Origin of the sequence: Staphylococcus sp. HMSC077D08 (genome assembly GCF_001837945.1) — a bacterium.
GTDB classification, from domain to species: Bacteria; Bacillota; Bacilli; order Staphylococcales; family Staphylococcaceae; genus Staphylococcus; species Staphylococcus epidermidis.
Map to the genome: position 1 here is coordinate 1 of NZ_KV834754.1, position 57,671 is coordinate 57,671.

Below are 57,671 nucleotides of genomic sequence, written 5' to 3' on the forward strand. Positions count from 1 at the left end.
TTCCCGATACTGAATTCGATGAATTCAGACATCATCATGGCTTAATATAAGAAAAGTAACAGCTCAACGAACTGAAAATAATCAAAAAAATTATAAAAAAGACAATTTCTATATTATTTCAATAGAAATTGTCTTTTTTTACTTATCCTGGGACTTTATGTCCCAACCTTTTTGTATATCTATTTATCGTTCATGCCCTTACCTTGTAGTATAGCGTTCATATATTTATCAATACGATTATATCGCGTCTGACTACGTTTAGCCTGTGAAAAATAATATAGATATTGATGTTGACGTCCTGGCGTTAATTGATAAAATGCTTCTTTTAAACGGGGGAACTCTTCAAATTTTTGTTGTAGCTCCTCAGGTACTTCATAATCTTCATTCTTTTTCATTGGTACATTTTTACCAGCTTTTTCAGTTTTAATTGCTTCATTCAAGTAGTATTTTATTTCATCTTTACGCTTTTCTATTTCTTCTAAACTGTTAAAACGTAATTGTCGTGCTGCCTGTACTCTTTCAGTTTGTTGAATCAATGTATGATACTTATCTTCAAGTATTGCTCCTTTTTGAAAAAGCAACGCTACATAATCTTTAAATCCATGTATTAGCACAACATTTTTATTGTTTATCGTATAACAAGGATGCATCCATTTATAATTTTCTTCAAGTTCAGTTTCATTAAAAATTAAATTTCTCAAAAATTTATAACAATCTTGCCATTGGCTTTCTTTAGCTAAAAATTGATCAACTTGCTCATTTTTTTGTTTATTCATTCATTACTACACCTCTTTTAATTAACATTACCTTCTCATATTATATATTTGTTATTTATTCATATTTAATTAAACAATATTAATTGTATTATTACAAAAATTTAGTTTGACTAATGTTTTAACTAGCGTATAATTATAGCGTAATATTTTTGTTGATTATTCAACATATATAAAGGAGTATTTATGAAAAATAAAAACAAATCAAAAAGTAATAAGATAAGCCTTTCTCAACTTGTCCTCCTTGGTCTTGGTTCATTAATAGGATCAGGTTGGTTATTTGGAGCGTGGGAGGCATCTTCAATGGCCGGTCCAGCTGCCATCATTTCCTGGGTTATCGGTTTCTTAGTCATTGGAACGATTGCCTATAACTATATTGAGATAGGAACTATGTTCCCTCAATCAGGCGGTATGAGTAACTACGCACAGTATACTCACGGCTCATTACTTGGTTTTATTGCAGCATGGGCGAACTGGGTATCATTAGTAACAATTATCCCTATTGAAGCTGTGTCTGCTGTTCAATATATGAGTTCTTGGCCATGGGATTGGGCTAAACCAATGGGATCTTTAATGAAGGATGGCTCAATCAGTACTTACGGTTTGATCGCTGTTTACATCATTATTGCAATCTTTTCATTATTAAACTATTGGTCAGTAAAATTATTAACATCATTTACAAGTTTAATTTCAGTATTCAAATTAGGTGTCCCTATTTTAACCATAATTATGTTAATGGTTTCCGGTTTTGATACAGGTAATTATGGACACTCTATCGGTACATTTATGCCTTACGGAAGTGCACCTATTTTTGCTGCAACAACAACATCTGGAATTATCTTCTCATTTAATGCATTCCAGACAATTATTAACATGGGATCAGAGATTAAGAATCCAGAGAAAAACATCGCACGTGGGATTGTTATTTCACTTACATTAAGTGCTATATTATATATTGTTTTACAAAGTACGTTCATTACATCAATGCCAAGTTCGATGTTGCATGAACATGGATGGAGCGGTATCAATTTCAATTCACCATTTGCAGATATGGCAATTTTATTAGGTCTTAACTGGTTAGCAATATTACTTTATATGGAAGCAGTTGTGTCACCGTTTGGTACTGGAGTTTCTTTTGTTGCCGTTACTGGACGTGTGTTACGCGCTATGGAAGAAAATGGCCATATTCCTAAATTCTTAGGTAAAATCAATAAAAAGTATAATATCCCACGTGTTGCCATTGCATTTAATGCAATTATCAGTATGATTATGGTGACATTGTTCCGCGACTGGGGTACACTAGCTGCAGTTATTTCTACTGCAACATTAGTTGCATATTTAACTGGTCCAACAACGGTTATTTCATTACGTAAAATGGCTCCAAAAATGACTCGTCCATTCAAAGCTAATATTTTAAAATTTATGGCACCTTTATCCTTTGTTTTAGCATCATTAGCTATCTATTGGGCAATGTGGCCAACGACAGCAGAAGTTATTTTAATTATTATTTTAGGTTTACCTATTTATTTCTTCTATGAATATAAAATGAATTGGAAGAATACTAAAAAACAAATTGGCGGAAGTTTATGGATTATTATCTACCTTATTGTTCTCGCATTCTTATCATTTATTGGAAGTAAAGAGTTCAAAGGCTTAAATTGGATTCACTATCCATGGGATTTCTTAGTCATCGTAATCGTTGCTTTAATCTTCTATCAACTTGGTACGACAAGTTACTTTGAAAGTATTTATTTCAAACGTGCAAACAAGTTGAATAAGAAAATGGGTGACAAATTGCGTAAAACACGAAAAAAAGCGCGTCATAAAGATTGGAAAGAACGCGATAGACAAGAACAAAATCAATAAGACGACAGCTTATAGAATATAAAATATTTATAATAAAAGCTTGGGACTATCATCATTGTCTCAAGCTTTTTAATATACTAGTAATTATGAATTAAATTCAAAAGTTCATATAATTCTATCTGATATCATTCGTTAAATATTCAGTTATACACTTAATATCATTTTTACTTCGTTTGTAAATTTAATTTTTTAACACATTATTCAAGTCAATCATCAACAGTTCTTTTCACTTTGTTACTTGGTCACATTTCATCTAAATATTATTTTTCATGTTATAGTTAAGCTACGACTTTATATGTAAAGGTGTGTTCAAACATGGTTCAAGTCAAGATAGGTAACTGTACCATCAGTGGCTTACACAAAAAGAATATTGATGTATTCTTAGGTATCCCGTATGCCAAACCATTCAATAAGATATCTCGATTCCAACATTCAAAGCTTATGGAACTAAGCAAGCCAATGATTGATGCAACTCATATTCAATCCATCCCACCACAACCCTACAATTCACTTGAAGACTTTTTTTCGATGACAGATTCATCGTTTAATTCTTTTAAACAAAATGATTATTGCCTGTTTTTAAATATTTGGAAACCATCATCCAATCAAAATCATTTACCTGTAGTGATTTACTTTTATGGTGGTAGTTTTCTTCAAGGACATGGTACAGCTGAACTATATTGTCCTGAACACATAGTAGAACAAGAAAATATAATAGTAGTTACTTTTAATTATCGCTTAGGTGCACTCGGCTACCTAGATTGGTCTTATTTTAATCAACATTTGAACTATAATAATGGGATTTCTGATCAAATTAACGTTTTAAAATGGGTACATCAATATATCGAACATTTTGGCGGTGATCCAAATAACGTGACACTAATAGGTCAATCTGCGGGTAGTATGAGTATCATGACATTAATGCAAATGCCCGAACTTGATGATTATTATCATAAAGTAATGTTATTAAGTGGAACGTTAACAACTGATACACCACTCAATGCACATACTAAAGTACAACATTTTTCACAACTCATGAGACATTATTTTCCTAATAAAACACTTAAGACACTTACCAGTGATGACATTTTATATCTAATGGAGTCTCAAAAAATAGAGCGCGGAAGATCTCGTGGACTTGATTTGATTTATCAACCTATTAAAGATCATCATATGTCACGATCCATTAAAAAATTCTCCAAGCCGACATTCATGAGTTATACACACGATGAAGGTGATATTTATATTGAAGACGCAACACGCACTTTACCTTCTGAACGTTTTATTCACTTGATGACTCAATATGGTGCACACGTCGAAAAAATTGATGTCATTACAATGAAACAACAAAGAAATTTAATAACAGAGCATTGTTTTGTTCGTCCGACTTATCTATTTTTAAATCAAATGAATAGTTGCGACACTTGGCTAGCACGTTTTGATTGGCATCAACCCCATACCTCCTACTTTAAAAGTGCATATCATATATTGGATTTAGTATTTTGGTTTGGTCACCTCTCTATTTTGACTAAAAATCATTATTCTGTAACCCAACATGATATGAATTTAAGTCGTAACATGATATCTGACTTAGCTTATTTTGCCCGAAAAGGTAGGATGCCATGGAAATGTTATGAACCTCATCATCAAGCGTTACATATCTATAAATAAAGACTGGAAAAGGCACTGATAACATACGCAAAACTAATATCATAAAGATACTTCTATGTGCTATCGTGCAAACCTTTTCCAGTCATAATTTTTTAGCATAGTGTCTATTTTTTAAAGTGAATACAATGATAAGACTAATTAAACCTATCAATGCACTAGTATAAGTAACATATTCCACTGATAAATGTGTCATAACGAGTCCACCTACGATTCCGCCAACGCCAATACCGGCATTGAGACTCGACATATTCCAACTCATCACTTGGCTTGTATCACCTTCGACGTGTTCAATAATACCGCTTTGAATAGCTGGATTTGTACTCCACTGCATTAAATTCCACATAAATAAGCCGACTAATAATAATCCTGTTCCTGGTAATAATAAGTTAAGAATTATCATCATTAATATAAATATTGAAATCGAAATTATTAACCAACGCTTACTAGTAAACTTATCAGATAAAACACCGCCTAATGAAGTACCGATCACACCTGCTACACCATTAACAAGCAGTGCTAAAGACACAAAAGACATTTCATGTCCATTGGATAAAATTAATGGATTAATAAACACGAATGTTACAGAATTAGCAACCAGTACTAAAAATGTAATCATCAGATATTTAATAACCTCACGAGGTCTTATGACGCTTGAGCCAGTTTGTGATTCAATACTAGCTGAACGAAGTGTTTGATTAGGATGTGACAATTCATCTTCTTTTGGTAGATATATTAACATCAAAATACCAACAAATACACTTACAACAATAATAAATAAAAATGTAAATCGCCATCCTACCCAGTCGCCAATCACTGTACCGATGGGAACACCAAAGACATTCGCCCCACTAAAACCTGTATAAACAATGCCAATCATTTTACCTCTGTTTTTTGCTGATGTGAGCATCGCCGTGAGTGCTAAAACTTTCACAATAATGAGTGAAGCTGCGGCAGAAGATAAAATACGTCCTACAACTATTATTGCAAAATGAGGCGCAATGGCAATCATACCATTCCCGAAGATAAAGATAATTAACGTCCATAATAATACTGATCGCGAAGCAAACCGATGAGTCAATTTCACTAATAACGGACCACATATCGCAAAGGTAAGCGCGTACAACGTCACCAGTTGCCCAACCACCGCTTCAGAAACATGAAGATCTTGGCTCATTAAATTCATAATACCTGCAACCATCATCTCAACCATACCTACGATAAAAACACTTAATATAAATGTTGTTGTGCGTGCGACAGTCATAATATCTAGATGCCCCTTTCAAAGTAATGACGTAACTATTGATTTTGACTAAAATAAAACAGCTACAAACTTATCATTGTTTATAACTGTTTTATTATATAATATTTAAAGCTGTACTGTGTAGATTAACAACGATATTTAACTACTTTGTCTTGTGCGTTGCGTTCTAGCAATGAGTTGATGACGAGCATTAAAGAACTGGCCGTAACTCATATACGTTGCAATGAGTGCAGACATAATCGTCGCTGTTGTATGAATAAACACGACAAGCAATTGAAATTTAATTGCTTGAAGTGGGTCAACGCCTCCGATAATCAATCCCGTCATCATACCTGGAATTGAAACTAAACCATATGTTTTTACAGAATCAATTGTAGGAACAATCGCTAAGCGTATACTTTCTCTAATAGATGATTTTGATGCGAGCTTAGGTGTCGCTGCTAACGTAAGTTTGGATTCAATATCAGAAACATCTTGAACAAATGCTCTTTCTAAATTCTGGTAAGCGAGATTAATCGCGATTAAACCATTATTAGCTAACATACCTCCAATTGGAATCACTTCATTCGCTGTAAATTTAATTGCACCTGTAGCAACAGTTGCCGCCAATGGTAGTGCTGTTCCCACAAATATAGCCACAAATGATATCCAAAAAACATGATGCATGACAGGTGAAGCACGACTTATTGTATTCCAAGATGCATTAATAATAATGACTAACACACAAAGCACTAATAACCATTTTTCATTAATTTCGAAAATATAATGTAATAAAAAACCTAAAATCAATAATTGTATGGTTGCTCTAATTGTAGCAATAACTAAATCTTTGATAATATGTAATCCTTCTTTATAAGAAATAAAGATAGGGATTAGTAATAAAAGTGCTGTCAGGCAAAGTGCTGTATTACTCATTACCATTCAACTCCTCATCACTCGATATCTTACCGTCAGTAATTGTGATTCTACGCTTAAAATGACGCATACTTTGGTCATCACTATGTGTAATCCACAAAATGGCAATCCCTTTATCCGCTAGTTTAAATATAATTTCTTCAATTTTCTTTTTATTATGTGTATCTAAAGCGCTAGTAGCTTCGTCCAATAATAAAACTTCAGGTTCATACATGAGTTGCCGTGCGATGGTAATACGTTGTTGCTCTCCCCCAGACATGTGCTCAAATTGAGCATCTAACTGATAATTACCTAGTCCCACTTGAGAGATGAGCTGTTTCGCTTTATCACGGTCATAAGCTTCATTTCTAGCCTCAGCAGGAAATTTCATATTATCTTCAATTGTATAACCAATTAACTCACTTTGTTGCATTAAATAACTCACACGTGTTCTTATCTCTTCCGGCTTATAATCAAAGTAAGATTGATCATTCAAATATAAATCTCCACTCGTAGGACTAATTAAATGATTCAATTGTTTGAGTAAAGTACTCTTACCGCTTCCAGAAGGACCTACAATAGCAATCGTGTCTCCTTTATTAATATTCAAATTAATATCATCTAAGATCGTACGATTATCAACCTTGTATGTAAGATGTTCAACCTTAAGTAGCAATTTAAACACATCCTTATATCGACATTACTAAACTCTATTCCCTATTTTGACTATTTTATTATTATTAAATTTAAGTTTGTACCTGTTAAATTATAGTACTCAATCACTCACTTATATTATAGATGTATATACACTTATAAATGCAACCACACTTAAAATCATATGCATTAGTATAGCAACTGCTAAATTTCTACCACTAGAATACTTATTATCTGAACTAGTTTATTTGAGAGTGTTGGGTTCTAATATGAAGTAATAGTTTACTTAAACGCAATCGTATAAGTAGAAGCACTGTTCAAAATGCTATTAAATTTGTAATCATGTGCAAAGCAATTGGTACTGCTAAATTACGGTGGCTAAAATGGTAACCTATAACAAATACGACTGCTGCAATAAAGTAAGGTCCTGCTTCAAATGGTGAAACTGCATCGGTACAATGAAAATATGTAAATCCCACTACTGACACAATATACATCAAACCATAAGTTAATTTTTTACCTAGTTCATGAATGATTAAATGACGAAATAAAAGTTCTTCAATGATTGGTGTAAAAATAACAATATCTATAAATAGTATGGGTGTTATCCACGTATGTGTAAATAACTCTTCAATTCCCTCTTCATTAACTGTCTCATAATATTGATACTGTTCAGGTAAAAAATCAATTGAATATTCCCAAAGACTTGTAAAAATCTCTGTACTTAACGCACAAATAATAAGTAAAGGTATATATTTTTTTAATTCTTTAATTTTAGTCATTGCAGTCGTTATCATCGTTCTTTTATGTAATAAATAAAAAATAAGAATAACAACTGCCTCTCCGACAAACGCATATACAGTACTTGCATCATTATAAAAGCTATTTAAATAATCTTCAGATAAATAACCATTAACTATAGCTAATATCTACGTTGTAATATTAGCGAACAAATCAGGTAAAATAAAAATTGCCAAAACATATAAAAGAACAAGCAAAAAATCCCTTTTGACTATTTTCTTTAATTTAAATTTCCCCTCAACGGTAGTTTGAGTTTGACAATAACAATGTTGTACTTCCTTTGACATAATAAACTCCTATTTCGAACTTTTCTTCTTAAAAGTTGGTATACTTACTTAATATTTCTATAAAAAGGATACATTGCAAAATCACTTGAAATATATAAGCGACAATTAAATTATCCCGCGATTTAATATATAGTATTGTAGCTGCTGAAGCAATAACGATATATGGAAGAATTTCAAAAATCGATGCCATGTCGTAAACATGTACGATCGTTTCAATAACAATAGACAAACCAATTACAAATTGTCTATTCCATACTTTTCCTAATTCATGGATGATGAGATATCTATAAATGATTTGTTCTACCATTGGACGTAAGAATACCATGGATATAAAAGTAACTAACAACACATAAGGTGATTTAAATAGTCCTAATGTACGTTGTTCGTATTGCGTGAGATGATAACTTAAATGATTAGGTAATGCTGTTCCAATCACCCGAACTATAAGTAATAATAAATATACGACAATCGCAACTATTACAATTTTAATTATTTTATTCTTTGCAACTATCCATTGTTGCTTCATCACATCATTTATTACAGATTGATGCATTTTATAAAAGATAACTAATATTAGACCTTGAGCAATCACAAAACTTAAACTCAATGAAAAATGATACAACCATTGTGGTGGTGCCTGTTGTGTTATCATTGCAGTGATTCCTAATGAGCCGAAAACAACAATGATTGGTACGATACTTTGTAATAAAATATAAGCTGGTATTAATATAAAATTTCTTTTTAAAACTGTCCCACTGTCTGATAAATGATACGGTCGACCTTGTTTCTCTGAAGATTGTTTAATATCCATATTGTCCCTCTTCTCGCATAAAACATATATTTTTATCTTAATACAGCCGCACAATAATTTTAATGTTTTTCTATTAGACTTTCATTGTAAAACGCATACAGTGTTGTATCATAATATTGAAAACGTTTTTAGGGGGTATTGTTTATGTCAGTTTTAACTGTCATGCAATTCATAGTCAATATTATCATCATGATTGTGTTATTAACGATTATGATTCTTGGGGTTATTTGGTTATTTAAAGACAAAGGTCAAAATCAACACAGTGTACTAAGAAATTTTCCTGTTTTGGGTCGAATACGTTATATTTCTGAAAAAATCGGTCCCGAATTAAGACAATATTTCTTCGCAAACGATAATGAAGGAAAACCTTTTTCACGAAGTGATTATAAAAATATTGTTTTAGCTGGAAAATATAAATCACGAATGACTAGTTTCGGTACAGGTAAGGATTATGAAGAAGGGTTTTATATTCAGAATACGATGTTTCCACTTCAAGCGACTGAATTACATATCGATCATACTGAATTCATTTCTACATTCTTATATCATATTGAGAATGAGCGCCTATTTAGTAGAGAAGAACACAGAAAAAGCGCTCAGGTTGATCCGTTTTTCTTAACTGATGAACATGCAGTCATATTAGGCTCTAACCTTAAGCATCCCTTTAAAATTAAACGATTAGTTGGTCAATCTGGGATGAGTTATGGCGCTCTAGGTAAAAATGCAATTACTGCACTGTCAAAAGGATTAGCTAAAGCTGGTACTTGGATGAATACAGGTGAAGGCGGACTATCTGAATATCATTTAAAAGGCAATGGCGATATCATTTATCAAATAGGTCCGGGACTCTTTGGTGTCAGAGATCATGATGGTAATTTTAATAAAGATATGTTTATCAATCTTGCTGAACACGACAATGTACGTGCGTTTGAAATCAAGTTAGCACAAGGCGCTAAAACACGTGGTGGACATATGGAAGGCAATAAAGTCACAGAAGAGATTGCACGCATTAGAAATGTGAAACCATATGAAACTATTAATTCACCTAATCGTTTTGATTTTATTAAAAATCCAACAGATTTACTGAATTTCGTTAATCGATTACAATCAATAGGTCAAAAACCGGTAGGCTGTAAAATTGTTGTTAGTAAAGTTGAAGAAATAGAGACGTTAGTTAAAACAATGGTAGAGATAGACATCTATCCAAGCTTTATCACTGTTGACGGTGGCGAAGGTGGTACAGGCGCTACTTTCCAAGAGCTTGAAGATGGTGTAGGTTTACCATTATTTACAGCACTTCCTATCGTTTCAAGTATGTTAGAAAAGTATGGTATAAGAGATAAAGTTAAAATTTTTGCGTCTGGCAAATTAGTGACTCCAGATAAAATCGCAATTGCATTAGGATTAGGTGCAGATCTCGTCAATATTGCTAGAGGGATGATGATAAGTGTAGGATGCATCATGAGCCAACAATGTCATTTAAATACATGCCCAGTCGGAGTAGCAACAACCGATCCTAAAAAAGAAAAAGGACTTATTGTTGATGAAAAACAATACCGTGTTACAAATTATGTTACAAGTTTGCATGAAGGATTATTTAACATCGCTGCAGCTGTAGGCGTTCATAGTCCAACGGAGATTACTTCCGATCATATTATCTATAGACAATTAGATGGCACTACAACGTCCATTCAGGATTATAAACTTAAATTAATTTCTTAAATCACAACATCGAAAAGGAGCGAGACAGAATGCTGTCTCACTCCTTTTCAATTTAATTATCTTCATTCATTTTACTTTTATCTTTTAAACCATTACGTTTGAGTTGTTTAACAACCCTATCCATACTCACATGGTCACCTTTTTTGGCATCGGATGATATGAAACCTAAATTTTTCTTAAGCTGATCGATATCCGCATCTTTATAATCAATATCGATATGTTCGATGGCCTTTCGATCTTTAAAATCAGCTTTATATGTGACACCTTCTATCCCTTTAAAGGCTTGCTCATCATTTTTAAACATTTGTTTCGCTTCATCTTTAGTAATGCCTAAATCATCATATTTAACTGTTGCTATAGTAGATTGTTTGAGAACTTCATCATCTTTGTATGTCAAAGATGTAATCACTTGCTTTCCGTTGACTTCGCCTTCATAAGTTTTTGTGCGTTCCTTCCCACATGCTGAAAGAGATACAGCACTTATCACTATTACTACTAAAAGCGATATGACTTTTTTCATAGTAGTCGCCTTCTCTCATCTTTAATCATGTTAATTATATCATCTTTAATTTGAATATGTTACTTATATGAAGATAAATATCTTTTTATTTTGAAAATTTAAACATCTATAAACATGGGATTCAGAATTTCACTATTTAGAATGTTATACTACTTTTAAAGACTTATTAATGGAGGAATGACTATGCCAGAATCTAAAGCATTACTTAAATCTTTAACAGATGTTAATGGCATTTCTGGACATGAAATGCAAGTTAAATCATTGATGAAAGATTATTTAACACCTGTCAGCGACGAGATTGTTGAAGACCGATTAGGAGGTATTTTTGGTAAAAAGAATGCTACTCATGGAACTAAATCTTTAATGATTTCCGGTCATTTAGATGAAATTGGCTTTATCGTTACACAAATTGATGAACAAGGATACATTTATTTCACGCCCATTGGTGGCTGGTGGAATCAAGTCATGTTATCTCAAAAAGTGACGATTACTACTGAAAATGGTAAAGAGATACGTGGAATTATTGGTTCTAAACCACCACATGCCCTCTCACCAGAAGAGCGTAAGAAGCCTGTTGATATTAAAAATATGTATATCGATATTGGTGTAGGTAGTAAAGAAGAAGCGAAAGAAGCAGGAATTGAATTAGGTAATATGATTACACCTTATAGCGAATTCGAATCGCTAGCCAATGATAAATACTTAACAGCTAAAGCGTTCGATAATCGATATGGATGCGCACTTGCTGTTGATGTACTTCAACAACTTAAAGATGAAAACATAGATATCAATCTATATGCCGGTGCAACTGTACAAGAGGAAGTAGGTTTACGTGGTGCTAAAGTTGCAGCAAATTTGATTAAACCTGATTTAGCAATCGCTGTGGACGTCGGGGTTGCATACGATGTTCCAGGTATGACGAGTGAAAAAAATGAAGGTAAGTTGGGTGATGGCCCGTTAGCAATATTGATGGATGCCACTAGTATCGCTCACGATGGTTTGCGCAAACATATTAAAGATGTTGCTGAGCATCATAATATTCCTGTACAGTGGGCAACAACACCTGGTGGTGGTACAGATGCAGGTAGCATTCATGTAGCCAATGAAGGTATCCCAACAATTACAATCGGCGTGCCATTAAGATACATGCACTCTAATGTATCTGTGCTCAACATTGATGATTATACAAATTCAGTGCGCTTAATTACTGAGATTGTTCGCTCATTAAATGATGACAGTTATCAAGCGCTTATGTGGTAAATGAAGGAGGCATATCATGTTTTCTACTAGTAATAAAGCTAAAAAGACTATATTTGGAGCTATGACTTGTTCAAAATGTGGTAAGACACTCAATAATGATGAAAACATTACCATTAAAATCAATACTAAAGATTTAAAAGGTTATACTCACTTATCAAGTTGGGCTGATGCACAGTATAAATTGTGTGAAATCTGCTCAGAATAATCATTACCAGAGCACAAATGAATTAAGTTAACATTCATATTAGAATTTACTGCCACATCTCAATAACAAAAATTAAATTTGTTAAAATGCTTTAATAAAAATAAAATTTATTTCTGTGATTACCCGACAATATATTAAAACATGCCTGAGACAAGAAATGATGTCTTAGGCATGCTTTATTTTCAATAATTTTATTTAGTAGAGTTTTTCCAACTTTCATCACTTAACATTTCTCCAGGCCATGTATAAGCCATCACGCCACCATCGATACGAATAGTTTCACCAGTTATAAATGAACTATCATCAGAAGCTAAAAATGCTACAAGTTTCCCGACTTCATCCGGTGTTCCTAGTCGACCTAATGGTGTTACCCATTTTTGATTTTCTCGGAATGTTTGTCCGGCCTCTTCATCTGATGTACCTGCTAAATTATCAACAAGTGGTGTTTCGATTGTTCCAGGTGCTATGGCATTAGCACGAATATTTTCACGTCCATATTCTATAGCGATAGATTTTGTGAAATTAATGACACCACCCTTTGCAGCATTATACCCTGAACGGTATAAATCGGCAGCTTGTCCAGAGAATGAAGCTGTATTAATAATAGAACCACCTTGTTTCATCATTAAAGGTAATAAAAATTTAGTTACTAAAAACGTTCCTCTCATATCAACAGCCATAATTTTATCAAACACTTCAACTGGATACTCATGAATACGTCCGGCGCCATTATCTACACCCGCATTATTAAAAATAACATCTACATGTCCAAAGTCTTGTGCTATTTTTTCTGAGAATTGTTTGACTTGTTTATCATCTGAAATATCTACGCGATATGCAGTTGCTTTCCCACCATTATCATTAATAGACTGTACAGTTTCTTCTAATTGATCTGATATATCAAGCGCTAACACATGTGCGCCTTCTTTTGCTAAAGCCACGGCTGATGCTTTCCCAATACCAGTACTCGCACCAGTAATCACTGCGATTTTGTTTTCTAAACGTTCCATCCAAAGTCACTCTCCTATCACTTGTACATACTTAATACAATTAAGTATCATGTTAGTTTAATTTTTCCACGATGTGAATCAACTTAAACAGTGATAAAAATAAGACACACGAAAAAAATAAATAGCTGAGTTAAGTTATACACTTATGTACTTTTCTTTTTACTAAAATTATATTTTTAAAAATTATAATTACTAATCAATCATCTTAAATATTTCAGAAAAATTAACTGTAAGTTCTTTTCAATTTATCTATATCATGTACAATAAAATTAAATAGGGATTATTTTAAACGCATTGTTTGAATAATAGGAGGCACACATGGAAGAAAGAATTGGTTTGATAGACATTGGTTCCAACACGATTCGACTTGTTATATTTGGCTACAATAAAAAAACTGGACTCAATGAAATACTGAATATAAAAACACCTGCACGATTAAGTCAATATCTCACAAAGTCCAATGAAATGAATGATGAAGGTATTCATGTTTTAAAAGAGACATTAAGCAGTTTTAGAAAAGTTGCAGATAAATTTAACGTTGATGCATTATATCCCATCGCAACAGCTGCTATTCGTCAATCTAAAAATCGTGAAGCTATCATTAAAGAAATTAAACAAGATATTCATATCGAAATTCAAATTGTACCTGAAGAAGATGAAGCATTTTACGGTTACTATGCGATTACACATACTACCGATATTGAAAATGGAATTTCTGTCGATATCGGTGGCGGTTCTACCGAAGTTACCCTTTTCAAAGATAAGCAACTTAAAGAGTCTCACAGCTTTCCATTCGGCGTGGTATCACTTAAGCGTCAGTTTTTTGGTGATAAAGAACATAATGACAAAACAGCCATTAAAAATATGGAACAGTTTTTACGTGAGCAATTTAGTCAGCTAGACTGGCTATCCAATCAACATATTGCGCTTGTAGGAGTAGGTGGTTCTGCACGTAATGTTGCACGCATTCATCAATCAGCACATGCATACCCTATCGGTGGCGTTCATAACTATACGATGACTTCGAAAGATATTAACAATGTTTATGATTTAATCCGTAAAAGTTCTCGCGATGAACTAACAAATCTAGACGGTTTAAGTCGCGACCGCGTCGATATTATTCTGCCGGCTATCTCCGTCTTTAAAACGCTTTTCAAAAAAATTGACGCCACACAATTCACCTTCTCAAGAAAAGGGATTCGTGAAGGGTTTATTATGAACCACATCAGCAAACGATATCCTGATGAGTTTAATAAAAGTCATGTACGTAAAGATGCATTGCGTCATTTAGCGAACGAATATCATATTGAAGAAACGAGTGCTAATCGTCGTGTGAAATTAGCTGAATCCTTATTGAATCAAATTATAAGTGAACGATCACTTAATATTTCGGAAATAGAAAAAGAATTATTTATTGAAGGTGCCTACATCTATTACCTAGGTAGTTTCATTGATTCAGACTCAAGTTCACCACATACGTATTACTTAATCGCAAATTCAATGATTAACGGCTTTTCACATAAAGATCGTGTGAAATTAGCTTTGTTAGCTAGTTTTAAAAACAAATCTTTACTTAAATTTTATTGCAAAGAAACACAGTGGTTTAGTAATAAAGAAATAGATACAATACAAGCTTTAGGGGGGATTATTAAATTTGCAAACACCTTGAATATCTCACATACTAGTTTTGTAGAGGAAGTTAAACTAAAAGCAAAGAAAGATGACAAATACGATTTAATAGTTTATTACAAAGGATCACCTATTGCAGAAGAATACCAAGCAAATCGTCAGAAAAAGCATATTGAGAAAATTTTAAAAGGTAAGGTTTCTATTATATTTACAAAATCTTAAAATTATTATGATATTTTAGATTGGTGCATAATAAAGATTAATTAATGAGGTGTATGTATAGTATGCAAACTCGATTGGGAGAAAAAGATATTAATTTACCGCAGTATTACAACAATAGGGAGTTAAGTTGGCTAGATTTTAACTACAGAGTATTACAAGAATCATATGATAAAAATAATCCGTTGCTTGAAAAACTTAATTTTATTTCTATCTTTAGTTCAAATTTAGATGAATTCTTTATGGTTCGAGTGGCTGGGTTAAAAGACCAAGTCAAAATGGGATATGACAAACCTGAAAATAAAGCACAAATGACGCCTCAAGAACAACTTGATGCTATTAAAATTAAAAATACAGACTATGTGAACACTCAATATCAACGTTATAACGAATTAATTAAAGAATTAGCCAATTACGATATTGAGATGGTAAAACCTGAAGACTTATCAGATGCATTGATAGAAAAATTAGAACAAGAGTTCAAGTTAAGTGTCTTGCCGACACTGACTCCATTAGGTATTGATGCGTATCATCCATTTCCAAAGTTAAATAATAAAAGTTTAAATATTTTTGTTGATATCGATACGGAAGATGCCATTAATTCAGCTATCGTTCAAATTCCTTCATTAATTCCACGCTTTTTAACTTTAAATGAGGGTACAAAACAATACGTTGTCATGGTCGAAGATGTGATTACGTATTTCATCAATTATCTATTTACAGGATACGAAGTACTAAATACTTTTACTTTCCGAATAACACGTAATGCAGATTTAACCATTCATGAAGATGGTGCTGAGGATTTGCTTATAGAAATTGAACGTTTCTTAAAAGAACGTAAGAGTGGTTCCGCTGTACGTTTAGAATTAGATTGTCGCACTTCTGAAAAAGAGAATGTAGAATGGTTAATCAATCAATTAGAAATTGAAGATAATGATATTTATTATTTGGATGGGCCACTGGATTTAACATTCTTATTTGGATTGGTTGATCATCTATCTCATAAACTCAAGTATTTAACGTATGATAAATATACCCCTCAACCACCTAGATCATTAGGTAACAAGAATATCTATCAATTATCATTAGAAAGAGATATATTCTTCCACCATCCGTATGAATCTTTTGAACCAATAGTTGACTTTATTCGACAAGCAGCAGATGATCCAAATACAATCGCTATCAAACAAACCTTGTATCGAGTGAGTAAGGATTCGCCGATTATTAACAGCTTAAAAGAAGCTGCTGAAAACGGCAAGCAAGTAACGGTGCTCGTAGAATTAAAAGCACGCTTTGATGAAGAAAATAACGTACATTGGGCACGTATGCTTGAAGATGCTGGCTGTCACGTTATTTATGGTATGACACATTTAAAAACGCATAGTAAAATTGCTTTAGTCGTTAAACGCATCAATAATGAACTGACGTCATTTGTTCATTTGGGTACAGGTAACTATAACGATAAAACTGCTAAATTATACACAGATATGGGTATCATCACGACAAATAAAGATATTGCTGAGGATGCAATTAACTTCTTTAATTACTTGAGTGGTTACTCAACAAAACCAGAATACAATAAATTGATTGTAGCACCATACGATATTCGAGACGTCTTCATTGATCGTATCGATAAAGAGATACGTAGTCATTTACAACATGGTAATGGTAAAATTATGATGAAAATGAACTCTTTAACCGATAAAACGATTATCGAAAAGCTCTTCGAAGCATCCCAAGCTGGTGTTAAAATACAACTCATCATTCGTGGTATCTGTTGTCTTAAACCAGGCATTCCAGGTATTAGCGAAAATATAGAGGTTGTTAGTATTGTGGGTCGTTTGCTTGAACATTCACGTATTTATTACTTCCATAATAATGGCGAGGCGCATATTTATTTATCTTCAGCTGACGTTATGACACGTAATATGATTAAACGTGTCGAAATATTATTCCCTGTTGAAGATAAATCAATAGGACAACGATTAGTTAACTATATGAATTTACAATTATCTGACAACCAAAAAGGTCGTTACCAAGATGCACAGGGCGTTTATCATTACGTCGAAAACAATTCATCACCTTTAAACTCTCAATCTTACTTGATGCAAGAAGCAATTAAGTATGGAGAAGAACTAAAAAAACAATCGGTACAACCTTCAGGACAACCCGTTCATTCTAGACGTGGTGGTAGTTGGATGCGAAAATTAAAAAACACATTTAAAAGATAAACTCACCTTGACAATTGTATTTTATATGAAATGAACACGAAAATAATAAATATCTTTTTATAACTATTCAACTTGTTATTCTTTATAATAATTAAGAGGTACAGAACACATCACTTTAACTCAACATTTTGAGAGTATAAAAGTCGTTCTTGTACCTCTTTTTTATCTATGATGATTTATAGGATTGTGGGTGTGCATACCACTCTTTTAAAAATGTATATAAAACATCACTATATTGTGCTAATTCCCTTGCTTTTATTTTCTCATCTACGCTATGTGCTTCTTCTAAACTACCTGGGCCATATAGTATTGTGGGAATGCCAAAATGTGCTGTCCAACCTCCATCAGTTACAGTTGTACTCATACCATGTTCAAGCTTTTTATTATGAATATATTCATGTGCTTTTTCTAATTGCTTAAAACCTGGATGATGTGTCGGCACAGTGAAACTTGGGAAGATTTCTCCTTTATCCTCAATCATGGATGTACCACCCCATTCAAATTCAAGTGGATTCTCTCTGAGCCATACATCTGCTTCTGCAACCTTATTTAAATATTTCTCTATTTCATCAACTACAGATTCATAACTTTCGTTCGGTAAGTAATGAACAGTAATCCATAATCGACATTCATCTGCAATAAATGCAGGATGACGTCCACCTTCTATGACAGCTGGGTTAATTGTATTCGCACCTGGCGGCATTCCAGGACTCTTCTTCATGACAGCCCAATGTCTTTCAAGTTCATTAAGCGATTGAATCACCTTTGTCATTTTTTCAATGGCACTTGCACCAAACAAGCCCCCACCGGCATGTATCGTTTGACTACGCGCACCATCATGTATTGTATTCTTACTTTTAACTGTAATCCATCCAGTAATCACGCCACCTTGCCCAAGTGCTTGATTCTCACTCGTATCTAAGACAAGAGCTAAGTCACCTTTAGGTCCTATTTCACACGCACGTTTAGTCCCTGCTTCACCTACTTCTTCACCGACTACTGATTGAACAATAATATCCCCTTCAGGGCGTAGTCCTTCTTGATGTAATTGCTCCAAGACGTAGAATAACGAAGACATACCACCTTTCATATCGCTAACACCACGACCGTATAACCATTCATCTTTGTTGGTAAGTTTAAAAGGTGGATACTGCCAATATTGATCGTCATCTACAGAAGCTACATCAACATGCCCATTCAATATCAGTTTTGGCGCTTGAGGATTGTGTCCTTTTAAGGTTGCTACTATCACACTATCATTGTCATATAACTGTTCTCTTTGTATTGAAAAATCCAGTTGTTTAAGTAACGTTTCAATTTCATCTTGCAATGGATCTGTATTACGTCCAGGTGGACTTTCAGTATTAAATTTAACTAGCATATCTAAAATTTCAAATTGACGTTTATCCAATTGATATCCCATCCTTTGTATAAAGTGGTTGAATTCAAACGTAACAATTTAAGTGTAACATGAAACGAAAATGCTATTTTAAATAAAGAAATGTCACCATTTAAACAGGTCTTATCGTTACTTCATTAACATTAACGTGACTAGGTTGTGTTAAAGCATATACTACAGCATCAGCAATGTTCTGTGCTTCAAGTTTTTTGCGTTCTCCAAAATCAGTACCTTCCGTCATTGGGGTATCAACCATTCCTGGTGAAATACTAGTCACTTTAACACCTGTACGTGCTAATTCTTTTTCAAGAGACTGTGTGATTGCATGTATTGCTGCTTTTGTCGCACCATAAACGGCATTCGTCTTTGTTGGTTCAAATCCTGATACCGATGCAAGATTGATGATATGCCCACTAGATTGTTTTAACAAATAAGGCAATGTTGCTTGTAAAACATGGAGTGTACCTTTAATATTTACATCTATCATAGTATCCCACTGCTCAACATTATAGTCTGTAATTTTAGATGATAAACTTTGACCTGCGCTATTCACAACAATATCGATATGACCAAAATGGTCTATTACAGCTTTTAACATATCATCTATGTTCGATTTTACAGTGACATCCGCTGAAACAACTTTAGCTGGGGTATTTAATTGCTGGGCTATTTCGTTTAAGCGTTGTTCGTTACGACCAACCAGAACTATTGATGCACCTTGTTGACTTAACTTTTTGGCAATCGCCTCTCCTATACCGCTACTCGCACCTGTAACGACTGCAACTTTCTCTTTTAACTTTGTCATACATCACTACTCCTTATCATAGTATTATTTTGAATATCTTTATCATAACGTTTTGTTAGAGAATAGGACATTAATGTGATTTATAGATCAACTTTAAACAAAACGAATCAAACATATATTTAATTATAAAAATCATTTTATATTTAGTCATTTTCATTATAAAGTAAACATAGTAACTAAAAAATAAAAGTCAAGTTTTAGGAGGAACAGTAATGTCGTTTTATGAACGGGTATTAAAACTAAGCGAAAATAATCATCGTACTGCTTTTGAATTTCGTTTTGAAGAATTATTTTCAGAGGAAGAATGGTGCGCATTATCGCTAGCTGAACGTCAGGAACAAGAAAAAGCATTTAGATGCGAAGTGAACAAGCGAGACGATATACGTATATCATTTTCAAGTGAAAACGATGCTAAAAATAAGTTATTTAATATTGTTTATGCTTACAATTCCGTAAAAAAGAACTTTAAACAGGCTGAACATTCTAGAAATCCTAGAGGTCGAAACGTTTAATAATTATCAAGACAGTTTGCATTGTGATGATTAAAATATGTTGGGAAATGAAAGATTCGATGTGATCATAGGATATTTCGTGTGAGAGAATATGACACATTAAAAAAATGAAAGTCATCGTTTAATCACAAATCAAAAATGAAGACCATAACTCACAGGGGTAGTAAGTTACGGTCTCCTAACATATTAATTTAGATTTTAGGGGTATATAGAGTGTCAATTTTGCCCTCAATTACTCTTTGAGAGCAAGCGAGTTCAACATTGTGGGAGTTCGTCAAAAATCAACTTGTAACGAGGGCTTTGCGCTCTAAACTATAATAGTATAATCTTTCAGCATCAATATACGGGATAGAATCAATCGTCAAATAACCATCCTTGATGTCTCCAACCAACCCTTGGTTAACGCCTGTGTTTACATAGATGTCATAACTACTTACATCGGAGAAGATCAATTCTTCTATAGCATTTCTCATAGTCATCACCTCAATAATTTACTCTTTCCTTACACTTCATATACTACATCATTTTATGTAAATTAAAAGCATTTTGTGATACATTTCACAAAAGTATCACTAATTTTTACTAATAATCAAAATTCAGAAATAATAATTTTAGTATAAGTAATTAAGTGATATATCTATAAATATCATCTCGAATGGACGTATTCATTGATAAATGCATAGTAACCACGCTATTTCCATTAGGCATATAATCTTGCTTCTCAGTTCCATTAATATATTTGGCTTTACCTAAATAGTAGAAATATTTCCCTTCATCATCTCTTTTTTTCACAAATATATACATATCTGTATTATTTTCTTCATGCTTTAAAATATTTTGTACTTCTGGTGAAGTTAATTTACGATTAGACCGCGTGTACCATTTTAATTCGTCTTGGCTCAAAAATTCATCGTCATACTTAGTATTATCGCTGATATTCTCATGTTTATCATAAGTGATAAATAAAGGAAGTGTACGATGTTTCATACGATAACCATTAATAGTTCCTGATTCATCTTTATCCCAGTTTAATAACTTAACAAAATCTTCCCTAGAATATTTGTTATATAGAATTAAACTGTTTTTCTTATTTTGGTATTTGTCATTATTATAATTAGCAAGATCAATTAAATCATGAACAAATGTGTTAAATAGTGATTTATTTAAAGCCTCTTTAAATTCATTTCCTAGACAAATAAGATTATCCTTATATTGTATTAAAGGCAATCCATAAGTTTTACCTATAGTCTTTTTGAAAAAAGTAAAATCTAAAATACTTAATGAAGTGTTAATATCATATTCAGAAATATCGTTATTAATGTTTAACATTTTTTTTGTTAAGTTTTCATAAGTTACGTCATTTTGTATAACTTCTTTCAATACATCAATATCTACTTTTTTAAGTCCAGGTGCTAATTGTCTTGATAAAAATGTTAAATTTTTAAATTCATTAATACTTAATTCATTCTCAATAATTTTATTTTTTATTAAAAACTCATAATAATTTTTAAAACGTGAGAAAATCACACTTGGATCAATCGAATCGTTATTTATAAAGTCCATAAGTAAAGGTAATTTACCTATACGGTCTTTTAAATTGTTAAAAGCTTCTTTAATTAGTTTTGGTTGATTTAATTTAACAGAATCTAGTGAATTATAGATTTTATTTTTAGCTACTTCTTCAAAATTTATTGTTGAAACACCGTTTAAAACCGTAGTATCTGTTAAGAATTTTCTGTAATTATCCTTATTTTGAGATTTATTTCCAGATAAGGCTATTGGGATCATATAGTTAGTTTTATAATTCCCAATAAAATCAATAACAGTAACGAATTCTTTATTATTACTTTTTCTTAATCCTCTACCAAGCTGTTGAATAAATATAATACTGGATTTAGTAGGTCTTAACATTACAACTTGATTAATTTCTGGAATATCAATTCCTTCGTTAAACAAATCAACAGTAATTATATAATTAATAGATCCTTCTTTTAGTTGTTGAATTGTTTCAGTTCTATAAGCTATAGAATCTTTTCCTGTCAAACCAACTGATGATATACCACGTTTACTTAATTGGTTTGCTAATTGATACGCCTCCTCCCTACTACTAACAAATATTAAACCCTTTAAAGCGTCACCTGAATAACCATAATAATTAGTCTTTTTTATGATATGTTCAACACGCTCATTAGATGCTAAATATTTTAGATTAAATGCATCTTCTTGACTCATTTCATTTTGAATATAATCTGTAACTCCAAAATAATGAAAAGGACATAAAATATTACTCTCTAAAGCCTCTTGTAAACGAATTTCATAAGCAATATTATAATTAAACAATTCAAAAATATTTAATTCATCAGTTCTTTCTGGTGTTGCAGTCATTCCTAGCAAAAAGTTAGGTTTAAAATAATTAAATATTTTCTGATAACTAGATGCAGCAGTTCGATGCGCCTCGTCAAAAACGATATAGTCAAAATGATTAGAGTTAAACAATTTATAATTTTCCTTTTTAGAAAGTGTTTGAATTGTTGCAAAAAGGAATTTAGCATCATGATCTTTTCGCTTTCCCGTTAATAATCCAAAATTACTTTCATCCTCATATGGAAAAACTTTCTTAAATTCTTCTATAGCTCTATTTAATATACCTTCATTATGAACAATAAATAGAAATTTATCTGGAGAATAAGCCCTTACATCAAGTGCGCATAAAATAGTTTTTCCAGTTCCTGTCGCAGAAATAATTAACCCCTTTTCTTCTCCCACATTTCTCAAAGACTCTAATGACTTTAATGCGTGTTCTTGCATTAAATTGGGTTTTATAAGTTTTGATTCATTAAACTTTTTAATATCTGAATTTTGAACGGCAGTGTTATCAAATACTTTTTGCAATGATTGATATTCAAAAGACTGTTTATATTCCTTTATCCATTCATCAGTTAAAGAAAAGCTAGAATCCCAAAGTTCATCAAACTTATATTTAATATTGTTAACAAGATCTCCATTTTTATGAGTTGATAAAAATAAATTATGTTCATAATTCAATTTCAATGCATTAGAAGTTAAATTCGAACTCCCTATAATAAAGGAAGTATGATTATGATGTTCAAATATGTATCCCTTAGCATGGAACCCCTCAATGTTTGTTAATTTAACCTCTACATTCTCTATTTTTAATAATTCCTCAAACATTTTCGGACTATTAAAACCTAAGTAATTTGATGTTATTATCCTTCCTTTTACGCCTTTCTTACTTAAATCATAAAAATGTGATTTTAGACTTGCCAAACCACTTTCTGTTATAAATGCAACCGAAATACAAAAAGATTGGCAATTGTGCAGCTGATCTATAATAGTAGAAAGAACATTTTCCTCTTTGTTATTTACTAGTAATCTTGGAACAAAATTACCTTTATGGGAACTATCTTTATCTATAAACCCTTTATATAAAGATTGCTTAATATCTTGTATCAAATTACTCAATCTAATTCTCCTCTATTATACGTCTTACAGCAGGTACGTCTGCTGGAGCCCATTCTAATTTATCTAATTCATTTTTTCCTACCCATTTTATTTCCTTATGCTCAGTTAAAGTTGGTTTTTTATTGTTAAGTTTACACTTGTAGGTTGTTAAGTTAACTATTCCAAAGTCATACTCATAAGTTGTGGTTGTTACCTTATCACCAACAATTAAATCACATTTCATTTCTTCTTTAATTTCTCTTATTAATGCATCTTTTTCGGTTTCCCCATTTTCTATTTTCCCACCTGGGAACTCCCATTTTAAGGGTAAACTCATATTTTCGCTTCTTTGCGCACATAATATTTTGTTATCAGAGTATATAATAGCACCTACTACATTAATTTCCTTTTTCAATTTCATCACCTTCACACCTTAATAAATTTATTTTAATTTTAACAAATGTATATGTGTTTATACATCCAAACAACTGCGAAAAATGCTCTGTTTATGTATATAAAATTTATTTTTTAAACAAGTCGTGGTTTACATACTTAATATATTAGATGAGTTAAAAATATGATTTATATAGATAATTCATTGTTATTAAACGTATTTTATTTATGCATAAAAAAAGGTATTCAGATCATCTCAACCATCTGAATACCTAATGAATACCTAAAATTTTCAATTTATATATAATTACTTTACTCTCTCAAACAACTTCTGATAGTTATTCTTTGCTTGTTCATACTTGAGTGCATTTTTTGTTTCAACTTTTGTTAGTGGATTTTTAATTATTTTATCCATATAGGCTGCGAATGCTTCAATGTTATCTGGCTCAACAAGATAACCATTTTCACCGTGCTCTATGATTTCACCAGGACCGTATCTTACGTCATAAGCAATGACTGGGCAACCTACTTCAATACTTTCCATAACGGTTAAACCAAAACCTTCGTATTCACTGGTTAATAGTGAGGCTTTAGATTTTTTGAATTCTTCAAGTGGATGCTTGGTAAAATCATTTAAATCAACTTTATCTTCAATTTGATATTCTTTAACTAAATCTAGTATGACTTGTTTTTGATTTTGTTCATCTGCACCATAAATCGCTAATTTCGTTTGATGTCCATATTTTAAGAATTGATTATAAGATTTGATTAAATGGTCCACTTGTTTTTGTTTGCCTAGTCTACCAATAAATACAAATCTATCCTCTTTGTCTTGAGTATCTTGTTGTCCATAGCTTTTAATAAAGTGAGGTACAATCGATATTTTTTCATCGCTGATACCATATGCATGTTGAATATCGTCTTTTTGCATATGTGTGAGCAAGAGGTATTGAGCTACTTTATCAGAATTTTCCAGTGCAATTTTGTATGAAGATTTAATATGATCTCCATCGATGTGGCTATTATGAAATACAAGCACATTTTTTGTGTTCATACAGTTATTTAAAAGTGGTTTATCTAGAAGTCTAGCATCATTAAAAACAATATCATTTTGCTTAAAGCGATGTTCGAAATAATATTTAAAGAGATCTTTTTCGTTTTTAAAAGCCTTCATGATACGTTGATTTTTAAAAATTTGAATGAAATCTAATTCATTTGCCTTTTGAGAATTGAAAAATTTTTTACAGTAAATACTTCCCTCTGTGTCAAAATATTCTTCCAAAATTTTGTGATATGTGCGACTTGAGAAGTAAATCTTTCTATGCAATTGACCGAAGTGATTATATTCTCTACGTTCAATTTTTTTCTTAGAAATTGGTGACATCACGTCTTCAAATTCTATGATATTTGTATCTTCATAAAATTTTCGATATAAAACATAAGTTTCTTGATCATAATATCTCATCACATTGCCATCATTGAATACTTTAGAAGTTAAACCTTCTATGTCTCTATCTTTTTCAGAGTAAAGAGTTTTTTTCTTAAATCTTGTTTTAGGTATTGAAAGTAATTTGAAATCAGATAACCAATCATATATATTTTCGATTTGCGTATTTTTCGTTATGAGTTGATTCTCTTCGAACTTTTGATAAACTTCATTATAATTAGCGTTATAATTCGTTGTTAATATTTTATTGTGAATGCCCATTTCTTTATCAAGAAATCGAATTCTTGTTAATAATGATTTAGTTCTTCCTCCGTGCACTAGGGGTAATGTGCTTGTTACCGTATATATCATTGTTTTAATCCTCACCTTTTAAGATGTATGCTATTTTATAGTTAATTATAAAAATATTGATGCATTTTGAAGCTAGAAATTTTATAATGTGATTTAAGAAGTATTTTATATGTTGTTTTAAAATAAGCTAAGAACTTTTTATGTTTTCGAAAATAAACGTAAACTAAAAATATAGTATAATGTATATTTTAATTTTAATAAAGAGGAATTTGTAAATATGAAAAATAATTGGATAGATGTATTAGACGAAAGTTTAGTCAAAGATTTTTATAATAATCAAACTTCCGAAGAGCAACAAGAAGGACTCAATACTACACTGTCTTTTGGTACGGCTGGTATTAGAGGGAAATTCGGTTTAGGTGAAGGCCGATTAAATAAGTTCACAGTATCTAAAGTAGCGTTAGGCTTTGCCCATTATTTAACATCAAGTATCGCACATCCTGTCGTCGTCATACATTATGACACAAGGCACTTATCACCTGAATTTGCTCAAATTATCGCTAATATTCTAGCAAGTCATGATATTAAAGTTTATCTTGCTGATACATACAGAACAACACCTGATTTATCATTTGCAGTCAGATACTTACAAGCTGATGCGGGTGTTATGATTACAGCTAGCCATAATCCTAAAGATTACAACGGAATCAAAGTGTATGGAGAAGATGGTGCTCAATTATCAACAGACGCTTCCGCACAATTAAGCACATATATCGATAAGTTAGGTCATCCACTTCATATTAATGTACCTAGTTTAACTACTGAACAACAATCATTAATTCATTCAGTCCCGAGTGAAGTCAGAGAAGATTATTTCAAAAACGTACAAGACTTAGTTGGAACGATTCCACAGTCCGATTTAAAAGTTGTCTTTACAAGCTTGCATGGTACGAGTGTGCCAATTGTACCTGACATTTTATCTTCTCTTAACTTTAATCAATTTGAGTTAGTTGCATCACAATGTGAACCTGATTCAGATTTCAGCTCTGTAGCCAGTGCAAATCCAGAGGATCTTAAAGCGTTTGATCAATCGATAGAACTTGCTAATCACATTGATGCTGATTTACTTATTGGCACAGATCCCGATGCAGACCGCTTAGGAATAGTTGAACGTGATGCTGAAGGTAACATCTACTATTACAACGGAAATCAGATTGGTGCACTCTTGTTAAATTATCGCATCAAACAAACAGAAGGATTGCCTAACAGAATCATGTTCCAATCAATTGTAAGTGGTGGCTTAGCTAAATCTCTTGCTCAATATCATAATGTTAATTTCAAAGAAGTTTTGACAGGTTTTAAATATATCGCAGCTGAAATAAGACATCTGTCTCCTGAACAAAACTTTCTTTTTGGCTACGAGGAAAGCTATGGCTTCTTAGCTCGTCCTTTTGTAAGAGATAAAGATGCGATTCAAATCGTGCCATTAATGATTAAGTATGCAGCTGAATTAAAAAATGAAGGACGCATGCTTAAAGATGAATTAGAAGACATTACTCGAAATGTCGGTAACTTTAATGACAAGCTCTTCTCACATACATTTGAAGGTACTCAAGGCAAGGCAAAAATCGAAAATATTATGACTCAATTCAGAAGTGAAACACCTACGGAAATGTGCGGTCTTAAAGTCATTGCAATCGAAGATTTTGAAACAGGTAAAAAGACTGACTTACAAAATGATGAAGTCAGTGATATAACTTTACCTAAAGCGAATGTAATAAAGATATACTTTAATGAAGGATTTATTGCTTTGCGTCCTTCTGGTACAGAGCCTAAAATTAAACTTTATGTATCACTTTCTTGTGACCATTTTGACGTAGTTGCACAAAAAATGAACGATGCTATATTTAACTCTTAAGTAGAAAAAGGTAGAAATGTATTCTCTTTGAAATCTTAATATCGAAATAGAGTTAACATGGTTAGTAGAATCTCTAGGTTGAACTCTCGATATTGGGTACTATTCTTTCTAATAATCAAAATTTGATGACAGTGAATACTCAATCCAATCATCCACTATAAATACGTAAAATGCCTGGGACAACTATTTTGTCTCAGGCATTTTTGATTGAATTTAAATATCTAATTGCTTAATGAATGCTTTTAAGTCTTGACTCATTTCTGGATCTTTTAAAGCATATTCAATCGTTGTTTTAACAAATCCTAATTTTTCTCCAACATCATAACGATTACCCTCAAAATCATATGCATACACTTGTTGTTTGCTATTCATTCGTTCAATCGCATCAGTTAATTGAATTTCATTTCCAGCACCTTTTTCTTGTGTTTCAAGATAATCAAAAATTTCTGGTGTTAATACATAACGACCCATGATTGCTAAATTAGACGGGGCAGTACCTTGTTTCGGCTTTTCTACAAATTGACGTACTTCATATCGACTTCCCTCTTTAGCAGAAGGATCAATCACACCATAACGATGTGTATCAGATTCTGGCACTTCTTGAACACCTATCACTGAATGGCCTGTTTCTTCATAAACGTCCATTAATTGTTTAATAGCTGGTGTATCAGATTCTACAATGTCATCTCCTAATAACACTGCAAATGGTTCGTTACCGATAAACTGTTTTGCAGTATGAATTGCATGTCCTAGCCCTTTTTGTTCTTTTTGTCGTACGTAAAAAATATTAGCTAAATCTGTTGAATATTGTACTTTTTCAAGCAGGTCTGCTTTTCCTTTATTTTCAAGAACCATTTCTAATTCTTTTTGATTATCAAAGTGATCTTCAATTGCACGTTTATGCTTGCCAGTCACTATAATAATATCTTCAATCCCTGCTTTAGAGGCTTCTTCTACAATATATTGGATTGTTGGTTTATCTAATATTGGTAACATTTCTTTTGGCATCGCCTTAGTTGCTGGTAAAAAACGAGTACCTAAACCAGCGGCAGGAATTATTGCTTTTTTTATCTTTTTCAATCTATAAACTCCTTTACCTATTTACGTAATTAAACTCTTAATAAAGTGTATCACTATTTAAAATGCTTTCATAGTAGTGTTTTTTCACCACAATCTTTTTCAATATTAACATTAACTTAATCAAGAATTGAGTTAGAAATTAAAAATACTCGAAAAGAAATTAACTTTATTTTAAATATATCGGTGACAGACATCCACTGAAAAACACTCGCTATATTTTTAAAATGAGAGCGGCAGGAAATTTTTCTCTATACAAATAAACTGATAAATAAAATAAATAAAATACCTGATACTGAAATAATTGTCTCTAATAACGACCATGTTAAAAATGTTTCTTTAACTGTCAGCCCAAAATATTCTTTAAACATCCAGAATCCTGCATCATTGACGTGAGAGAGAATTACGCTACCTGCACCTATTGCAAGAACGACCAAAGCTACATTAACATCTGAATGTTCTAAAAGTGGTAACACAATGCCTGTTGTTGATACGGCAGCAACTGTAGCTGATCCTAATGAAACCCTTAAGACTGCAGCTACAATCCATGCTAATAAAATGGGTGACATGCTTGTTCCTTCAAACATCTTAGCGATTGTATCACCTACGCCACCATCGATGAATACTTGTTTAAATGTACCACCACCACCGATGATGAGTAACATCATGCCGATTGGATAAATAGCTTGCGTAACTGATTTCATAATGTCTTCCATTTTTCGTTGTTGCTTCGTTCCCATCGTAAAGATTGCAAATATCACTGCGATAAGCATTGCAGTACCAGCAGTTCCTATGAAATAAACAATTTGTTCGAATACATTTGTTGCTTCTTCGTGTCCTGTAATCAGTTGCACAATTGTAGAAATCAACATAAGAATAATAGGTAACATAGCAGTTAATAAACTTATTCCGAAACCTGGCATCTCTTCTTCTTTAAATTCCTTTTGAGTACCTAAAGAAGAAATATCCCCTTCTCTCGTATACGCTGTTGGAACCATCTTTTGCGCAAATCGATTAAAGAGTGGACCTGAAATAAGTGTTATAGGAATAGCAATAATCATACCATATAACAAAACTTCACCAATATTCGCTTTAAGCTCTTTAGCGATGACAACGGGTCCAGGATGCGGTGGTAAGAATCCGTGTGTAACGGATAACGCTGTGACCATTGGTAGTCCCAACTTTAATATTGATACATTTGCGCGTTTAGCTACTGTAAATACGAGTGGGATTAATAGTACAAGACCTACTTCAAAAAATAGCGCAATACCAACGATAAATGCTGCTATCAAGCCCATTGAACATGTTTCTGACCAAACTTTGCAATAAGTGTATCAGCAATACGTGTTGCGCCACCGCCATCGGCTAATAATTTACCTAATATCGCACCTAAGCCAAAGATTAAAGCAATGTGACCTAGCGTACTACCCATACCATTTTCAATGGTTTCCATAATTTTGTTAAGTGGCATACCTAATAATAACGCAGTTATCATTGAAGTAATGATTAATGAAATAAATGTATTAAGTTTCAATCCAATAATTAATGTTAATAAGATAATAATTCCTAATACAACACTGATGAGTGGCCAAATCTCTCCAAACATCGCATTCCCCTTCTTTCTCTTGTTTATTATTCATATAATATATAATCAATTAATCACTTAAATGTTCTCGTTGGAAATTCGCAATATCATTGTAGTTCTCAGTCATAGAACGACTAATGTTAATAAAAATGGTGACAAGTTGTTGGTAGATGGCAACTGTTTCTTGGTTAGGTTCATGGGCATGTGTTGTACCAACCATATCTTTAATGACTGAAAAATCATCTATTTCTCCTAGAGCTTTCATTCCAAGTACACATGCACCTAGACATGAACTTTCGTAGCTTTCAGGTACGATTAAGTCTGTATCAAAAATATCTGCCATCATTTGTCGCCAAATTTCACTTTTAGCAAAACCACCCGTCGCTTTAATTGTTGTCGGTGTTTCATTCATCACTTCAATTAATGCAAGATAAACCGTATATAAGTTATACAGTACACCTTCCAATGCTGCACGGATCATATGCTCTTTCTTGTGAGATAATGTCAATCCGAAGAATGAACCCCTTGCGTCAGCATTCCACAATGGTGCGCGCTCTCCAGCTAAATAGGGATGAAAAATCAATCCTTCTGCACCTGGTTTTACTCTGCTGGCAATCTGAGTTAACACATCATAAGGATCGACCCCCAACCTTTTAGCCGTTTCAACTTCACTCGCTAAAATTTCATCTCGTAACCATCTCAAAACGACACCACCATTATTGACGGGACCGCCAATCACATATTGATCTTTATCGAGAATATAACAGAAAATACGCCCCTTCTCGTCTGTTTTTGGCTGATTAATTACCGTACGAATTGCGCCCGATGTGCCAATAGTTACAGCAACTTCACCTTTTTGATAGCTATTTACACCTAAGTTAGATAATACGCCATCGCTCGCTCCGACAATCACAGGCGTTTGCTCATCAACACCCATCAACGTTGCGTAGCGTTTTTTCATTCCAGTTAAAATATGTGTGGTTGGAACAAGTTGTGGTAATTGATTTTTTTCAATACCTAACAATTCTAAAGCTTTATGATCCCAATCTAATTGTTCTAAGTTCATCATACCTGTAGCTGATCCTAAAGAATAATCAATGACGAATCGCTCATATAATTGAAACAGTACGTATGTTTTTAAATCTGCAAACATAGCTGTTTGTTTAAATATTTCCGGTTCCTCATGTCTCATCCAAAAGATTTTAGATAATGGTGACATAGGATGAATCGGTGTACCCGTTCGTTGATACAATTCAAAACCGCCATATGATTTTTCTATTAAATCAGCATAATCATTCGCTCGATTGTCAGCCCAAGTGATATTTTCAGTTAAACGTTGATTATCCGCGTTCATAGCAATCAAACTATGCATTTGCGTACTCAAGGAAATAAATTTAATATCTTCTTTTGCGATGCCAGATTCTCTTACAATATATTTAACCGTCATAAGCACAGCATCAAATATTTCATCAGGATTTTCTTCCGACACATCTACGTTTGGTGTATGTAAGTCATAGCCAATATTATGTTTCATTATAAACTTGCCTTTTTCATCATATAGCACAGCCTTCGTACTCGTTGTCCCCATATCTACACCAATCATATATTTCATATTCATCCCTCTTTTCTATAAATTAACGTAACCAGAAAGCTTCAATATTTTCTCCTACATCATCAAAATTTAAATGGAATGCTTTTCTCAATATGGAGGCATCATCGTTCTCAACAGCATCTATAAAAACTTGATGATTACTATGAATTCTATCGAAATCTTTAGGGTCATTTGCCATTCTTTGTCTCATTGAAATGAGTATGAGTGATTCCATAACAGGTTTAAGGTGATTCCAAAACACTTTAATATACTGATGATTTGTTGCTTGAATCATCACCTCGTGAAACTCAAAATCATGTTGTGTAAATGCTTCAGCATCCTCAAATTGGACTGCAACCTTCATCATTTCTAATTGCTTTTTCATTTCCTTAACAATATATTGTGTATCTGTTCCACTTAATTTTGAAAAGGCGAATGATTCGAGCATCAAGCGCAAATCATACATTTCCTTTTTCTCTTGATCACCAAAAGGAAGAACCTGTGCGCCCATACGTTCTAATTGAATCAGTTGATCTGTTTGAAGTAACTTAAATGCATCTCTGACTGGTGAACGACTCACATTAAATTGTTGTGCAACTTGATTTTCACTTAGTTGTATATGGGATTCAATTTCGCCATTCACTATTCCTAAACGTAACTCAGCAGCTATTACTTGTCCTGAAGTCATGTTTTCCTTCCACTTTTTCGGATAACCATACGTCACGTTCTATCCACCTCAATTCAATGTCCCTCTACTTGTATACAAGTATGTTAATATTCAAATTTTTGTTTTGCAAGCGCTTTCTTTTAGGTGTTTTGACATTTTAAACACAATTCAACAAAATATTTCTTAGAATTATTTACATCCATCTTTGATTCGTTCACTTTCCTTCCTCTCAATACAATTTATAAAATAATGTAAAATACACTTAAACCATACTTACTTATTGCTTGTTTCTTATTATTCAATTATATATTTTATATTTCATAAAAAAATATAATTATATTGACAACGCTTACTTGGATACTTAAAATTTACTCGTAATTATTTTTCAGTTTTATACATCATCATACGATTAGGAGGTTATAACATGTTTAATTTCTTAAAACCAGCTAGACATATCAAATCATTGCCATCAGAAAAAATAGATGATACGTATAAAAGACTACGCTTTCAAGTCTTTTTAGGAATATTTATCGGTTATGCTGGTTACTATTTATTAAGAAAGAACTTCTCTTTAGCAATGCCTTCATTAATTGAGCAAGGCTTTAGTAAAGGGGAATTAGGTATTGCATTATCTGCAGTATCTATCGCATATGGCTTTAGTAAATTTGTAATGGGAACTGTCAGCGATCGAAGTAATGCTCGAATGTTCTTAACTTTAGGTTTAGTATTGACAGCAATTATTAACTTATTATTAGGATTTATTCCATTCTTTACTTCAAGCATAACTATAATGTTTATCATGCTGTTTTTAGTTGGTTGGTTCCAAGGAATGGGTTGGCCACCATCTTGACGTGTGTTAGTTCATTGGTTTAGTGTCAGCGAACGCGGAAGCAAAACGTCAATATGGAATGTAGCACATAATGTAGGCGGAGGTTTAATGGCACCTATTGCTACGTGGGGTATTTCCATGACTGCATTATACAACTTCGGTTATTTAAAAGGGTTTGAAGGCGTCTTTATATACCCTGCACTATTGGCTATCGTTATTGCCATCTTTTCTTACATACTTATTAGAGATACACCACAATCTCAGGGGTTACCACCAATTGAGCAGTATAAAAATGATTATGCCACTTCAACTAAACAAACAATTGAAACAGAATTAACTACGAAAGAAATATTGTTTAAATATGTACTTAATAACAAATGGGTATGGGCGATTGCTTTTACAAACATTTTCGTTTATTTTGTGCGTTATGGTGTTTTGGACTGGGCACCGACATACTTAAGTGAGGAAAAGCATTTTGATTTAAGTGCTTCTGGTTGGGCTTACTTCTTATACGAATGGGCAGGAATTCCTGGCACACTACTTTGTGGTTATCTATCTGACAAACTATTTAAAGGTCGTCGTGGTCCAGCAGGCTTCTTCTTTATGTTAGGCGTAACAATCTTTATCCTTATATATTGGTTAAATCCACCAGGTCACGCATGGTTAGATAATCTTTCATTAATTGGTATTGGTTTCCTAATTTATGGTCCAGTCATGTTAATTGGTTTACAAGCGTTAGATTATGTTCCTAAAAAAGCAGCTGGCACTGCGGCTGGTCTAACTGGTCTATTTGGATACTTGTTCGGTGCAGTTATGGCTAATATTGTATTAGGGTTTGTAGTTCAACATTTTGGATGGCATATTGGCTTTGTGTTATTAACAGTCATCAGCATACTCGCTATGTTATGTTTCATTTTAACTTGGAATAAACGTGGTCAAGAACAAATCGACTAATATCCTAAGTGTGCTCAATCATTGATTACGATGCGCATATGTCCTATTCAGTCGTGTGCTATATATAAAAATAGCCTAAGACTATTCGTCTCAGGCTATTTTTATGCTTTGCGTCATGTAGCATAAATGAATTTTTATTAATATATCCAAATTGCATTCATTGCTTAGCAATTTCTACACAATAATGTATTTCGTGACAATCAGGACATTGAAGCTTTCTAGTTTAAGGTGTATGTGATGCTGTTACAAATTTAATGACACTAGGATTAAACACATGGTGGCAATTAGGACAGACATATGAAACATTCTTTTTATACTTTTTTGTTAACCAAAGTGAATACATAGCTACAACAGGCATCATCGACAAAAAAGGCTTTTTCCTTTTAGTTACAATTGAAGTGATCAAACCACCATATTGTAATGAACCAATCAGAGCTATACTTAACCATAATTTCTTTCTAACATATTTGCGTCTATGAGATTCTTCCATATAAGTAGCTATATCTTGTAAATAATAAATTGGAGATATTGAATTTTGATGAACATAGCGCTGAATTTGCTCTATTTTACGTACCTTGTTTTCTTTAACTGTTATTGACTGTTGTATCTCATGCTTTTTGATTTGAAGAAGAGTGTAAAGCGTCTTCATTGATGAGTCTTCTTGTAATAACACTTTAATTTCTTTAATTGTGCAACCTATTTCCTTAAGAAATAAAATCAGTTCAAGTTTCTCCACTTCCTTATCAGTGTAAAAGCGTCTGTTAGTTTCAGAAGTATAATTTGGCGATAAGATTTCTTGTTTATCGTAGTACTGAATAGTGCGTGTTGACACATGGCATTTATGAGCTATATCTCCTGAAGTATAAATCGACATAGACATCTCACCTCCTAGTCAAAGCATACTCGATAACGTTACGTCATTATCAATAACTTTATTCATTTCTAGACGTCCGGACGTCTTATTTTTTGGAAATCCACGCTTTAATTTCATCTACCACGCCAGTTTGTCCATCCGATTGGGTTTCTAAAACACTCGGGAAATCTATATGACCAATTCCTGGATAAATAACTTCTTTAGTTTCTCCACCTAACGCCTTAAATTTTTCTAACGTAGCTTGAGAATCCGTATAAGGAATAATTTGATCTTCTTTTCCAGACATAAATAATATTTTCGGAAATTGTTTAATCTCATCGATATCTGGTAAATAATCTGTATTAATCGTGTAAATCATATCCGTAATTATAGTTTTAATAGGTGCAATAAATTGTACCAAATCAAGTGCGTTTTCCTTTTGTGCATAAATCGTTTTATCAAGTATATATTGAGGAAGATTTTTTACTGCCTTAATTTCATCTTTTAACACTGCTCGCTTACTCTCACTAGTGAATAATCGTGCTAACATACTCGCATCTGGAGTAATTTTCGCTGCGCTATGTAAATAAATAAGATGAGATACTGGTAATGTATTATACTTAAGTAATCGTGTCGCAATCATTCCTCCCATTGAATAACCAACAATACTCAGTTCTTTTATCTGTTGCTCCTTAACAATTTGCGTTAATACATCATATATACGTGCAGCGTAATCATCTAATGTATGTGTGTCACGATCTAAATCTGTACTTTTACCACGACTTGGACTATTAATAAATATTAATTTGTAATCTCTGAAGTAAGGCTCGAACATCGTCATAATTTTATATGTTAAGAGTGCACCATGAATAAATACAATCACATCATCAGCTTGGCTATCTCCTGCGTAGGCAACTTCACTATATTCTCCCTCAAATTGTTTAAGTGGATAAACTTTAGTTGTAAAATTTTGCTTAATCATATACATCCTCTTATTCTTAATACATTAATTAATATAATAATATCATATAATTTAATTTTTTATAATTATACTAATCATATGTCCATCAGCTTTATGTTACTACATATTTAAAACTGATCTTTCTATTTAAATAAGTTTAAACAATTTGAATCACACCAATACGCTTAATAAAAAAATTAATATTATCCTCATACTTAATTAACATTTTCTTACTATTCTTAATACTAGGAAACGACCGTTGCTGATAAATAATTTATACGTTTTGCACAACATCATTTACATTTTCATCATCTAGGGAGGCATTTCATGGTTATTTCAAAAAAATTATCACTTATTACTATAGGTATCTTAATAAGCATTCTTTTAATTTCTCTACTTATTGATCAACCTATCTCACATTATTTCATGAATCAGAATTCAATTTTCGGTACTTTATTTCAAAACTACGGTTTATTTCCACCTACGCTCATATTAATTATTTCAACTGTAATTTTAAATTATTATATTTTTAAGACTTTTAAAAATAAATTAGCAAAAACGTTAACTTTGATTTTATCTTTTATCTTTACGTTGATAAAAACCAATGAATTCGTGTCAGAAACTGCTCAATATATGTTATCTACATCAGAAAACATCAAAAATCATAAGCCAATGGGTATGGCAAATAATGAGGGAAACGCTGGAAATGCTTTATCTTTAGGAATGAGTTTCTTTATTTCTTTGATTATCCTTATAATTATCGCTTTTATTTGTTATCAATTTTGGTTAAAACATACAAATAACCAAGAACTTAATCATTTATTCAAAGTTTCACTTATTAGCTTTATGATTTTATTTATTGGATTAGAACTCGTTGATAGCTTGAAACATTTGTGGGGACGTTTTAGACCATATGAAATCACTGGCAAAGCCGGACATTTCACTCACTGGCTCACAATAAATGGAAACACTGGACATAGTTCCTTCCCTTCAGGACATACTGGAAATGGTGCATTTCTAATGTTTATCGCATTTTACTTTAAAAAATTACGCACTCAAAAAATAGTATTTAGTATCGGATTATGTTATAGCATTTTAATGGCATTGAGCAGAATTCGTATTGGTGCACATTTCACTAGTGATGTAACAATGAGCTTGCTTATTATGTTTTCACTCATGGTTATTGCAGATTTTATAATCAATAAAGTTAACATCCTGAATAAAATTCATAGTAATAATTCATAGTTTTTAATATGACAGTATTGTCAATTCTATATAAAAATAATCTTACATATACACATTAAAGCTGAATAAATTAACATGACACCCTGTTATTTTATTCAGCTATTCTTTTATTCATAATAATTTTAACTAGATTTTTATATTCATTGTAATGATTAAAGTGATGTTTAATATCAATATATTTTAATACTTCCAAAAAAGAATCGTTTAATATTGCTAATTTTTCATAATACGATTTAGTGTATACTTTATTTAATGTTTCTAACTGCAATTCACTTAATTTACTCCTTCTCCCTTCATATTTAGACCAATCTCCCAAAGAATTGGGTTCTTCAGTCATTTCTAAATACCATAAATGGCAAAGAGAATTAGTCATCATATTAATGGCGTATTGCAGATAAAATAATTCATCTCTTTGATATCTTTTGTAAGACTCTATCAAGTATGCTAAGTACTTATTACAAATATTACATAACCTTTCACTTGTTATATTAGTCGTAACATCAGATTTCTTCTTTAAATCACTTAAAAAGAAATCTTTATCTTTAACAATCAAAATATTGTTAAACCAAATACTGGGCATTAATTCTTGCTTATAAAATATTAAGACATCAATTTTCAAAAGATTTTCTAAGTGTACTATAGCGAATTCATTAGTCTGATTTTCAACAAATAAAATATTATCAAATAAATTAATAAATTCCTTTAAAATTTTACACTTTTTTTGATTAGCTTTAATTATAATTCTTAAATCTATATCTGAAAACTTGTCCGAATCATTTCGAGCAATACTTCCACCGTAAAATGCTCCGAGTATATCATCATCGTATAAAATGTAACTTTCTATTATCTTTCTATATATATTCAATCAACTCACACCTTATAATACGCTACTTCTCTCGATTTGAAATTTCTGAATGTATTTGTTGCATTTTACTTTCTACATTTGTAATTTCTGATGCACATTGCTCTAATAATCCTTTATATTTTTCAGTGTCTGTATCATTTTTATAACGAATTTTGTGTTCTAAACTTGCCCACATATCCATGCCGATTGTACGAATTTGTATTTCTACTGGTGTTACTTCTACTGAATCTGCTAAAAACACTGGAATAGATACGACGATATGTAAACTTCGATAGCCGTTTTCTTTAGGATGTGTGATATAATCTTTACGTTTTAATAATTTAACATCTTCTTGTCTTAATAACATTTTTTCAATGACATAAACATCGTCTAAATAGTTACATACGACACGTATACCAGCAATATCCATAATGTTATCTTTAGCACTTTGTGCACTTACTTCAAATCCTTTACGATTCAACTTTTTAACTAAACTGTGCATCTCTTTTACTCGTCGTTCCATATGATGAATTGGATTGTGTTTATATTGATAGTTAAAGTTATCATCTAAAATACTTAATTTTGTACTTATTTCTTTAAGTGCTGAAGAATATAGGTGGTCCAGTTCCACAAATCCAACTAATGTATTAAATGCTTCATCATCATCTTTAAAATGTTTTAAGCTATTTTTGAATTCGTCTCGTAAATCTTCGATATAAAGTGCAGGCTTTCTCTCTACATACATCTTTCTCAACCTCCGATTTCTTTTCAAACCCATTATAGCGAATTAAAATTTAATATAGAAATTTTATGTCATATTACAGTTGTATCATATATCATTTATAGATAAAAAAACTGAGACAACAATAATTGTCTCAGGTAACATTCATTCATGCTTTTAATCATCGATAAGTCAATTTCATATATTTATTAGCTTTTATATTACAATACCAAATGTTTATATGAGGTTATCACTTCAACATAAATTCATCGCCATTACTTTGTTTAAAATCACTCATCTTTTCGATGCTCAATCACTTTGGTACCTTTATTCTCTGCGATATGTTGTGCACGGTTAACTGCTTCAGATTTTGTATCAAATGTATCTGAAGCTCGTTTAGCCTCTGTAGATTTTACTTTCCATAACTGATCTTCATAATATACATGAACATTTTCTTCGTTAAGTTTAGGATTAGCTGATTCATCTTCTTGATGTTGCGTGATATGTTTGTTTTTTAACGTCTCTAATTCTTCTTTTGAAGCATGTTGATACCATTTTTCAGCTTGATTTGTAGCAATGGGTATCACATCAGATTCTTTATAGCCATCTTTGAGCATCGCATTACCAATATCAATCGCTTTTTTCCGTTCGAGTTCTTCAAAGTTTTTCCAACTTTGAGGATAATCTTGCATCGTCCAAGGCATCGTCTTACCTCCTCAATAATTTACTACACCTTACCACTAAATTTGTTTAATTAAACAATACGAGACATCTGTACTAATTAATCTTTTGTGATGGCCTGACGTTGTTCAGCACAATTACGTTGTATATTCATAAGGGAAGCACGGATGTAATTGTATTGAGGTAATGCTTGCATGTCTCTAAGATTTAAATCTGCTTGAAATTGGAAATGCTTAGCTATATTTTCAAATACAACTAAATATTCACCCATTAAATCATCATTTATTGTTTGTCGGTGTTTATTATTCATGGCACGCTCTAGCATAAAACTTATTTCCTCTAGAGCAAATATACTTGGATAGTAATACCTTACCGCTTCTTTATTACTAAACAATTCACCATTCGCTGAATTGTAAATCTGTGTCACATTACTGATTTTGACGTTTAAATTTAAACTTTCTACCCTATCACGTTCATTCGTTTCCTGTTTATTTTTTGAAAATAAATAATGAAATAAAATACCTTCTTTACGTACCAATTCGGCAATAGCATCAGATAACATTGAGGATGCAGTTTTACGCGCGAGTATGAATATACCAATAACTGCAATAGCTATACCTATTAGAACGTCAATAATTCGAGTGTATGCTATCTCAATATTTAAATTTTGAGAGGCTAGACCATTGAGCATAATGACCTGTGTCGTAATAAAAATAACTGCAAATGCATAGTTAGATGCCACAAACGCTTCCGTCATCATGGCTGAAAATCCCATAATGATAATAGCGAAAATAGGATCGATATGAAATGCCAAGATTCCCGACAAAACAATAGTCCCTATTATTGTTCCAATACCTCTAGCAATTGACCTGTCTAACGTACGAATCGTTGTCACATTACCTAACATGATGGTATGCGCTGACAATGGCACCCAATACGCTTTTTGAATGTTAAATGCTAGAGCAATAAATATAGCCACTGCCATAATAACTGTATATTGCAAAGCATTTCTAAATACAATTGAGTCGAAAGTTAGATTTTGATATATTCGCTTGCTATATAAAGGCTTGCGAATATCTGCTTCATATTTAATTTGATTATCGTTTGCGTGAATCATTTCATCTATTTTCAAAATATGATCCATTAAATTTTGAAATTCTGGTGCCACATCAACAACTTTTGACCACGGTCGATATTGTTTAGGTTGTTGAACACTTTTAATAATATGATCCATCATTTCAACTAAGTCATTTGGTAATGGACGAATATGATTTTCATTGAGTTCTAGTAATTCTGAATATATCCCTTGTGCTGATGTGTGTAATAAAATTAATTTCTGAAACCTTTTACTTAATTTTCCATTACCACCTGATGTTGAAGTAATTAAAAGTTTTTCAGAATTTCTAAATTCTGTAACAGCATTTCGAGCATATGCTTTGAAATCCTCTGGCTCATCAAAATGATGTAGCAAGTTATGTAATGTTTTAAAATCCGCATGAATTGCTCTGTCTTCTGCTTTCTCTTTAGCAAATATGATTGTTAAAATTACTGTTATGGTTGCCAACATACCACCAATGAGAATTGCAGATCCACGTAAAAGCGCTTCTTCTGGGGCTATCGGTAAGTTTATAGATAAGCAAAACGTTACTAAAAAGAATGTCGATGATGGACCAGCGATTTTTAGCGCATTAAACGTACAATATGGGATTGTAACAACAATCAGTAATAGTAATCCAAATAAAATAGGCTGAGACACTGTTAAGGTGCCAAGAATCATGCAAATAGTAAATGATAGTGAACATGTGATGACTGTTTTTAACATAGATTGCGGTGATCCACTAAAAACGTAGACATGTGCTAGCGTACCTGTTGATATTAAAATACCAAACATAGGGAATCCTAATAAGTAACCTATCAATGCTGGTAGTATCATTAAAAATCCTTGTCGTATTCCTTTAGCTATATCAATTTTTGAACGGTCGAAGTGTATCAAAGAGTTAATGATTTGTTGCATCCCAATCTTCCTTTCTCTAACATCCCACAAATTCAATTAAAAAAGGACAGAACATATACTTCATACATTTATTGTTCTGTCCTTCATCAACATTGTTGAGAATTATGATATTTAGTTATTATTTTATCACATTGTCACTTTAGAGTAAGTACAGATTGTGATTATAATTGAATAGGTTGACTTACATCAATTTGAGGTTCTTCAATTAAATATTGACTAATATTATCACTAAAAACTTTAAAGTGATCTGATTGATTGTGTGCTTGAACCGCTTGTTCGTCTTTATAGTTTTCAACTACGACAAAGACATTTTCCTCAGTTACATCTTCGTAATGATGATAGAATAAATTACCTTCTTCTTTTCTAGAATTTATGACTAATTCATTCATAAGTTTTAAATAATCTTCGCGTTTATTACCATCGATTTTTAATTTTGCGTTAATAATAATCATTTTAGTCAACTCCTATACATATTAATTATAAGTTTAGCAGTTTATAACTGATTAAAAAAACAATTCGCTTATCGCTTCCATGTTCTATACCACATAATAAAAGAATAAACACACGCAATGATATGAATGTCATTGCATGTGTTTCAAAAAATATTATTTATTAACGTGTTCTTCACTAACAACAAGAGGTTTATCTGGTTTAACGAAGAACCATAGAATTGCTGCTATAATAGCCGGAACAATTAAGAGTTGTAATGTCATTGACCATCCTAAATGATCTACAACAATTCCTGCAAGTAAAGGACTAATAAGTGCGCCAACATTTCCCCATAAGTTCATCCAACCTGACACAGTTCCAGAGAAATTACGACCTAAGTCAGTGGCTGCAGCCCAACTCATTCCCATAGAAATACCTACGCCACCTAAACAAAGTGATAACCAGAAAATGGTTACATATAAGTTGTCTGTATGTACTGCTAAGAAAATTGAAATTGAGAATACCACAAATCCCGCAATCGCAATTACGCCACGTGCAACAAAACGTGATTGACCTGTATTCAAAATCTTGTCTGAAATAGCTCCAGCAAATAAAATTAAGAAGAACATAAATAACCAAGGTAATGCACTGATAGTCATTTCTTTGAAATTCACATGATATTGTTCAGTTAAGTATGTTGGTAACCATATTAGGAACAACGCGATAACAAACTGAACTACAAAGTATTGCAATGCGATTGCGTAAAAACTGAAATGACTTAAAAAACGTTTCCACGGTGGTAAAGATTTCTCAGTCGCGACAATATCACGATTTTGAGTAATAAATCTTTTCTCGGCATCGTTTACCATTTTATGTTGTTCTGGTAAGTCTTTAGCAATAATTGCCCAAAGAACTGCCATTAAAATTCCTACAACCCCGAAAATGTAAAAAACGGCTTGCCAGTTAAAAGCGTTGACAATGGCTATCGTGATGATAGGTGCTAAAACTGGACCAAAATAAGAACCTGCTAACAACGCACTAGATGCACGACCTTTTTCATTTTTAGCGAACCAAAAAGAGTTAAAAACCGCATTGGATGGATACATTGGCGCTTCACCAACACCAAATAAGAATCTAATAAAGTAAAGTAAACCATGGTGTTTAATCATCCCTGTTAAGATAGTAAATGCACTCCACCAAACTAAAGCGACAGTAATCATTTTACGTGGTCCAAACTTCTCTGCTAACATTCCCGAAGGTACTTGCATTAATGCATATCCTAGGGAGAAAAATGATGCTAATAAACCAAATTGTGTCTTAGTTAACCCCAAATCTTTCATCATCGGTACTGCAATATAAGATATGTTAGATCGATCCATGTAAGCAATAACCCCAATAAAGAAGAACCCTATTGCAAAATACCAACGAACATTACTACGTTTTTCTTTCATATTTGTTTCCTACTTCCATTTGTATTCTGTTGTTTCTTATTATGATGTCGTTATGTTTCAGAAATCCCCTCTGGTGACTGTTTTAACTTCAATTTTTAAAACAACTATTAAGTTGTAGCGCTACAATTTTTTATTAATATAGCACGTAGTGTAAACGGTTACAATACTTTTTGTGAATTTTTTTTGAACTTTTTAAAATTTTTTGTGTATTTTAGATGCATCTTACACCTTTATATCTTTTACCGCGCCCCTTACACCCTATTCTCACAATATACTAGCAATCATTAGTTATTGATTTTTAAAGATGGTTTCTAAATATGTACTTGGCAAATTAAAGTTTAAAAATGATTCGCAAATGATGATAATAACTTTTAAATGAATACGATATCTACAAATTACTTAATAGAAATTGTAAAGAAATTTGAAGTCTTTTATTAAAGGTAGTAAAATATTGTAAACGAAACATTTAATATCTTGTAAATTAATTTCATATTTAACCACTGGAAGTGCCTTTGTTTAAGGCTGAGAGTAAAGAACTGACTTTATAATTCCTGGAACCTGATCCAGTTCATACTGGCGTAGGGAAGTGGCGACGCTCAATTTTATGAAGTCATACTAAAGCTCAACGCTATTTCCCAATTTAAGGGAAATAGCGTTTTTTTATTGTAGAAATTGGGGGGATATTTATATTTATTGCGATTACACATCATAAACAACTGACTAGGGACGATTTACAGCATTATAAACATATCGAAGAAGCTATTGATGGCTTGTTATTTCGCACTTCCATGAATAACGAAGAAAACAAGGACATGATTCAATCTTTACTTCAATTGGGTTTTAGTAAAGATAAAATAATTATTCACAGTGATACGACACTATTAGAGGAATTAAATCTTAAACGTATTCATTTTAAGAGTAATGATACAACTGCTTTCGCATATAAAGCAGCACATCCTGATATTTATGTAAGTATGTCTACACATGACGTTGAAACAGTAAAACGATGTTATGAAAATAATTTAGATTATGTCTTTTTGGGGCACATTTTTCCGACCGCTTCACATCCAGATACGCCACCACGTTCTAAAAAGACCATTCAACAAGCATTAGATGTTCCTATCCCAATTTATGCTATTGGTGGTATCAATGAACATTCGATTCAAAAGATGCCACCTGGATTTAAAGGTATATGTGCCATATCATATTTTAACAATGCTTCACTAGAAGAAATTAAACAATTAAGAAAGGAGTGGTCTACTCATGCATGATGTACTAATCATTGGTTCAGGAGTTATTGGTATGTCAATTGCAAGACACCTCAGTGCAACACACTTAGATGTTGCAGTCATAGATAGAGATGTACCTGGAAAGCATGCGTCATATAAAGCTGGAGGTATGCTTGGCGCACAAAATGAATTTACAAAGGATAGTGACTTGTTTCAATTAGCCATCGAATCTCGTGCTATGTTTCCACAATTAAGTAAATCATTATTAGATGAAACAGGCATAGACATTCAATTTAAAAATTCAGGACTTATCAAAATTGCTAATGAACACGATGATATCTCATCTATAAGACGACAATATCAATTTCTGAATAGTCAAGACCGTAGTGTCAAACAATTATCAGATGATGACTTGCTACAACTTACACATGGTGAAGTTAAACCTTCATACGCGGCCATTCATATACCGCATGATGGTCAAATTAATGCACATCATTACACACTGGCATTATTAGAATCATTGAAGTTAAGAGAGATTAAGCGTTATGCGTCTACAGAGGTCACTTCAATAGAACGGCATAATGGCTATTATTCAGTGAAAACCAATCAATCTTCAACAATTGAAGCGCACAAAGTTATCGTTGCAGGTGGCGCATGGTCTTCACAATTATTAACACAATATCATTTACAACGACAAGTGATTGGCGTTAAAGGAGAAGTCATCTTATTAGAAAATAACGATCTTGCACTTACTGAAACATTATTTATGACTAATGGTTGTTACATCGTTCCAAAACAACCCAATCGTTTTTTAATTGGTGCGACGAGTGAATTTAATAATTATTCTGTCGGTACTACAGATGAAGGTATGGATTGGCTTCTTCACCATGCATATCATCGTGTACCTCAACTAAAAGACAGTCATATACTGAAGAAATGGTCAGGAGTAAGACCATACACAGAAAAAGAAATGCCAGTCATGGATCAAATTGATGATGGCTTATACGTGATAAGTGGTCATTATCGAAACGGAATATTATTGTCACCTATTATCGGTCGTGACATTGCCAATTGGCTACTTTCTGGTATTAAACCATCACGTTATTCAAGTTTTACAGTTACAAGGAGGAATAATCATGAAGTGTATCATTAATGGCGACCTCTTCACTTTCGATCAGGATCAATCGATACAAGAGGTTTTACATTCACTTGAGTTAGACCCAAAACGAGTGATTGTTGAACTAAACAAAGAACTTATCAAGCAAGACAAATATGAAGAATATACTGTAAGAGAAGACGACAGATTAGAATTACTAGAAATTGTTGGAGGCGGTTAATATGTTTAAAATAGGAAATTTAGAATTACAATCTCGTTTACTTTTAGGTACTGGAAAATTTGAAAATGAAGAGGTTCAATCAAAAGCAATTGAGGCATCTGAAACAAATGTACTTACATTTGCAGTAAGACGGATGAATTTATATGATCGTAACCTACCTAACCCACTTGCAAACGTTAATTTAAAAGATTTTATCACTTTTCCAAATACTGCAGGTGCCAAAACAGCTCAAGAAGCTATCAGAATTGCTGAAATTGCTAGTCACGCAGGTGTATGTGACATGATTAAAGTCGAAGTCATTGGCGATGACGAAACATTATTACCTGACCCATTCGAAACATACGAGGCATGCAAAGTATTGTTAGAAAAGGGCTACATTGTTTGTCCTTACATCTCTAATGATTTAGTTTTAGCTCAACGTTTGGAAAAATTGGGTGTACACGCAGTCATGCCACTTGCATCTCCTATTGGCACAGGTAGAGGTATTAATAACCCATTAAATTTAAGTTATATTATCGAAAATGCTAGTGTCCCTGTCATCGTAGATGCTGGTATTGGTTCCCCTAAAGATGCGTGTCATGCCATGGAGCTTGGCGCAGATGGTATTTTACTCAACACAGCCATTTCAGCAGCAAAAGATCCTGTGAAAATGGCTGAAGCAATGAAATTAGGTATAAATGCCGGCAGACTTTCATATGAAGCTGGACGCATTCCTGTTAAGTATACTGCACAAGCATCTAGTCCATCAGAAGGTTTAGGGTTCTTGTAAAATGTCGCGTTATGAACGTCAAACACGCTTTGCACCATTTGGAGAAGAGGGACAGCAAAAGCTATCTACCTCTCAAATACTTATTTTTGGTGCTGGTGCTTTAGGAAGCCATATTGTAGATCAACTCGCACGCATGGGGGCTCATCATATTGCAATTGTCGATATGGATATTGTTGAAATTTCAAATTTACATCGACAAACACTCTTCGATGAAGAAGACGCACATACTTTAATATCCAAAGTAGAAGCAATCAAGCATAAGGTTAATCAAATTAATACAAATGTCAATCTAACAACTTATGATTTAGAAGTTACTTCATCAAATATCGAAAATTTGATAAAAAATGTCGAACCAGACATCATCATTGATGGCATGGATAACTTCAAAATACGATACCTGATTAATGAGGTTTGTCACAAGCATCAAATCCCATGGGTTTATGGTGCAGCTGTTGGTAGTAAAGGATCAGTATATGGAATAGATTACCAAGGACCATGTCTAAAATGTTTATTGCAAACAATTCCTGACACAGGGGAAAGTTGCGCTATTAATGGCGTACTTCCCCCTGTTATATCAATGATTGCAAGCTATGAAGTAGCAGAGGCCGTACGTTATCTTTCAGGAAAAGGATTTTCTAAGCAATTAATCACTATCGATGCATTTAATATTAATTATAAGTCAATGAATGTAGATGCACTCAAAAATGAAGATTGCCCAGTGTGTGAAAAACATGAATATACGTTACTAGAAAGCCAACAAGAACGTACCATTGAGGACTTGTGTGGGAATGCTTATTTATTTAGATTCCCACCTAAAGCTTTTAAACACGCTGCCCATTTCCCTGGAAATATGGTGAAATCTACTTCCTTTGCCAAATTAATTCAATATCAAACTTATGAATTCACCTTGTTTAAAGATGGTCGTATGAATGCATATGGTATACACAATGATGAAGAAGCACATCACCTATACAATACGTTGTTAAAATCCATACGCTAATTAAAGTAAGATTGTTACCCTTTCAACCTGTTTCTTGTTAAAATAACTTATACTTAACATCAAGTTTACGACAACTCGATTAATTTAAAAGGAGAAACTAACGTTGTATGGAACAAATTATTACTGATTTTATTAGTAAGTGGGGTTATACAGCGATATTCATTTTAATCTTATTAGAGAACGTATTACCTGTCGTTCCATCTGAGATTATTTTAACTTTTGCAGGCTTATTATCTGTGAAATCACACTTATCTATTTTGACATTATTAATCATAGCAACAATTGCTTCATTCATTGGTTTACTCATTTTGTATTATATTTGTAGACTTATTTCAGAAGAGAAATTATATCGTTTCGTTGATCGACATGGTAAGTGGATGAAGTTAAAAAGTAAAGATTTGAAACGGGCAAATGATTGGTTTAAAAGGTATGGTGCATGGGCTGTATTTTTATGTCGATTTGTCCCGGTACTTCGAGTATTAATTACAATACCTGCTGGCATTAATCGAATGAACGTTATACAATTTACAACTTTATCTTTAATAGGTACTACAATTTGGAATTTTGCTTTAATACTGCTCGGTCGTTTGCTCAGTGACAGTTTTGACACTTTGATGAATGGTATTCATACATATTCACGTATTATGTATATCATTATTATTATTGCAGTCATATATTTTGTCATACGTTATTTAATGAAACGTCGTCGCAGTGTTAAATAAATGTTATGCTAAGTTTTCCGTTTCTTAACGGTTAACTTAGCTTTTTTATTAATTTTAATTTTATGATACGCAATTATTGAAAATTAATTGGTTTTTCAAGATAATCTATGTAAGCGCATTATTATAAATAATCGTATCGTTAGGTCGGAAAATATAATTAGAGGTGACTATGCATGACTCATATTACAGAAAGTGAAATGAAAGAAAAATATCTAGATTTACTCTCACAAAAATTTGACAGTGCAGAAAAACTTGCTACTGAAATTATTAACTTAGAGTCAATCTTAGAATTACCTAAAGGAACTGAACATTTTGTCAGTGACCTTCATGGTGAATACGAATCTTTCCAACATGTTTTAAGAAACGGATCTGGAAATGTGCGTGCTAAAATTAATGATATCTTCAAAGATAAATTATCCAAGCAAGAAATCAACGACTTAGCAGCATTAGTATACTATCCGGAAGAAAAACTAAAATTAGTTAAAAATAATTTCGATTCTATCGGAACATTAAATATTTGGTATATTACAACCATTGAACAATTAATTGATTTAATTACATATTGCTCATCAAAATATACTCGTTCAAAATTGCGCAAAGCATTACCTGAACAATATGTTTATATTATTGAAGAATTACTTTATAAGAGCAATGAATTTCATAATAAAAAGCCTTATTATGAAACACTAGTCAACCAAATTATTGAATTAGAGCAATCAGATGATTTAATCATTGGCCTTTCCTATACTGTACAACGTCTTGTCGTAGACCATCTTCATGTCGTGGGCGATATCTATGACCGTGGTCCCAAACCTGATAAAATTATGGATACATTAATAAATTATCATTCTGTAGATATCCAATGGGGAAATCATGATGTATTATGGATTGGCGCCTATGCTGGTTCAAAAGTATGTCTTGCGAACCTACTACGAATCTGTGCACGTTATGATAATTTAGATATTATCGAAGATGCATATGGCATCAATCTACGTCCTTTACTTACGCTTGCTGAAAAGTATTACGATGCTGAAAACCCAGCGTTTAAACCTAAGAAACGACCAGATAAAGACGTCAGTCTTACAAAGCGCGAAGAAAGTCAAATCACAAAAATTCATCAGGCAATTGCGATGATTCAATTTAAACTTGAAATGCCTATTATTAAGCGTCGTCCTTCTTTTGAGATGGAAGAACGTTTAGTTTTAGAAAAAATAGATTATGATAACAATGAAATCACTATATATGGTAAAACATATCCGCTTAAAGATACTTGTTTCCAAACTGTAGACCCTAATAATCCCGCTGAATTACTAGCAGAGGAAAAAGAAGTCATGGATAAGCTATTACTTTCATTCCAACAATCTGAAAAATTAAGACGTCATATGTCTTTCCTTATGCGAAAAGGAAAATTATATCTACCTTATAATGGCAACCTTTTAATTCACGGTTGTATTCCCGTCGATGAAAATGGAGAAATGGAATCATTTGAAATTGAAGGTGAACGTTTAAGTGGTCGTGATCTACTCGATGTTTTTGAATATCATGTAAGAAGAGCTTTCGACCATAAAGAATCTACCGAAGACATATCTACAGATTTAGTATGGTATCTTTGGACAGGTAAATATTCATCTTTATTTGGTAAACGTGCCATGACAACGTTTGAACGTTATTTTATAGAAGATAAAGCATCTCATAAAGAGAAGAAAAATCCTTATTATTACTTACGTGAAGATGTTGATATGATACGTAAAATGTTAAAGGATTTTGGTCTTAATCCAGATGAAGGACGTATCATAAATGGTCATACGCCTGTTAAAGAAATTGATGGTGAAGATCCAATTAAAGCTGATGGTAAAATGTTAGTCATAGATGGAGGATTTTCAAAAGCTTATCAATCAACAACTGGTATTGCCGGATACACACTTTTATATAATTCATTTGGTATGCAATTGGTCGCACATAAAGAGTTTAATAGAAAAGAAAAAGTGTTATCAATGGGGGCAGATGAATTGTCAGTAAAACGCGTTGTAGATGAAGAATTGCAACGTAAAAAAATTAGAGATACCAATATCGGTAAACAACTGCAAGATCAAATTGATATCCTCAAAATTTTAATGCACGACCGATATTTAAAATAATATCTTTAAACATATTTAGTAAGTTGATGTGTAATAACATATCTTATCTCCTAATAACTTAAATTAAAAGCGCCCGTACATACACTCATGTACAGGCGCTTAATTCATGTGCTAAAGTATGCTATGTTTTATTTTCAATTAATTAAAGGTCACATCATTGATTATCTTTTCATAAAACAAATTAATTTTTGAAGTATGACTTTTTGTAACTTACGCAACACATTAAGTTAAATAAGCATTTTTTAAAATACCATAAATACCTGTTTCATATTCAGGTATATCTCTATTGCTTCGTTTAAACGTCACTTCTTTATCTTCATTGATATGATAGATTAACATATCATTTTCCGTAATTTTTTCATAATCTTCTGCCGGTACTTCAACAATATTATGTTGTGTAATAAATTGATTAAACCAACGTGGGGTATGATTTTCATCAAATAATATATGATTTCTGATTGGGCCATTTAAATTGTTTCGTGCTTGCTCATCATTAAAAGATACTGGCATCATATCTACATTATTCAAGCCAAATTCAGGCACCAATTCATTAAATGCTAAACTGTTAAAGATAAACGATTGTGTCATCAAAATACATTTATTATAACGTAATAAATCAGAATAAATTCTATCATTGCTAGATAAAAGATTACCTTTAAATACTTCGAACCCCGCTTCGTGGGCTTTTTCTGATGTGTTTTCAAATAAGTTGAACATCATGACGGGTATACCATGATCCCTTAGATTAATGCCGAGATGGAATGAAAATTCACTTTCTCCGACGATGATTACGCCAGGTGGCTCTGTACTTGCTACACCGAACAGTTTACTTAAAGGTGTAAAACCAAATCCATAAATGACTACAGTGATAAATACAAGACCAAAGGTTACTGGTGTAATATATTGAGCCATAGGAATTTTATCGTCCATAAATAAACTTGAGAAGAATTGTGCCACTGTTAAAACCACAATACCTCTAGGCGCCATTAGTGCTACTACTGCACGTTCCTTTTTAGTTATTTCAGTACCTAATGTTGAAAGAAGCACTGAAATTGGTCTTACTAATACAATCATAACCAAACTAAAGAGTATGAGCTGCCAAGATAACACATTGAGCAACACATCTTTAGTTAAAGAGGACGTAATTAAAATAAATACAGTACTCACAAGTATAGAAGATGCATTATCTATAAAGTGGTCTGATTCTTTAAAGATGAGATCGTGACGTTTTTTACGCGCCATCATTAAGCCGAAAATTGTTACAGCTAATAAGCCTGATTCTGATAATATCTCATCGCAGATACTAAATGTTAAAAGAATAAATACAAACTGAATGGGTGGCATTAAACTTTGAGGAATTTTATCTTGACCTATAAGCCAATTAAATAGAAAGGCTGCACCAAAACCTATTAAAATTGCAGCTAAGAGTTTCAAGATAAAGAGAATAATAACGACAAAGCCTATCCCTTCCTCAAAAATCTGGAATACATAAAATGCTGTGAGTGCAATAATAGGTCCAATAGGATCCAATATAATACTTTCCCATCTTAATACTGAATCGACATTTCTTTTTACTTTCGCTTGCTTTAATAAAGGTTGAATCACAGTTGGACCAGTGATTAAAAATAGACCCCCAATCACAAACGAAATGGATAAAGGGAAACTCATTGTTATATGTAAAGCAATCGCTCCTAAAATCCACGCAATCCCTGCACCTATAGTTATAATTCTTATAACAGCTTTAGAAATGCCTTTTAATTCTCTAAAATCTAGATTACTACTACCTTCAAATAAAATAATTGCTACAGCAAGAGATACAATTGAACTAAATGCCTCAGGTCCAAGTGCCTCTTTTGGATTTGCTAATCCAAAAATAGGTCCTACAAGTAAACCTACGATGGCCATGACAACAATCGATGGCCATTTTATTCTACTCGCTAACCATTGACTAAAAATGCCTAGTGCTAAGAACAACACAATCGTTAGCATCACGGGCAATTCCAATGACATATTAAACACCTTCTTTATTTCCAATTCGATTTATATACTTAATATTGACCTATACTACCAAAAATGATTTGCAATTGCATTATGATTTGCTTAAAGATAATGTAAACATTTAAATGAAATATATGGATTTAGGTTAGATGGTACTTGACTATACGCACTTATCTACCATCTTATTTAATCATACCACACTTAAACGTACACCCTATTTATACAATAGTACATATGTGGCGAACTTTACTGTTTATTTTTTCGGTAAAATCATCTAAAATAGATTAATGTAATTTTTAAAATTTTTGTAAGAAAAATTAATCTAACTTGGATAGCACCTGAAGGGATTTGTTTATTAAATGAGCAATGTTAAAGAATCCATCATTGTTGCCTTCGCCTTTGTAGGCGTTGTAGTTGGAGCGGGATTTGCGACAGGTCAGGAAATTTTTCAATTCTTCACTAGTCATGGTATTTACAGTATTAGCGGTATTTTTATTACTGGACTTATCATAACTCTTGGAGGAATATTCGTATTAAATACTGGCTTTCGTCTTAGATCTCAAAACCACTCCGAATCTATTCGCTATTATCTACATCCAACAATAGCTAAATTATTTGATATTATACTTACAGTATTTTTATTTTCTCTAGCAATTATTATGACAGCCGGCGGAGCATCAACTATAAATGAAAGTTTTGGTTTGCCTTTTTGGTTAAGTTCTCTCATTTTAGTGATACTTATTTTGTTAACATTATTTCTAAAGTTCGATCGCCTCATCGCTGTTTTAGGAGGGGTAACACCATTTCTTGTGGCAGTCGTAGTAATGATTGCAGTGTATTACTTTATTACTGGTGATTTAAATTTTAGTGACGCCAGTCAATATTCAAATCAAAATAAGTCGATTTCTCCTGGTTGGTGGTTTGACGCAATTAATTATGCTAGCTTACAAATTGCTGCTGCATTTAGCTTTTTAACTGTAATGGGCGGTAAGCTACGATATCAATCGTCCACAATTTATGGTGGACTTATCGGTGGTATTATTGTGACTTTACTATTACTTTTAATTAATTTTGGTCTTGTTACAGAATTTAATCAAATTAAAGAGGTAGCATTACCATCATTGCTACTTGCTAAGCAGATTTCTCCATCCATTGGTATTATCATGTCTGTCATTATGGTTTTAGTCATATACAATACAGTAGTAGGTTTAATGTACGCCTTTGCATCACGCTTTAGTCGACCGTTTACGAAACGCTATTATATTCTTATAGTTATGATGGCGATAATAACATTTGCTTGTACTTTTGTGGGATTCATTTCTCTCATTGGTAAAGTATTCCCTATCATGGGACTTTTTGGTTTTATCTTATTAATTCCTGTGATATACAAAGGAATTTTACGAAAATAATAATCTTAGCCTAGGACAAATTGTCTTAGGCTTTTATATTGTCAATAAGGTAAAGAGTTAAACACATACTAAACAAATTTTAATTCTATTAGCACTTCCTGTGTAAGTTAACCAATCTATTTAAACACTATTTACCTTCTTAATGGTTGCTCATTTTCTTGAAGTTCAGGAGAATTTTAATATAAATAACGCAATTTAAATTTAAAACTGATTTTTCAGGGAATACTTCTAATGGAGGTGTTTAACATGACAAACCAATTATTTATTAACAATGAATTTATAGAAAGTCAGTCTAAAGAAACAATGGATGTCATTAATCCAGCTACTGGCGAGGCATTTGATACTATCACTCTTGCAACTGAAGAGGAAGTAAACGACGCAATTGAAAAATCTCAACAAGCACAACTTGAATGGGAGCGCGTGCCTCAACCTACACGTGCAGAACATGTTAAATTACTTATACCTTTATTAGAAAAAAATCGCGATGAAATAGCTCAATTATACGTAAAAGAACAAGGTAAAACTTTATCGCAAGCTTATGGAGAAATTGACAAATCAATCTCATTTATCGATTATATGACAAGTCTGAGTATGTCAGATAAAGGACGTGTTCTACAAAATAGTATTGCAAATGAAACGATTCAACTTATCAACAAACCTATCGGAGTTACTGCTGGTATTGTGCCATGGAACGCACCGATACTTGTCCTTATGCGAAAAGTCATTCCAGCTATTGTAACTGGTTGTTCAGTAGTGATTAAACCTAGTGAAGAGACAACGTTACTCACTCTTCGATTAGCTGAATTATTCAGAGCATCAACTATACCAGCAGGTTTGATTCAAATTGTTCCTGGCACTGGAGAAACAGTAGGTACACAATTAGCTTCGCATAAAGACATTCAACTTATTTCTTTAACTGGAAGTATGAGAGCTGGTAAATCTGTTTACGAAAATGCTGCTCAAACTGTAAAGAAAGTAAATTTAGAATTAGGTGGAAATGCTCCAGTCATTGTCACATCAAATGCCGATTTAGATAAAGCAGTTGACTATATTGTGACAGCCCGTATAAATAATGCAGGTCAAGTTTGTACGTGCCCTGAACGTATCTTTGTGCATGAAGATGTTCACGATGACTTTTTAAATAAAGTAACTTCCAAAATGAAAAGCTTAACTGTTGGAGATCCATTTGATGAAAACACCGATTACGGCGCAATTATTAACCAAAAGCAACTTGATAGTATTCATGAAAAGGTTCAAGATGCTATTAAAAATGGTGCAACATTGATGACTGGTGGACATCAATTAAAACGCCATGGTTTCTTCTACGCACCAACGGTATTAGATAACGTTAGAAAAGACGATAGTGTCTTTAAAGATGAAATTTTTGGTCCTGTTCTTGCGATAACAACATACCGTAATTTTGAACAAGTGATTGAAGACGCTAATGATACAAACGCTGGCTTATCTTCTTATATCTTCTCTGAAAATTTAACAGAAGTAATGACAGCAACCGAACGTCTAAAATTTGGTGAAGTATATGCAAATTGTGAGGCTGAAGAAGTCGTTAATGGCTATCACGCAGGTTGGCGTGAATCAGGCTTAGGTGGCGCTGACGGTATTCACGGTTTTGAAGAATACTACAATACCACTGTAAGTTATATCAGATACTAATGTAATCATTATCATATAACTAACGGGATGGGTTTAACGTTTTATTTAGAACGTTAGACCCACCCCGTTTTTAATTATTGAGTGCGCGATTTAATACGTGAATGTTCTTTTTCATTAATGATTGGTATGAAATTGAATCATCATTTTGCTCCTCTTTAGTCAATACAGCTAAATTATGAAAACTTAATGGTTTCGTATCTGTTTCTTTCTTAATAACATCTGTAATTTTGGAGGTAATATTTTGTTCATATAAAACATAAGGCGCGTGTGAATGCTGTATATCTTTAACGATATTCAAAATCTCTTTTTGACTAGGTTCTTCATCATTCATACCTTTAACACCTTGTTGTTTAAAACCATAACGATGCGCTAAATATCCTAGCGAATCGTGTGATATCACAACTTGATCTCTTTTAGAATGCTTCGTTATTGATTGTAGCTGTTGATCAATATGCACAATATCTTTATTTACTATTTTATAATTTTTATTGTAATAAGCTTGATGTTTAGGGTCTTTCTCTATTAATTTCTCTTTAATCATGAAAGCGAATTTTTGATTTAGAACAGGATCTAACCAAACATGAGGATCTTGATTCGATTCTTCATGATGTGAATGATGCTCATGATCTTCATCATGGTCTTTAGAGTGAATAAAATCACTTTGTTTGAGTCCTTCGGCAAGCGCTAATTTCATGCTATTATTGGTCATCGAATTCGTAATCTTTACAGCGACAGGATCTAATTGATGACTTGAATAGACAAACAGGTCACTTTTGGCAATATCAATCATATCTTTTTGTGTTGGTTCATATGAGTGTAAATCAGCACCAGCAGGATAGATTGATTGCGCGTCAACATATTTTCCACCAATCTGTTGTGTCAAACTTTGAAATGCGTATACAGTCGTGTATACTTTCATTTTATTCTTGTCATTAATACTTTCGCGTTTACGATGATCAAAGCTACTGCATCCGCTTAACATTAAAATGATGATTGACACTATAATTAATTTCTTCAATATAAGTGCTCCCTACTATGACCAATTTATACGCTTATCACTATATCCGTTACATTATAAAAAAGCAATAGTTATCAATATAAATGTAAACTGTAAACCAATTATGTTTGAAAACGTCAAAGCGTGATAAATATAACTATATACTATTTTAAAGGAGTGAACGTCGATGGCTGCAGAAATTAAACAAGGCGATCATAAATTCTATGTAGGTGATGACGAAAATAACCCAAAAGCTGTTATTACATTTAAAGAGGTTGATAACAATGAGATAGACATAGATCATACTGGAGTTTCTGATGAACTCGGTGGACAAGGTCTAGGTAAAAAATTAGTTAATCGTGTTGTTGAACATGCACGAGAAAACAATCTAAAAATTATCGCTTCTTGTCCATTCGCAAAAAACGTATTAGAAAAAGATGATCATGCACAAGATGTTT

46 protein-coding genes, 3 pseudogenes and 1 riboswitch (1 of these 50 running past the window's edge) are annotated in these 57,671 nt (G+C 32.6%); of the genes and pseudogenes, 21 read left to right on the forward strand and 28 right to left on the reverse strand.

Annotated features, from left to right (window positions below):
• Positions 1–179: 179 nt before the first annotated feature.
• On the reverse strand, positions 180–776 hold the full coding sequence (locus tag HMPREF2663_RS02330; protein ID WP_070593088.1) for a YdeI/OmpD-associated family protein: 597 nt from the start codon (positions 774–776) through the stop codon (positions 180–182).
• A 183-nt stretch (positions 777–959) separates the two neighbouring features.
• On the opposite strand from HMPREF2663_RS02330, the gene HMPREF2663_RS02335 reads away from it, so the two are divergent.
• Together HMPREF2663_RS02335 and HMPREF2663_RS02340 are read left to right on the forward strand one after the other, a co-directional pair.
• Positions 960–2,639 (forward strand): APC family permease, encoded by a 1,680-nt coding sequence (locus tag HMPREF2663_RS02335; RefSeq protein WP_002490662.1) that lies wholly within the window; start codon positions 960–962, stop codon positions 2,637–2,639.
• Between the two features lie 315 nt (positions 2,640–2,954).
• A complete protein-coding gene (locus HMPREF2663_RS02340; protein ID WP_002490676.1) occupies positions 2,955–4,310 on the forward strand; it encodes a carboxylesterase family protein in 1,356 nt (451 codons plus the stop codon).
• 82 nt (positions 4,311–4,392) lie between these two features.
• Here HMPREF2663_RS02340 and HMPREF2663_RS02345 read toward each other — a convergent pair whose 3' ends face one another.
• From HMPREF2663_RS02345 to lnsB, 5 genes are all read right to left on the reverse strand, one after another.
• Positions 4,393–5,571 carry an MFS transporter gene (locus HMPREF2663_RS02345; RefSeq protein WP_070845703.1) on the reverse strand — a complete coding sequence of 393 codons (1,179 nt, stop codon included), beginning with the start codon at positions 5,569–5,571 and terminating at the stop codon, positions 4,393–4,395.
• Positions 5,572–5,709: 138 nt separating this feature from the next.
• The gene (gene fetB / locus HMPREF2663_RS02350; protein WP_002458165.1) at positions 5,710–6,486 is read right to left on the reverse strand and encodes an ABC transporter permease; all 777 of its coding nucleotides are present in this window, start codon (positions 6,484–6,486) and stop codon (positions 5,710–5,712) included.
• A complete protein-coding gene (locus HMPREF2663_RS02355) occupies positions 6,479–7,141 on the reverse strand; it encodes an ABC transporter ATP-binding protein (RefSeq protein ID WP_002495950.1) in 663 nt (220 codons plus the stop codon). Before HMPREF2663_RS02355 ends, fetB begins: the two co-directional genes overlap by 8 nt.
• A 295-nt stretch (positions 7,142–7,436) precedes the next feature.
• Complete coding sequence (locus HMPREF2663_RS12980) at positions 7,437–7,901, reverse strand: CPBP family intramembrane glutamic endopeptidase (protein WP_002475847.1); 465 nt, start codon at positions 7,899–7,901, stop codon at positions 7,437–7,439.
• 334 nt (positions 7,902–8,235) lie between these two features.
• Positions 8,236–9,018 (reverse strand): CPBP family lipoprotein N-acylation protein LnsB, encoded by a 783-nt coding sequence (gene lnsB / locus HMPREF2663_RS02365; RefSeq protein WP_002447153.1) that lies wholly within the window; start codon positions 9,016–9,018, stop codon positions 8,236–8,238.
• A 144-nt stretch (positions 9,019–9,162) separates the two neighbouring features.
• Here lnsB and HMPREF2663_RS02370 point away from each other — a divergent pair, with 144 nt between their 5' ends.
• A complete protein-coding gene (locus HMPREF2663_RS02370) occupies positions 9,163–10,740 on the forward strand; it encodes an FMN-binding glutamate synthase family protein (RefSeq protein WP_002495091.1) in 1,578 nt (525 codons plus the stop codon).
• Between the two features lie 52 nt (positions 10,741–10,792).
• Here the strand turns inward: HMPREF2663_RS02370 and HMPREF2663_RS02375 are convergent, their stop codons facing one another.
• Positions 10,793–11,260, reverse strand: a complete 468-nt coding sequence (locus HMPREF2663_RS02375) for a YehR family lipoprotein (protein ID WP_002447151.1) — start codon at positions 11,258–11,260, stop codon at positions 10,793–10,795.
• Positions 11,261–11,443: 183 nt separating this feature from the next.
• Between HMPREF2663_RS02375 and HMPREF2663_RS02380 the strand changes: the two genes are divergently transcribed.
• Together HMPREF2663_RS02380 and HMPREF2663_RS02385 are read left to right on the forward strand one after the other, a co-directional pair.
• A complete protein-coding gene (locus HMPREF2663_RS02380; RefSeq protein ID WP_002489490.1) occupies positions 11,444–12,520 on the forward strand; it encodes a M42 family metallopeptidase in 1,077 nt (358 codons plus the stop codon).
• Positions 12,521–12,536: 16 nt separating this feature from the next.
• Positions 12,537–12,725, forward strand: a complete 189-nt coding sequence (locus HMPREF2663_RS02385) for a hypothetical protein (RefSeq protein ID WP_070845704.1) — start codon at positions 12,537–12,539, stop codon at positions 12,723–12,725.
• Between the two features lie 191 nt (positions 12,726–12,916).
• Here HMPREF2663_RS02385 and HMPREF2663_RS02390 read toward each other — a convergent pair whose 3' ends face one another.
• Positions 12,917–13,735 carry an SDR family oxidoreductase gene (locus tag HMPREF2663_RS02390; protein WP_002447148.1) on the reverse strand — a complete coding sequence of 273 codons (819 nt, stop codon included), beginning with the start codon at positions 13,733–13,735 and terminating at the stop codon, positions 12,917–12,919.
• A 318-nt stretch (positions 13,736–14,053) separates the two neighbouring features.
• Between HMPREF2663_RS02390 and ppx the strand changes: the two genes are divergently transcribed.
• Both ppx and HMPREF2663_RS02400 read left to right on the forward strand, forming a co-directional pair.
• Entirely contained in the window at positions 14,054–15,586 is a 1,533-nt protein-coding gene (ppx, locus tag HMPREF2663_RS02395; protein ID WP_002475834.1) for an exopolyphosphatase, read from the forward strand.
• A 62-nt stretch (positions 15,587–15,648) separates the two neighbouring features.
• Complete coding sequence (locus tag HMPREF2663_RS02400) at positions 15,649–17,814, forward strand: RNA degradosome polyphosphate kinase (protein ID WP_070593093.1); 2,166 nt, start codon at positions 15,649–15,651, stop codon at positions 17,812–17,814.
• A gap of 166 nt (positions 17,815–17,980) precedes the next feature.
• On the opposite strand, the gene HMPREF2663_RS02405 is transcribed toward HMPREF2663_RS02400, so the two are convergent.
• Both HMPREF2663_RS02405 and HMPREF2663_RS02410 read right to left on the reverse strand, forming a co-directional pair.
• Positions 17,981–19,237, reverse strand: coding sequence for an acetylornithine deacetylase (locus tag HMPREF2663_RS02405; protein WP_002447145.1), 1,257 nt, complete (start codon positions 19,235–19,237; stop codon positions 17,981–17,983).
• Between the two features lie 88 nt (positions 19,238–19,325).
• Positions 19,326–20,018 carry an SDR family oxidoreductase gene (locus HMPREF2663_RS02410; protein ID WP_002475828.1) on the reverse strand — a complete coding sequence of 231 codons (693 nt, stop codon included), beginning with the start codon at positions 20,016–20,018 and terminating at the stop codon, positions 19,326–19,328.
• A 212-nt stretch (positions 20,019–20,230) separates the two neighbouring features.
• Here HMPREF2663_RS02410 and HMPREF2663_RS02415 point away from each other — a divergent pair, with 212 nt between their 5' ends.
• Entirely contained in the window at positions 20,231–20,530 is a 300-nt protein-coding gene (locus HMPREF2663_RS02415) for a DUF1413 domain-containing protein (RefSeq protein WP_070845706.1), read from the forward strand.
• A 281-nt stretch (positions 20,531–20,811) separates the two neighbouring features.
• On the opposite strand, the gene HMPREF2663_RS02420 is transcribed toward HMPREF2663_RS02415, so the two are convergent.
• From HMPREF2663_RS02420 to HMPREF2663_RS02435, 4 genes are all read right to left on the reverse strand, one after another.
• The gene (locus tag HMPREF2663_RS02420; RefSeq protein ID WP_001831457.1) at positions 20,812–21,003 is read right to left on the reverse strand and encodes a hypothetical protein; all 192 of its coding nucleotides are present in this window, start codon (positions 21,001–21,003) and stop codon (positions 20,812–20,814) included.
• A 151-nt stretch (positions 21,004–21,154) separates the two neighbouring features.
• Positions 21,155–24,013 carry a DUF3427 domain-containing protein gene (locus HMPREF2663_RS02425; RefSeq protein ID WP_002495953.1) on the reverse strand — a complete coding sequence of 953 codons (2,859 nt, stop codon included), beginning with the start codon at positions 24,011–24,013 and terminating at the stop codon, positions 21,155–21,157.
• Between the two features lies 1 nt (position 24,014).
• Positions 24,015–24,407 (reverse strand): (deoxy)nucleoside triphosphate pyrophosphohydrolase, encoded by a 393-nt coding sequence (locus HMPREF2663_RS02430; RefSeq protein ID WP_002495954.1) that lies wholly within the window; start codon positions 24,405–24,407, stop codon positions 24,015–24,017.
• A 285-nt stretch (positions 24,408–24,692) separates the two neighbouring features.
• Positions 24,693–26,183 carry a glycosyltransferase gene (locus HMPREF2663_RS02435; RefSeq protein WP_070845708.1) on the reverse strand — a complete coding sequence of 497 codons (1,491 nt, stop codon included), beginning with the start codon at positions 26,181–26,183 and terminating at the stop codon, positions 24,693–24,695.
• Between the two features lie 217 nt (positions 26,184–26,400).
• Between HMPREF2663_RS02435 and HMPREF2663_RS02440 the strand changes: the two genes are divergently transcribed.
• Complete coding sequence (locus HMPREF2663_RS02440) at positions 26,401–28,041, forward strand: phospho-sugar mutase (protein WP_070845710.1); 1,641 nt, start codon at positions 26,401–26,403, stop codon at positions 28,039–28,041.
• A 213-nt stretch (positions 28,042–28,254) separates the two neighbouring features.
• On the opposite strand, the gene galU is transcribed toward HMPREF2663_RS02440, so the two are convergent.
• The 4 genes and pseudogenes from galU to HMPREF2663_RS02460 all read right to left on the reverse strand — a co-directional run bounded on the left by galU (position 28,255) and on the right by HMPREF2663_RS02460 (position 33,018).
• Positions 28,255–29,121, reverse strand: a complete 867-nt coding sequence (gene galU, locus HMPREF2663_RS02445; protein ID WP_002490646.1) for a UTP--glucose-1-phosphate uridylyltransferase GalU — start codon at positions 29,119–29,121, stop codon at positions 28,255–28,257.
• A 248-nt stretch (positions 29,122–29,369) separates the two neighbouring features.
• A pseudogene (locus HMPREF2663_RS02450) lies at positions 29,370–30,724 on the reverse strand (gluconate:H+ symporter).
• 49 nt (positions 30,725–30,773) lie between these two features.
• Positions 30,774–32,315, reverse strand: coding sequence for a gluconokinase (gene gntK, locus HMPREF2663_RS02455; protein ID WP_070845712.1), 1,542 nt, complete (start codon positions 32,313–32,315; stop codon positions 30,774–30,776).
• A 22-nt stretch (positions 32,316–32,337) separates the two neighbouring features.
• Positions 32,338–33,018, reverse strand: coding sequence for a GntR family transcriptional regulator (locus HMPREF2663_RS02460; protein WP_070845714.1), 681 nt, complete (start codon positions 33,016–33,018; stop codon positions 32,338–32,340).
• Positions 33,019–33,385: 367 nt separating this feature from the next.
• Here HMPREF2663_RS02460 and glpT point away from each other — a divergent pair.
• Positions 33,386–34,744 (forward strand): annotated as a pseudogene (gene glpT, locus HMPREF2663_RS02465) (glycerol-3-phosphate transporter).
• A 157-nt stretch (positions 34,745–34,901) separates the two neighbouring features.
• Here the strand turns inward: glpT and HMPREF2663_RS02470 are convergent.
• Together HMPREF2663_RS02470 and HMPREF2663_RS02475 are read right to left on the reverse strand one after the other, a co-directional pair.
• Positions 34,902–35,618: pseudogene (locus HMPREF2663_RS02470) on the reverse strand (MerR family transcriptional regulator).
• An 85-nt stretch (positions 35,619–35,703) separates the two neighbouring features.
• Positions 35,704–36,579 carry an alpha/beta fold hydrolase gene (locus HMPREF2663_RS02475; RefSeq protein ID WP_002495957.1) on the reverse strand — a complete coding sequence of 292 codons (876 nt, stop codon included), beginning with the start codon at positions 36,577–36,579 and terminating at the stop codon, positions 35,704–35,706.
• 306 nt (positions 36,580–36,885) lie between these two features.
• Between HMPREF2663_RS02475 and HMPREF2663_RS02480 the strand changes: the two genes are divergently transcribed.
• On the forward strand, positions 36,886–37,803 hold the full coding sequence (locus HMPREF2663_RS02480) for a phosphatase PAP2 family protein (protein WP_070845716.1): 918 nt from the start codon (positions 36,886–36,888) through the stop codon (positions 37,801–37,803).
• Between the two features lie 91 nt (positions 37,804–37,894).
• On the opposite strand, the gene HMPREF2663_RS02485 is transcribed toward HMPREF2663_RS02480, so the two are convergent.
• The 6 genes from HMPREF2663_RS02485 to HMPREF2663_RS02510 form a co-directional block, all read right to left on the reverse strand.
• Complete coding sequence (locus tag HMPREF2663_RS02485) at positions 37,895–38,668, reverse strand: nucleotidyltransferase domain-containing protein (protein ID WP_046044365.1); 774 nt, start codon at positions 38,666–38,668, stop codon at positions 37,895–37,897.
• 22 nt (positions 38,669–38,690) lie between these two features.
• Entirely contained in the window at positions 38,691–39,392 is a 702-nt protein-coding gene (locus tag HMPREF2663_RS02490) for a GTP pyrophosphokinase (RefSeq protein WP_002438184.1), read from the reverse strand.
• Between the two features lie 266 nt (positions 39,393–39,658).
• Positions 39,659–40,072 (reverse strand): DUF2188 domain-containing protein, encoded by a 414-nt coding sequence (locus HMPREF2663_RS02495; protein WP_002458190.1) that lies wholly within the window; start codon positions 40,070–40,072, stop codon positions 39,659–39,661.
• 77 nt (positions 40,073–40,149) lie between these two features.
• The gene (locus HMPREF2663_RS02500; RefSeq protein WP_070845718.1) at positions 40,150–42,063 is read right to left on the reverse strand and encodes an FUSC family protein; all 1,914 of its coding nucleotides are present in this window, start codon (positions 42,061–42,063) and stop codon (positions 40,150–40,152) included.
• Positions 42,064–42,224: 161 nt separating this feature from the next.
• Positions 42,225–42,515 (reverse strand): putative quinol monooxygenase, encoded by a 291-nt coding sequence (locus tag HMPREF2663_RS02505; protein ID WP_049387055.1) that lies wholly within the window; start codon positions 42,513–42,515, stop codon positions 42,225–42,227.
• 153 nt (positions 42,516–42,668) lie between these two features.
• On the reverse strand, positions 42,669–43,943 hold the full coding sequence (locus HMPREF2663_RS02510; RefSeq protein WP_002458193.1) for a pyruvate MFS transporter: 1,275 nt from the start codon (positions 43,941–43,943) through the stop codon (positions 42,669–42,671).
• 492 nt (positions 43,944–44,435) lie between these two features.
• A riboswitch (TPP riboswitch) is annotated at positions 44,436–44,545 on the forward strand.
• A gap of 69 nt (positions 44,546–44,614) precedes the next feature.
• Here HMPREF2663_RS02510 and HMPREF2663_RS02515 point away from each other — a divergent pair.
• From HMPREF2663_RS02515 to HMPREF2663_RS02545, 7 genes are all read left to right on the forward strand, one after another.
• Positions 44,615–45,214 carry a thiamine phosphate synthase gene (locus HMPREF2663_RS02515; protein WP_077756056.1) on the forward strand — a complete coding sequence of 200 codons (600 nt, stop codon included), beginning with the start codon at positions 44,615–44,617 and terminating at the stop codon, positions 45,212–45,214.
• Positions 45,207–46,325: a glycine oxidase ThiO gene (gene thiO, locus HMPREF2663_RS02520; protein WP_002447126.1), complete on the forward strand. Its 1,119-nt coding sequence runs from the start codon at positions 45,207–45,209 to the stop codon at positions 46,323–46,325. Before HMPREF2663_RS02515 ends, thiO begins: the two co-directional genes overlap by 8 nt.
• Positions 46,309–46,509, forward strand: a complete 201-nt coding sequence (thiS, locus tag HMPREF2663_RS02525; protein WP_002447125.1) for a sulfur carrier protein ThiS — start codon at positions 46,309–46,311, stop codon at positions 46,507–46,509. The genes thiO and thiS overlap by 17 nt, the downstream gene beginning before the upstream one ends.
• A 1-nt stretch (position 46,510) precedes the next feature.
• Positions 46,511–47,278 carry a thiazole synthase gene (locus HMPREF2663_RS02530; protein WP_002447124.1) on the forward strand — a complete coding sequence of 256 codons (768 nt, stop codon included), beginning with the start codon at positions 46,511–46,513 and terminating at the stop codon, positions 47,276–47,278.
• A 1-nt stretch (position 47,279) separates the two neighbouring features.
• The gene (thiF, locus tag HMPREF2663_RS02535; protein ID WP_002491070.1) at positions 47,280–48,278 is read left to right on the forward strand and encodes a thiazole biosynthesis adenylyltransferase ThiF; all 999 of its coding nucleotides are present in this window, start codon (positions 47,280–47,282) and stop codon (positions 48,276–48,278) included.
• Positions 48,279–48,385: 107 nt separating this feature from the next.
• Positions 48,386–49,000 carry an undecaprenyl phosphate transporter UptA gene (locus HMPREF2663_RS02540; protein WP_070845719.1) on the forward strand — a complete coding sequence of 205 codons (615 nt, stop codon included), beginning with the start codon at positions 48,386–48,388 and terminating at the stop codon, positions 48,998–49,000.
• Positions 49,001–49,173: 173 nt separating this feature from the next.
• The gene (locus HMPREF2663_RS02545; protein ID WP_070845721.1) at positions 49,174–51,138 is read left to right on the forward strand and encodes a fructose-bisphosphatase class III; all 1,965 of its coding nucleotides are present in this window, start codon (positions 49,174–49,176) and stop codon (positions 51,136–51,138) included.
• Positions 51,139–51,360: 222 nt separating this feature from the next.
• On the opposite strand, the gene HMPREF2663_RS02550 is transcribed toward HMPREF2663_RS02545, so the two are convergent.
• Positions 51,361–53,148, reverse strand: coding sequence for a cation:proton antiporter (locus tag HMPREF2663_RS02550; RefSeq protein WP_002475119.1), 1,788 nt, complete (start codon positions 53,146–53,148; stop codon positions 51,361–51,363).
• Between the two features lie 347 nt (positions 53,149–53,495).
• On the opposite strand from HMPREF2663_RS02550, the gene HMPREF2663_RS02555 reads away from it, so the two are divergent.
• A complete protein-coding gene (locus HMPREF2663_RS02555) occupies positions 53,496–54,545 on the forward strand; it encodes a YkvI family membrane protein (protein WP_070845723.1) in 1,050 nt (349 codons plus the stop codon).
• 246 nt (positions 54,546–54,791) lie between these two features.
• On the forward strand, positions 54,792–56,216 hold the full coding sequence (gene aldA / locus HMPREF2663_RS02560) for an aldehyde dehydrogenase (protein WP_070845729.1): 1,425 nt from the start codon (positions 54,792–54,794) through the stop codon (positions 56,214–56,216).
• Between the two features lie 70 nt (positions 56,217–56,286).
• On the opposite strand, the gene HMPREF2663_RS02565 is transcribed toward aldA, so the two are convergent.
• On the reverse strand, positions 56,287–57,234 hold the full coding sequence (locus HMPREF2663_RS02565) for a metal ABC transporter solute-binding protein, Zn/Mn family (protein ID WP_070845730.1): 948 nt from the start codon (positions 57,232–57,234) through the stop codon (positions 56,287–56,289).
• A 166-nt stretch (positions 57,235–57,400) separates the two neighbouring features.
• Here HMPREF2663_RS02565 and HMPREF2663_RS02570 point away from each other — a divergent pair, with 166 nt between their 5' ends.
• Positions 57,401–57,671: the 5' portion of a GNAT family N-acetyltransferase gene (locus tag HMPREF2663_RS02570; protein ID WP_002484947.1), read on the forward strand. It continues 11 nt past the right edge of the window; only the first 271 of its 282 coding nucleotides appear in the window; the start codon lies at positions 57,401–57,403; the stop codon falls past the right edge of the window.

Coding starts and splice junctions, on each gene's coding strand:
- HMPREF2663_RS02410 (WP_002475828.1), bottom strand. CDS start 20,018: ATGACAAAGTTAAAAGAGAAAGTTGCAGTCGTTACAGGTGCGAGTAGC.
- HMPREF2663_RS02540 (WP_070845719.1), top strand. CDS start 48,386: ATGGAACAAATTATTACTGATTTTATTAGTAAGTGGGGTTATACAGCG.
- HMPREF2663_RS02530 (WP_002447124.1), top strand. CDS start 46,511: ATGTTTAAAATAGGAAATTTAGAATTACAATCTCGTTTACTTTTAGGT.
- HMPREF2663_RS02380 (WP_002489490.1), top strand. CDS start 11,444: ATGCCAGAATCTAAAGCATTACTTAAATCTTTAACAGATGTTAATGGC.
- HMPREF2663_RS02505 (WP_049387055.1), bottom strand. CDS start 42,515: ATGATTATTATTAACGCAAAATTAAAAATCGATGGTAATAAACGCGAA.
- HMPREF2663_RS02550 (WP_002475119.1), bottom strand. CDS start 53,148: ATGTCATTGGAATTGCCCGTGATGCTAACGATTGTGTTGTTCTTAGCA.
- HMPREF2663_RS02555 (WP_070845723.1), top strand. CDS start 53,496: ATGAGCAATGTTAAAGAATCCATCATTGTTGCCTTCGCCTTTGTAGGC.
- ppx (WP_002475834.1), top strand. CDS start 14,054: ATGGAAGAAAGAATTGGTTTGATAGACATTGGTTCCAACACGATTCGA.
- HMPREF2663_RS02475 (WP_002495957.1), bottom strand. CDS start 36,579: ATGATTAAGCAAAATTTTACAACTAAAGTTTATCCACTTAAACAATTT.
- HMPREF2663_RS02510 (WP_002458193.1), bottom strand. CDS start 43,943: ATGAAAGAAAAACGTAGTAATGTTCGTTGGTATTTTGCAATAGGGTTC.
- thiF (WP_002491070.1), top strand. CDS start 47,280: ATGTCGCGTTATGAACGTCAAACACGCTTTGCACCATTTGGAGAAGAG.
- HMPREF2663_RS12980 (WP_002475847.1), bottom strand. CDS start 7,901: ATGACTAAAATTAAAGAATTAAAAAAATATATACCTTTACTTATTATT.
- HMPREF2663_RS02495 (WP_002458190.1), bottom strand. CDS start 40,072: ATGCCTTGGACGATGCAAGATTATCCTCAAAGTTGGAAAAACTTTGAA.
- HMPREF2663_RS02490 (WP_002438184.1), bottom strand. CDS start 39,392: ATGTATGTAGAGAGAAAGCCTGCACTTTATATCGAAGATTTACGAGAC.
- fetB (WP_002458165.1), bottom strand. CDS start 6,486: ATGAGTAATACAGCACTTTGCCTGACAGCACTTTTATTACTAATCCCT.
- gntK (WP_070845712.1), bottom strand. CDS start 32,315: ATGAAATATATGATTGGTGTAGATATGGGGACAACGAGTACGAAGGCT.
- HMPREF2663_RS02385 (WP_070845704.1), top strand. CDS start 12,537: ATGTTTTCTACTAGTAATAAAGCTAAAAAGACTATATTTGGAGCTATG.
- HMPREF2663_RS02340 (WP_002490676.1), top strand. CDS start 2,955: ATGGTTCAAGTCAAGATAGGTAACTGTACCATCAGTGGCTTACACAAA.
- HMPREF2663_RS02435 (WP_070845708.1), bottom strand. CDS start 26,183: ATGATATATACGGTAACAAGCACATTACCCCTAGTGCACGGAGGAAGA.
- aldA (WP_070845729.1), top strand. CDS start 54,792: ATGACAAACCAATTATTTATTAACAATGAATTTATAGAAAGTCAGTCT.
- HMPREF2663_RS02545 (WP_070845721.1), top strand. CDS start 49,174: ATGACTCATATTACAGAAAGTGAAATGAAAGAAAAATATCTAGATTTA.
- HMPREF2663_RS02335 (WP_002490662.1), top strand. CDS start 960: ATGAAAAATAAAAACAAATCAAAAAGTAATAAGATAAGCCTTTCTCAA.
- HMPREF2663_RS02345 (WP_070845703.1), bottom strand. CDS start 5,571: ATGACTGTCGCACGCACAACAACATTTATATTAAGTGTTTTTATCGTA.
- HMPREF2663_RS02405 (WP_002447145.1), bottom strand. CDS start 19,237: ATGGGATATCAATTGGATAAACGTCAATTTGAAATTTTAGATATGCTA.
- lnsB (WP_002447153.1), bottom strand. CDS start 9,018: ATGGATATTAAACAATCTTCAGAGAAACAAGGTCGACCGTATCATTTA.
- thiS (WP_002447125.1), top strand. CDS start 46,309: ATGAAGTGTATCATTAATGGCGACCTCTTCACTTTCGATCAGGATCAA.
- HMPREF2663_RS02500 (WP_070845718.1), bottom strand. CDS start 42,063: ATGCAACAAATCATTAACTCTTTGATACACTTCGACCGTTCAAAAATT.
- HMPREF2663_RS02415 (WP_070845706.1), top strand. CDS start 20,231: ATGTCGTTTTATGAACGGGTATTAAAACTAAGCGAAAATAATCATCGT.
- HMPREF2663_RS02440 (WP_070845710.1), top strand. CDS start 26,401: ATGAAAAATAATTGGATAGATGTATTAGACGAAAGTTTAGTCAAAGAT.
- HMPREF2663_RS02480 (WP_070845716.1), top strand. CDS start 36,886: ATGGTTATTTCAAAAAAATTATCACTTATTACTATAGGTATCTTAATA.
- HMPREF2663_RS02390 (WP_002447148.1), bottom strand. CDS start 13,735: ATGGAACGTTTAGAAAACAAAATCGCAGTGATTACTGGTGCGAGTACT.
- HMPREF2663_RS02370 (WP_002495091.1), top strand. CDS start 9,163: ATGTCAGTTTTAACTGTCATGCAATTCATAGTCAATATTATCATCATG.
- HMPREF2663_RS02400 (WP_070593093.1), top strand. CDS start 15,649: ATGCAAACTCGATTGGGAGAAAAAGATATTAATTTACCGCAGTATTAC.
- HMPREF2663_RS02330 (WP_070593088.1), bottom strand. CDS start 776: ATGAATAAACAAAAAAATGAGCAAGTTGATCAATTTTTAGCTAAAGAA.
- thiO (WP_002447126.1), top strand. CDS start 45,207: ATGCATGATGTACTAATCATTGGTTCAGGAGTTATTGGTATGTCAATT.
- HMPREF2663_RS02420 (WP_001831457.1), bottom strand. CDS start 21,003: ATGAGAAATGCTATAGAAGAATTGATCTTCTCCGATGTAAGTAGTTAT.
- HMPREF2663_RS02375 (WP_002447151.1), bottom strand. CDS start 11,260: ATGAAAAAAGTCATATCGCTTTTAGTAGTAATAGTGATAAGTGCTGTA.